This is a genomic window from Cellulosimicrobium arenosum, assembly GCF_014837295.1.
Classification (GTDB): Bacteria; Actinomycetota; Actinomycetes; order Actinomycetales; family Cellulomonadaceae; genus Cellulosimicrobium; species Cellulosimicrobium arenosum.
This window is the reverse complement of record NZ_JACYHB010000004.1, coordinates 57672-113203: the sequence shown is the minus strand read 5'-3', so window position 1 is coordinate 113203 and position 55532 is coordinate 57672. Positions and strand designations below refer to the sequence as shown.

General features: G+C 74.2%; 54 protein-coding genes (2 of these 54 cut by a window edge). 26 read left to right on the top strand and 28 right to left on the bottom strand.

Annotation, left to right across the window (positions count from 1 at the left end):
* Window positions 1-591, bottom strand: the 5' portion of a protein-coding gene (locus tag IF651_RS06705) for an enoyl-CoA hydratase/isomerase family protein (protein ID WP_191828331.1). 489 nt of this gene lie to the left of the window's left edge; only the first 591 of its 1080 coding nucleotides appear in the window; the start codon lies at window positions 589-591; the stop codon falls past the left edge of the window.
* A 23-nt stretch (window positions 592-614) separates the two neighbouring features.
* Here IF651_RS06705 and IF651_RS06700 point away from each other — a divergent pair, with 23 nt between their 5' ends.
* The 3 genes from IF651_RS06700 (at window position 615) to IF651_RS06690 (ending at window position 3946) form a co-directional block, all read left to right on the top strand.
* Window positions 615-1589: an alpha/beta hydrolase gene (locus tag IF651_RS06700; protein WP_191828330.1), complete on the top strand. Its 975-nt coding sequence runs from the start codon at window positions 615-617 to the stop codon at window positions 1587-1589.
* Between the two features lie 96 nt (window positions 1590-1685).
* Window positions 1686-3395, top strand: a complete 1710-nt coding sequence (locus tag IF651_RS06695; protein ID WP_191828329.1) for an Ada metal-binding domain-containing protein — start codon at window positions 1686-1688, stop codon at window positions 3393-3395.
* A complete protein-coding gene (locus tag IF651_RS06690) occupies window positions 3392-3946 on the top strand; it encodes a methylated-DNA--[protein]-cysteine S-methyltransferase (RefSeq protein ID WP_191828328.1) in 555 nt (184 codons plus the stop codon). Before IF651_RS06695 ends, IF651_RS06690 begins: the two co-directional genes overlap by 4 nt.
* A gap of 33 nt (window positions 3947-3979) precedes the next feature.
* On the opposite strand, the gene IF651_RS06685 is transcribed toward IF651_RS06690, so the two are convergent.
* A complete protein-coding gene (locus tag IF651_RS06685; RefSeq protein ID WP_191828327.1) occupies window positions 3980-8317 on the bottom strand; it encodes an FtsK/SpoIIIE domain-containing protein in 4338 nt (1445 codons plus the stop codon).
* 344 nt (window positions 8318-8661) lie between these two features.
* Here IF651_RS06685 and IF651_RS06680 point away from each other — a divergent pair, with 344 nt between their 5' ends.
* The gene (locus IF651_RS06680) at window positions 8662-8922 is read left to right on the top strand and encodes a hypothetical protein (protein WP_191828326.1); all 261 of its coding nucleotides are present in this window, start codon (window positions 8662-8664) and stop codon (window positions 8920-8922) included.
* Between the two features lie 156 nt (window positions 8923-9078).
* Window positions 9079-9375, top strand: coding sequence for a WXG100 family type VII secretion target (locus tag IF651_RS06675; protein WP_191828325.1), 297 nt, complete (start codon window positions 9079-9081; stop codon window positions 9373-9375).
* Between the two features lie 68 nt (window positions 9376-9443).
* Here IF651_RS06675 and IF651_RS06670 read toward each other — a convergent pair whose 3' ends face one another.
* The 5 genes from IF651_RS06670 to IF651_RS06650 form a co-directional block, all read right to left on the bottom strand.
* Entirely contained in the window at window positions 9444-10328 is an 885-nt protein-coding gene (locus IF651_RS06670) for a CAP domain-containing protein (protein WP_191828324.1), read from the bottom strand.
* A gap of 38 nt (window positions 10329-10366) precedes the next feature.
* On the bottom strand, window positions 10367-11425 hold the full coding sequence (locus IF651_RS06665; RefSeq protein ID WP_191828323.1) for a cation diffusion facilitator family transporter: 1059 nt from the start codon (window positions 11423-11425) through the stop codon (window positions 10367-10369).
* Between the two features lie 82 nt (window positions 11426-11507).
* Window positions 11508-12917: an MFS transporter gene (locus IF651_RS06660; RefSeq protein ID WP_191828322.1), complete on the bottom strand. Its 1410-nt coding sequence runs from the start codon at window positions 12915-12917 to the stop codon at window positions 11508-11510.
* Window positions 12914-13843: a polysaccharide deacetylase family protein gene (locus tag IF651_RS06655; RefSeq protein WP_338403810.1), complete on the bottom strand. Its 930-nt coding sequence runs from the start codon at window positions 13841-13843 to the stop codon at window positions 12914-12916. Before IF651_RS06655 ends, IF651_RS06660 begins: the two co-directional genes overlap by 4 nt.
* Entirely contained in the window at window positions 13840-15051 is a 1212-nt protein-coding gene (locus tag IF651_RS06650) for an ROK family protein (RefSeq protein WP_191828321.1), read from the bottom strand. The genes IF651_RS06655 and IF651_RS06650 overlap by 4 nt, the downstream gene beginning before the upstream one ends.
* 152 nt (window positions 15052-15203) lie before the next feature.
* Between IF651_RS06650 and IF651_RS06645 the strand changes: the two genes are divergently transcribed.
* Window positions 15204-15770, top strand: a complete 567-nt coding sequence (locus IF651_RS06645; protein ID WP_191828320.1) for a 1-acyl-sn-glycerol-3-phosphate acyltransferase — start codon at window positions 15204-15206, stop codon at window positions 15768-15770.
* 124 nt (window positions 15771-15894) lie between these two features.
* On the opposite strand, the gene IF651_RS06640 is transcribed toward IF651_RS06645, so the two are convergent.
* Entirely contained in the window at window positions 15895-16245 is a 351-nt protein-coding gene (locus IF651_RS06640) for an RNA-binding S4 domain-containing protein (RefSeq protein WP_338403809.1), read from the bottom strand.
* A gap of 278 nt (window positions 16246-16523) precedes the next feature.
* On the opposite strand from IF651_RS06640, the gene IF651_RS06635 reads away from it, so the two are divergent.
* Complete coding sequence (locus IF651_RS06635) at window positions 16524-16787, top strand: GlsB/YeaQ/YmgE family stress response membrane protein (RefSeq protein ID WP_191828318.1); 264 nt, start codon at window positions 16524-16526, stop codon at window positions 16785-16787.
* A gap of 123 nt (window positions 16788-16910) precedes the next feature.
* Complete coding sequence (locus IF651_RS06630) at window positions 16911-18140, top strand: GNAT family N-acetyltransferase (protein WP_191828317.1); 1230 nt, start codon at window positions 16911-16913, stop codon at window positions 18138-18140.
* Between the two features lie 45 nt (window positions 18141-18185).
* On the opposite strand, the gene IF651_RS06625 is transcribed toward IF651_RS06630, so the two are convergent.
* A complete protein-coding gene (locus IF651_RS06625) occupies window positions 18186-18764 on the bottom strand; it encodes a dienelactone hydrolase family protein (RefSeq protein ID WP_191828316.1) in 579 nt (192 codons plus the stop codon).
* Window positions 18765-18908: 144 nt separating this feature from the next.
* Between IF651_RS06625 and pgi the strand changes: the two genes are divergently transcribed.
* A complete protein-coding gene (gene pgi / locus IF651_RS06620; protein ID WP_191828315.1) occupies window positions 18909-20627 on the top strand; it encodes a glucose-6-phosphate isomerase in 1719 nt (572 codons plus the stop codon).
* A 63-nt stretch (window positions 20628-20690) separates the two neighbouring features.
* Here pgi and IF651_RS06615 read toward each other — a convergent pair whose 3' ends face one another.
* Entirely contained in the window at window positions 20691-21308 is a 618-nt protein-coding gene (locus tag IF651_RS06615; protein WP_191828314.1) for a dihydrofolate reductase family protein, read from the bottom strand.
* Between the two features lie 207 nt (window positions 21309-21515).
* Window positions 21516-21968 (bottom strand): DUF6069 family protein, encoded by a 453-nt coding sequence (locus IF651_RS06610; RefSeq protein ID WP_194719948.1) that lies wholly within the window; start codon window positions 21966-21968, stop codon window positions 21516-21518.
* Between the two features lie 203 nt (window positions 21969-22171).
* Between IF651_RS06610 and IF651_RS06605 the strand changes: the two genes are divergently transcribed.
* Genes IF651_RS06605 through IF651_RS06595 form a run of 3 tightly spaced genes read left to right on the top strand, consistent with a single transcriptional unit; the run spans window position 22172 to window position 24482 of the window.
* Complete coding sequence (locus tag IF651_RS06605; RefSeq protein ID WP_241744193.1) at window positions 22172-23395, top strand: sensor histidine kinase; 1224 nt, start codon at window positions 22172-22174, stop codon at window positions 23393-23395.
* A complete protein-coding gene (locus tag IF651_RS06600; protein WP_191828313.1) occupies window positions 23392-24078 on the top strand; it encodes a response regulator in 687 nt (228 codons plus the stop codon). The genes IF651_RS06605 and IF651_RS06600 overlap by 4 nt, the downstream gene beginning before the upstream one ends.
* A complete protein-coding gene (locus tag IF651_RS06595; protein WP_191828312.1) occupies window positions 24075-24482 on the top strand; it encodes a VOC family protein in 408 nt (135 codons plus the stop codon). The genes IF651_RS06600 and IF651_RS06595 overlap by 4 nt, the downstream gene beginning before the upstream one ends.
* Here IF651_RS06595 and IF651_RS06590 read toward each other — a convergent pair.
* Genes IF651_RS06590 through IF651_RS06575 form a run of 4 tightly spaced genes read right to left on the bottom strand, consistent with a single transcriptional unit; the run spans window position 24421 to window position 28882 of the window.
* A complete protein-coding gene (locus IF651_RS06590) occupies window positions 24421-24738 on the bottom strand; it encodes a DUF4235 domain-containing protein (protein ID WP_191828311.1) in 318 nt (105 codons plus the stop codon). The two genes, IF651_RS06595 and IF651_RS06590, sit on opposite strands and share 62 nt — an antisense overlap.
* A gap of 57 nt (window positions 24739-24795) precedes the next feature.
* Window positions 24796-25986 carry an ABC transporter ATP-binding protein gene (locus IF651_RS06585; RefSeq protein WP_191828310.1) on the bottom strand — a complete coding sequence of 397 codons (1191 nt, stop codon included), beginning with the start codon at window positions 25984-25986 and terminating at the stop codon, window positions 24796-24798.
* On the bottom strand, window positions 25986-27725 hold the full coding sequence (locus IF651_RS06580) for an ABC transporter permease (protein WP_422110460.1): 1740 nt from the start codon (window positions 27723-27725) through the stop codon (window positions 25986-25988). The genes IF651_RS06585 and IF651_RS06580 overlap by 1 nt, the downstream gene beginning before the upstream one ends.
* 47 nt (window positions 27726-27772) lie before the next feature.
* Window positions 27773-28882 carry a thiamine ABC transporter substrate-binding protein gene (locus tag IF651_RS06575; protein ID WP_191828309.1) on the bottom strand — a complete coding sequence of 370 codons (1110 nt, stop codon included), beginning with the start codon at window positions 28880-28882 and terminating at the stop codon, window positions 27773-27775.
* A gap of 217 nt (window positions 28883-29099) precedes the next feature.
* On the opposite strand from IF651_RS06575, the gene IF651_RS06570 reads away from it, so the two are divergent.
* Entirely contained in the window at window positions 29100-29372 is a 273-nt protein-coding gene (locus IF651_RS06570) for a DUF4235 domain-containing protein (RefSeq protein ID WP_191828308.1), read from the top strand.
* 28 nt (window positions 29373-29400) lie between these two features.
* Window positions 29401-30798 carry a hypothetical protein gene (locus IF651_RS06565; RefSeq protein ID WP_191828307.1) on the top strand — a complete coding sequence of 466 codons (1398 nt, stop codon included), beginning with the start codon at window positions 29401-29403 and terminating at the stop codon, window positions 30796-30798.
* Here the strand turns inward: IF651_RS06565 and IF651_RS06560 are convergent.
* The 4 genes from IF651_RS06560 to IF651_RS06545 are packed head-to-tail and all read right to left on the bottom strand — an operon-like array spanning window position 30753 to window position 33180.
* Window positions 30753-31325, bottom strand: coding sequence for a hypothetical protein (locus tag IF651_RS06560; protein ID WP_191828306.1), 573 nt, complete (start codon window positions 31323-31325; stop codon window positions 30753-30755). The two genes, IF651_RS06565 and IF651_RS06560, sit on opposite strands and share 46 nt — an antisense overlap.
* Window positions 31322-31921: a hypothetical protein gene (locus IF651_RS06555; RefSeq protein WP_191828305.1), complete on the bottom strand. Its 600-nt coding sequence runs from the start codon at window positions 31919-31921 to the stop codon at window positions 31322-31324. Before IF651_RS06555 ends, IF651_RS06560 begins: the two co-directional genes overlap by 4 nt.
* On the bottom strand, window positions 31918-32649 hold the full coding sequence (locus tag IF651_RS06550) for a hypothetical protein (RefSeq protein WP_191828304.1): 732 nt from the start codon (window positions 32647-32649) through the stop codon (window positions 31918-31920). Before IF651_RS06550 ends, IF651_RS06555 begins: the two co-directional genes overlap by 4 nt.
* A gap of 33 nt (window positions 32650-32682) precedes the next feature.
* Window positions 32683-33180: a DUF6328 family protein gene (locus IF651_RS06545; protein WP_191828303.1), complete on the bottom strand. Its 498-nt coding sequence runs from the start codon at window positions 33178-33180 to the stop codon at window positions 32683-32685.
* Window positions 33181-33293: 113 nt separating this feature from the next.
* Between IF651_RS06545 and IF651_RS06540 the strand changes: the two genes are divergently transcribed.
* A complete protein-coding gene (locus tag IF651_RS06540; protein WP_191828302.1) occupies window positions 33294-34052 on the top strand; it encodes a PAS and ANTAR domain-containing protein in 759 nt (252 codons plus the stop codon).
* A 34-nt stretch (window positions 34053-34086) separates the two neighbouring features.
* Here the strand turns inward: IF651_RS06540 and IF651_RS06535 are convergent, their stop codons facing one another.
* Both IF651_RS06535 and IF651_RS06530 read right to left on the bottom strand, forming a co-directional pair.
* Window positions 34087-34947, bottom strand: a complete 861-nt coding sequence (locus tag IF651_RS06535; protein ID WP_191828301.1) for a GAF and ANTAR domain-containing protein — start codon at window positions 34945-34947, stop codon at window positions 34087-34089.
* Between the two features lie 294 nt (window positions 34948-35241).
* Window positions 35242-35988 carry a PAS domain-containing protein gene (locus IF651_RS06530; protein ID WP_191828300.1) on the bottom strand — a complete coding sequence of 249 codons (747 nt, stop codon included), beginning with the start codon at window positions 35986-35988 and terminating at the stop codon, window positions 35242-35244.
* Between the two features lie 144 nt (window positions 35989-36132).
* Between IF651_RS06530 and IF651_RS06525 the strand changes: the two genes are divergently transcribed.
* A complete protein-coding gene (locus tag IF651_RS06525) occupies window positions 36133-37572 on the top strand; it encodes a molybdopterin molybdotransferase MoeA (RefSeq protein WP_191828299.1) in 1440 nt (479 codons plus the stop codon).
* Between the two features lie 27 nt (window positions 37573-37599).
* Here the strand turns inward: IF651_RS06525 and IF651_RS06520 are convergent, their stop codons facing one another.
* Window positions 37600-38271, bottom strand: a complete 672-nt coding sequence (locus IF651_RS06520) for an AIM24 family protein (protein ID WP_191828298.1) — start codon at window positions 38269-38271, stop codon at window positions 37600-37602.
* Between the two features lie 81 nt (window positions 38272-38352).
* Between IF651_RS06520 and moaC the strand changes: the two genes are divergently transcribed.
* From moaC to IF651_RS06500, 4 genes are read left to right on the top strand one after another with little or no spacing between them, the layout of a single operon-like run.
* Window positions 38353-38832 carry a cyclic pyranopterin monophosphate synthase MoaC gene (gene moaC, locus IF651_RS06515; RefSeq protein WP_191828297.1) on the top strand — a complete coding sequence of 160 codons (480 nt, stop codon included), beginning with the start codon at window positions 38353-38355 and terminating at the stop codon, window positions 38830-38832.
* Window positions 38829-39509, top strand: coding sequence for a molybdenum cofactor guanylyltransferase (gene mobA, locus IF651_RS06510; protein WP_191828296.1), 681 nt, complete (start codon window positions 38829-38831; stop codon window positions 39507-39509). Before moaC ends, mobA begins: the two co-directional genes overlap by 4 nt.
* Complete coding sequence (locus IF651_RS06505; protein WP_241744192.1) at window positions 39506-39802, top strand: DUF6457 domain-containing protein; 297 nt, start codon at window positions 39506-39508, stop codon at window positions 39800-39802. The genes mobA and IF651_RS06505 overlap by 4 nt, the downstream gene beginning before the upstream one ends.
* Window position 39803: 1 nt before the next feature.
* Window positions 39804-40040, top strand: coding sequence for a MoaD/ThiS family protein (locus IF651_RS06500; protein ID WP_191828294.1), 237 nt, complete (start codon window positions 39804-39806; stop codon window positions 40038-40040).
* Window positions 40041-40108: 68 nt separating this feature from the next.
* On the opposite strand, the gene IF651_RS06495 is transcribed toward IF651_RS06500, so the two are convergent.
* Window positions 40109-40633 carry a MogA/MoaB family molybdenum cofactor biosynthesis protein gene (locus IF651_RS06495; protein ID WP_191828293.1) on the bottom strand — a complete coding sequence of 175 codons (525 nt, stop codon included), beginning with the start codon at window positions 40631-40633 and terminating at the stop codon, window positions 40109-40111.
* 146 nt (window positions 40634-40779) lie between these two features.
* Here IF651_RS06495 and IF651_RS17630 point away from each other — a divergent pair, with 146 nt between their 5' ends.
* From IF651_RS17630 to IF651_RS06480, 3 genes are all read left to right on the top strand, one after another.
* Window positions 40780-41883, top strand: coding sequence for a 3-keto-disaccharide hydrolase (locus tag IF651_RS17630; protein WP_241744191.1), 1104 nt, complete (start codon window positions 40780-40782; stop codon window positions 41881-41883).
* Between the two features lie 155 nt (window positions 41884-42038).
* Window positions 42039-45629 (top strand): LamG-like jellyroll fold domain-containing protein, encoded by a 3591-nt coding sequence (locus tag IF651_RS06485; protein WP_191828292.1) that lies wholly within the window; start codon window positions 42039-42041, stop codon window positions 45627-45629.
* Between the two features lie 100 nt (window positions 45630-45729).
* On the top strand, window positions 45730-46167 hold the full coding sequence (locus IF651_RS06480) for a VOC family protein (protein ID WP_191828291.1): 438 nt from the start codon (window positions 45730-45732) through the stop codon (window positions 46165-46167).
* Window positions 46168-46195: 28 nt separating this feature from the next.
* Here the strand turns inward: IF651_RS06480 and IF651_RS06475 are convergent, their stop codons facing one another.
* Window positions 46196-46363: a hypothetical protein gene (locus tag IF651_RS06475; RefSeq protein WP_191828290.1), complete on the bottom strand. Its 168-nt coding sequence runs from the start codon at window positions 46361-46363 to the stop codon at window positions 46196-46198.
* 143 nt (window positions 46364-46506) lie between these two features.
* Here IF651_RS06475 and IF651_RS06470 point away from each other — a divergent pair, with 143 nt between their 5' ends.
* Genes IF651_RS06470 through IF651_RS18345 form a run of 3 tightly spaced genes read left to right on the top strand, consistent with a single transcriptional unit; the run spans window position 46507 to window position 49806 of the window.
* Window positions 46507-46911, top strand: coding sequence for a TOBE domain-containing protein (locus IF651_RS06470; protein ID WP_191828289.1), 405 nt, complete (start codon window positions 46507-46509; stop codon window positions 46909-46911).
* Window positions 46908-47750: a molybdate ABC transporter substrate-binding protein gene (gene modA, locus IF651_RS06465; RefSeq protein ID WP_191828288.1), complete on the top strand. Its 843-nt coding sequence runs from the start codon at window positions 46908-46910 to the stop codon at window positions 47748-47750. The genes IF651_RS06470 and modA overlap by 4 nt, the downstream gene beginning before the upstream one ends.
* A gap of 22 nt (window positions 47751-47772) precedes the next feature.
* Complete coding sequence (locus IF651_RS18345) at window positions 47773-49806, top strand: ABC transporter permease (protein ID WP_191828287.1); 2034 nt, start codon at window positions 47773-47775, stop codon at window positions 49804-49806.
* A gap of 97 nt (window positions 49807-49903) precedes the next feature.
* On the opposite strand, the gene IF651_RS06455 is transcribed toward IF651_RS18345, so the two are convergent.
* The 4 genes from IF651_RS06455 to IF651_RS06440 all read right to left on the bottom strand — a co-directional run.
* A complete protein-coding gene (locus tag IF651_RS06455) occupies window positions 49904-50125 on the bottom strand; it encodes a response regulator transcription factor (protein WP_422110452.1) in 222 nt (73 codons plus the stop codon).
* 7 nt (window positions 50126-50132) lie between these two features.
* Window positions 50133-50615, bottom strand: a complete 483-nt coding sequence (locus IF651_RS06450) for a GNAT family N-acetyltransferase (protein ID WP_338403807.1) — start codon at window positions 50613-50615, stop codon at window positions 50133-50135.
* Between the two features lie 98 nt (window positions 50616-50713).
* On the bottom strand, window positions 50714-51988 hold the full coding sequence (locus IF651_RS06445; protein WP_191828286.1) for an AGE family epimerase/isomerase: 1275 nt from the start codon (window positions 51986-51988) through the stop codon (window positions 50714-50716).
* Window positions 51989-52148: 160 nt separating this feature from the next.
* Window positions 52149-55532 carry the 3' portion of a GH92 family glycosyl hydrolase gene (locus IF651_RS06440; protein WP_206715203.1) on the bottom strand. Its footprint extends 2073 nt past the window's final position, so the window shows 3384 of its 5457 coding nt (coding positions 2074-5457); its start codon lies beyond the right edge, outside the window — the gene reads right to left on this strand; it ends in the stop codon at window positions 52149-52151.

Below are 55532 nucleotides of genomic sequence, written 5' to 3'. Positions count from 1 at the left end.
GAGGTCGTCGCGCAGCAGACCGAGGCGCTCGCTCGGCACGAAGTGGTCGGCGAGCCCGGCATGGATCGCGTCGGACCCGTCCATGGTCACGGCGCCGAGCGCCAGGTGCTCCCCCAGGCGCCCGGGTGCACGAGCGAGCAGCCAGGACCCGCCGACATCGGGCGTGAACCCGATGCGCGTCTCCGGCATGGCGACGCGCGACCGCTCGGTCACGACCCGCACGGTCGCGTGACCGCTCAGGCCGAGCCCGCCGCCCATCGTGATGCCGTCCATGATCGCGACGACGGGCACCGGGCTCTCGGCGATCGCGGCGTCGACCGCGTACTCGCGGCGGAAGTACCGCCGCGCGTCCTGCGGCCGGCCCTCCGACACCCCGGCGTGCAGCTCGCGGACGTCCCCGCCGGCGCAGAACCCGCGGTCGCCCGCGCCGTCGAGCAGCACGACCCGCACCGTGGGGTCGTCGCGCCACGCCGCGAGGACGTCAGCGATCTCGCCGAGCATCTCGTACGAGAGCGCGTTGAGGGCTCGCGGCCGGTCGAGGGTGAGGTGGCCGACGGCGTCGTCGGCGCGCGCGATGATCTGGCTCGTCATCCGGCTCACGGTACCGTCGGGCCATGTCTTCCTCGACGCGGTGGCACGACGACGTGCTGGGCGAGGCCTGGCAGGCCCGTGACCTCGACCTGCCCGACGGCGCGGTGGCCACGCTCGTGCGCCGGGCGGCGCCCGGCGTCGGGCCGGAGACGACGGACCGGCCGGCCGTGCTGTACGTGCACGGGTTCATCGACTACTTCTTCCAGACCCACGTCGCCGACGCCTTCGAGGCGCGCGGGTACCGGTTCTACGCGGTCGACCTGCGGGGGTACGGGCGTTCCGTCGGCCGCGGCTCGGGCGCCCCGGTGCGGCCCGACGACGACCCGAACTTCGTCACCGACCTGTCGGTGTACGCACAGGACCTCGACGCCGCGGCGCGCGCGGTCCGTGCCGAGGGACACGAGCACCTCGTGATCCTGGGACACTCGACGGGTGGGCTGATCGCGAGCCTGTGGGCCGACGCGCGGCCCGGTGCTGCGCACGCGCTGGTGCTCAACAGCCCGTGGTTCGACCTCAACAGGTCGTGGGTGTTCCGCGGGCCGGTGACGTGGGTCGTCGACGTCGTCGGGCGGTTCGCCCCGCGCCTGGTCGTCGGGCACCTGGACGAGCACTGGCCCCGGGCGCTGCACGTGAGCACGGGCGGCGAGTGGGACTTCGACCTGGCGTGGAAGCCGCTCGAGGGCTTCCCGGCCCGGGCCGGGCTGCTGCGCTCGGTGCGCCGCAACCAGGCACGGCTCGCGCGCGGGCTCGCGATCGACTGCCCGGTGCTGGTCCTGGCGTCGGCCCGCAGCGGCCCGGCGGCGGGGTGGCACGAGGAGCTGCTGACGACCGACAGCGTGCTGGACGTCGAGCACATCGTGTCCCGGGCGCCGGGCCTGGGCCCGGACGTGACGGTCGTGAGCATCGAGGGCGGTGCGCACGACCTCGCCCTCTCGCCCGAGCCCGCCCGCTCGACGTACCTCCGCGAGGCGCTCGACTGGCTGGACGCCCGCACCTGAGTCGTCACCCACGCTCGAGTCGTCGCCGGCCGGGCCCCGACCGCCGTGTCCGATTCCCGCTAGCCGAAGGGGCGCGACGCGGGCGAGAATCGCACCATGACGACGACGGCACCGCACCCGGACGGCACGTCCGACGCCGAGGAGGCCCTGTCGGACCCGGACTTCGCCGAGCGCTACCGGGCGATCGCGTCGCGCGACCGCCGGTTCGACGGCCAGTTCATCACCGCGGTGCGCACGACCGGGATCTACTGCCGGCCCTCGTGCCCCGCCCGCACGCCGCGGCCCGAGAACGTGAGGTTCTTCCGGACGTCGGCCGCCGCGCACGACGCCGGGTTCCGCGCGTGCAAGCGCTGCCTGCCCGAGGCCGTGCCGGGGACCCCCGCCTGGGACCTCGGCCACGACCTCGCCTCGCGCGCGATGCGCCTCGTCGGTGACGGCGTGGTGGACCGCGACGGCGTCGACGGGCTCGCCGCCCGTCTCGGCTACACGCCGCGCCACGTCCACCGCGTCCTGGTCGCCGAGCTGGGCGCCGGGCCGGTCGCGCTCGCGCGCGCCCTGCGCGCGCAGACGGCACGGTCCCTCGTCACCGGCACCGACCTGCGACTCGCGGACGTCGCCCACGCGTCCGGGTTCGGCAGCATCCGCCAGTTCAACGACACGGTCGCCGAGGTGTTCGGCACCACGCCGGGCGAGCTGCGCCGACGCGCCCGACGCGCCCCGCCCGCCGGCCCGCCGGCCCGGCGGCTGCACGGAGCGCAGGGACGGCAGAACCCGCCCGACGGCCCACCCGGGGCCCCGGCCGACGACCGCTCGGCGCTGCTCGACCTGACCCTGCCCCTGCGCGAGCCGTACGACGCACGCGGAGTGTTCGCCTTCCTCGCCGCACGCGCCGTCGACGGCGCGGAGGTCGTCGGCACGAGCGACCCGGCACACCTGTCCTACGCCCGCACGCTGCCTCTGCCGCACGGACCGGGCGCGTTCCGCGCCACCTACGGACCCCTGCCCGACGCCGCGGGCCACGTCCCGGCGTCGGGCACGAGCCGGTCGGGGCGCGGGGCGCCGTCGTTCCGCGTCGAGCTCGAGCTGACGTCGGTCGCGGACCTGCCCGCAGCGATCGCACGGATCCGTCGGCTCTTCGACCTCGACGCCGACCCGGAGGCGGTCGACGCGGCGCTGGACGCGGACCCCGCTCTCGCCTGCTCCGTGCGGGCCGTACCCGGCATCCGCGTCCCGGGCGCGGTCGAGCCGACCGAGATCCTCGTGCGCGCGCTCGTCGGGCAGCAGATCTCGGTGGCGGCGGCCCGCACCCACCTGACCCGGCTGACGGCGGCTCTGGGCACCCCGTTCGCGTCCCGGCTCGGCCCGACCCGCCTCTTCCCGACGCCGGCCCAGCTCGCCGCGGGCGCGGGCGACGGGCTCCGGGGTCCGGCACGACGGACCGCCGCGATCCTCGGCGTCGTGCGAGCGCTCGCCGCCGGCGACCTCGCCCTCTCGTCGGCGGACGACCCCGCGACGCTGCGCGCGGCGCTCGAGGCGATGCCCGGCGTCGGGCCCTGGACCTCCGGCTACGTGGCGATGCGCGTGCTGCACGACCCGGACGTCCTGCTCGACGGCGACCTCGCCCTGCGCGCGGGCGCCCGTGCCCTCGCTCTGCCCGACGACCGCCGTGCCCTGACCGCCCGTGCGGCGCGCTGGGCGCCGTGGCGCTCGTACGCCGGGATGCACCTGTGGCGTGCGGCCGCCCAGGCGTCGGCAACGGGCTCGACCACCCGGACCGCACCGACCGCACCGAAGGAGACACCGTGACCACGAGCACCGCCCCGGTAACGACCACCGCCGGCACCACCACCGCCTGCGCCACCACCGTCACCACGCCCGACGGCCCGTTCACGATCGTCGCCGCACCGGACGGCACCGTGCTCGCGTCCGGCTGGACGTCCGCGGTGGACGCCCTCGTCGCGCTCGTCCACCCGACGCTGCGGCCGGTGCGCACCGAGGAGGTCCGGCCGGACCACGACGCCGTCGCCCCCGCCGTCGTCGCGGTACGGGCCTACTACGGGGGCGACCTGCACGCGATCGACGACGTCCCCGTCCGCCAGGTCTCCGGGCCGTACCGGACGCACGCGTGGGACGTCCTGCGCACGGTCGAGGCCGGCGACCCGGTCACGTACTCGGGCTACGCCGAGCTGTCCGGGCGGCCCGCCGCGGTGCGCGCGGCCGCGGGTGCGTGCGCGCAGAACGCCGCGGCGCTGTTCGTACCGTGCCACCGCGTGCTGCGCAGCGACGGCGGACTCGGCGGGTACCGGTACGGCCCGGAGATCAAGCGGAGCCTGCTCGACCGCGAGGCGCGAGCCTGAGCACGCGGCCCGGTCCGCCCGCGAGGCCCGCGCTCAGCCCGGCACCTGGACCTGCACGAACGTCCCGTGGTCGAACCAGACGCCGCCACCGGGGCCGCGCGCGCCGAGCGCGTGCGGCGGGATCATGGTCCCGACCGCCCCCGACCCCTGGACCGCCCGAGTCGGGCTGAGCACGAGCGCCTGGCGAGCCTTCCTGGCCTCCGTGTCCAGGCCCTTGTAGCCGCCCGTCGCGTCGAGCAGCACGGAGACGCAGTGGACCAGGCGGTCGGCGGACCGCAGGATCGTGTCACCGACCCGGGTGCCGTTGACCAGCTCGGCGTCGTCGCACACCACCACGACGCGGTCCAGGCCGGCGGCCCGCGCCTGCTCGGTGGCGCGGCTGCCCGTGGCGACGAACGTCGCGTCGTCGGCGTCCAGGTCGTCGCCGGTGAACAGCGGCAGACCCCGGCGCACCGCGAGCCGGCGGACGGGCGAGTCCTTGGGCGCGACCACCAGCACTCCGGCGCCGCGGTCCACGAGCTGCCGCAGGACCATCGCGAGCGCCGTCGACCGGCCGGTGCGACGGTCCCCGGTGACGAGGAGACCAGGGCTGTCGAACAGGTCCACCGTGTAGCGCGACAACGAGTCGCCACCGACGGCGACCGTGACGCCGTCGGCGGGACATCCCGGCGCGACGGGCAGCGCGGACGCGTCGGTGCGGGAGATCGCGTCGGGCAGCACGTCGACGCGCAGCGGAGGTGTCGCGCCACCGGACCCCGGGGGCGGGTGCACGGGGCCCGGCACGGCACGCGCCCGGGCGATCCGCTCGACGAAGGCGGCCTGCTGACCCTGGCCGTCGGCCGCGCCCGGGAGCAGCGCCATCTGCGCCTCTCGCACCCGAGCACCGCCCGACAGCATCCGCCCGGGCCCGACCTCGCGTGGCAGGTGCCGCTCCCGGAGCCCGATCGAGCGGTAGTCGTCGCGGCTCGTCAGCGGCAGCACGTACCGGGTCTCCACCGCACCCATGACCTTGCTCTCGGACACCAGCAGGCTCCGGTCACCGGTCAGCAGGACGCGCAGCCCCACGGCGGGCGCCTCGCGCAGCAGCCGCGCGAACGACGACCGGAAGGCGTCCAGGTCGGCGACGTCGCCGACCAGCCGGTCCCACCCGTCGAGGACGACCACGGCGTACGCGAGCCGCTCCGACCCGTGCACCGCGGCGCGCTGCTCGCCGAGGTCGCCGAAGCCCCCGGCCGCGAGGACCTGCTGACGGCGGGCGACCTCGGCGTGCAGACGGCGCAGGAAGCGTTCCAGTCGCCCGGTCTCGACCGGTGTCACCACCGCACCGCAGTGCGGCAGACCTGCCATCGGCGCGAGCGCGCCGTTACCCCAGTCGAGCGCGTACAGGTGCAGGTCGGCGGGCGACCACGTCGCCGCGAGCTGGGCGACGACCACGCGGAGCGTCGACGTGCGGCCCGAGCGCGCGCCCCCGATCACAGCGACGTGCGAACCCGACGCCACGTCCCACTCGAGCGGCACCTGTGCCTGCTGCGCGGGCAGGTCCTCCAGCCCCAGCACGACGGCGGTCTGCGCGGCCCGCCCGCCGGCCACGACGTCGTCGACGTCCACCACCGCCGGGAGCTCGGGGAGCCACGGGGAGGGGCGACGCGCCACCCCGGCCGCGGCGGCCGCGGCGCCGAGCAGGTCGACGACGGCGCGCAGGTCCGTGTCGTCGTGGTCCACGTCCGCGCGATCAGCGGCGTCGGGTGCGAACGCGACGGGCAGCCCGAGTCGTTCCCACGGCACGGACGCCGCCCGCGGGGACGTCGTCGCCGGTGCCGCGCCGGGCCGTCGCCCGGCGACGCGCGCCGTCTGGAACGCGACGGGCGCGGCGCCGGTGCCGCGTCGGGCGAAGCCGCGCCCGGGCTGGCGAGAGCCGATCGACGCGGCCTCGCCCGAGCCGAGCACGTCGGTGGAGTCCGTCCTGTCCGTGACGCGCAGCGCGACGCGCAGGTTCGTGTTCGCCTGCATCTCGGCCGTGATCTGGCCGGCAGGTCGCTGCGTCGCGAGGATCAGGTGCACCCCGAGCGAGCGCCCGACGCGCGCGATGCGCACCAGACCGGAGACGAAGTCGGGGAGCTCCGTCCTGAGCTCGGCGAACTCGTCGATCACGAGCACGAGCCGGGCCAGCCCTCGCGCGGCGGCCGCGACGGGGTCGCGCTCCCACGCGGCGTCGGCGTCCTTGGCCCCCAGGTCGCGCAGCACGGTCTCACGGCGCTCCAGCTCCGCGTCGAGCGACTCCAGGGCGCGTTCGGTGCCGCGCGCGTCGAGGTTCGTCACCATCCCGACCGTGTGCGGCAGCCGCTCGCAGTCCGCGAACGCGGACCCGCCCTTGTAGTCGACGAGCACGAAGGTCAGCGCGTCGGGACGGTTGACCAGCGCGAGCGACACGACGAGCGTCTGGAGGAGCTCCGACTTGCCGGATCCCGTCGTGCCCGCGACGAGCCCGTGCGGTCCGTCCTCCGCGAGGTCGACGCCGAGCACGCCGTCCGCGCCCGCACCCACGACGGCGTACGTCGAGCGCGGGACGGCCGCCCACGCCGCGACGATCGGCGCCGGGTCCTGCAGGTCCACGCCGAGGAGGTCCACAAGCCGCACCGACGACGGCAGCAGGTGCTCGTCCCCGACGCCCGCGACGTGCACGACCGGGGCGAGAGCACGTGCGGCGCGACGCGCGACGTCGAGCGAGGTGCCGTCGAGCAGCACGGGACCGACGACGCCGTCCCGCGCCACGACCTCACCGGTCGTCGTGTCCTGGCGGTCCACGGCGACCTCCGTCGCGCACTCCTGCGGCAGGCGCGACCGGTGCTCGTCGAGCGCGACGACGAAGACGCCGACCGCCGGACCGTGCTCGAGCAGCGTCACCATCCCCGGCAGGAGGCGCATCCCGCGCGCCTGGTCGAGAAGGACGACCGTCTGGGTGTCGAACGCGGCACGCGAGCTCTCGCGCGCCGCACGGCGGCGCGACTCCACGAGCCCGCTCAGCTCGCGCACCCGGGCCTGGCGGGTCGCCGGCGTGTTGCCGACCTGCACGCACGCACCGGCGCCACCGCCGACGTGCGGGAGCCAGCGCACCCAGTCCCAGTCGTCCTGCGCGGTGTCCTCGCACAGCAGCACGACCCGCAGGTCGCGTGGCGAGCGGAGGACCGCGAGCTGGACGAGCATCGCCCGGGCGAGGGACACCGCGACGTCCCGCGGCCCCGCGACGCCGACGGTGCCGGAGCTCAGCTCGACCGTGACCGGGGAGGGCGAGACACCCACGCTCACGGCGACGCCGTCGACGCGGGCACGGGCTCCCTCCCAGCGCACGTCGAGGTCCTGGTCCGCGACGCCGACGCGCACGGTCACCGCGTCCGGGTCGGTCGCCCGCCGCTCCCACAGCCGGGCGCCGGGGGCGACCGCGACGTCGAGCACCGCCACGGGGTCCGGGTGGTCGTGCCACCGGCGCACCCGCTGCTCCGTCACGAGCCGGGCGACCTGCGCACGCGCGGCGAGCACCTCCTGCCGCCACGTCTCCTCGGTCCGACGACCGCTCCGGCGGGCCGCACGGCGGCTCGTGACGTAGCTGCCCACGACCATGAGCGGGGACGCGAGGGCCATCATCAGGTACCAGTACCGGCCCAGGGCGAGCGCCATCGTGACCCCGAGCACGACGGGCACGAGCGCGGCCAGCCACGGGAGCGGCGTACGGTCCCGGTCCGCGGGCTTCCCACCGGGAACCCGCACCGCGGGTGTCGCGACCGGGGGACGGATCCGCGCGCCACGGTTGAACGCGACGTGGCCGACGCCGTCGGGCACCACGTGGGCGTCGCTCGCCGGCACGACCCCGACCCGCAGCAGGCTCGACCCGACCTGCACGACGTCGTCCGGGCCCACCTCGCGCGCGCCGGTCAGCCCGACGCCGTCGACGAGGACGACGGCGGCGCCCTGCGGGTGCACGGACATGCTCGGGTGGCCGGCGCCCGACGTGACCTCGAGCGTCACGTGATGGTCGCCGACCGCCGGGTCCAGCAGCCGCACCCGCATCGCCGCACCCGAACCGAGGGTGATGCGCGTCCCTGTCGGCAGCGCGACGCTCTCCCCCGCGAACGGCCCCCCGACGACCTCGAGCCGAACCGTCCCGGCAGGCAGGTCCGCACCGTGCTCGCGCGGCAGCACCACGCCGGCCAGGATGCCGCTCGACGCCAGGTCGGTGGCCGGGTCGACGCTCGCGACGTCGCACGCGGCCACGCCGAGGACGTCGGCGAGCTCGGCCACGGTCGTCGTCGGCGCGACGTCGACGACGACGTCCCTGGTGCCCTCTCCCGACCCCACCGTCAGGGGAAGCTGCATGCTCGTCCCTGCGCCATCACGACTCCCCCGTGCGTCGTCGAGGCCGCCCCTGTGCATCCAGGACCGGCGCGAACCCGCCGTACGCTAGCATCGCGGCTCCCCCCGGCCTCCGTCGTCCACAGCCCGGTCCGAACCGAGGAGCTCCGTGCCCCGTCACCTCGACCAGCCGTCGCCCGCGTCCCCTCCCACCCGCCCGGCGGCGTCGTCCCCGTACGTGCCGCGACGGCCCGACGACGGCCCCGCCCGGTACGTGCCGGCCCGCCCCGACGGGGCCCGGGCGGGCGTCCGCCCGACCACCTCGCGCGGCACCCGGACGCACCCCGTGATCGGCGACGCACCCGGGCATGTCGCCCTCCTGGACCGACCCCGCGCTGCGGGGGGGCGTCCGCCTCGAGCGCGACCACCACGCCCTGCCCGAGCTCACCGTCCAGGCCGCACCCCGGCCGCTGTGGCGCCGCCCGGCGTTCGTCGTCGCGTCCGTCCTGGCGCTCGTCGCGGTCCTGGCGTGCGTGGTGGTCCTGATCCTCGGAGGATCCGGTCGCCCACCGGGACCTGTCGAGGACCCGGCCGCCCAGGGTGTCGGCGAGCACCACCTCGTCGAGTGACGGAATCTCGTCGAGCGGCAGGGTCCGGTCGTACCCGACGACGCAGTTGTCCACAGCCGAGGCCGACCTCGTTGTCGGCGCCCGCGGCGCCGCGGTACGAATGTCCCTCGACAGGGGGGCAGCAGCTGCCCCTTCCCAGAGGAAGGACACGCACTCATGGCAGCACCGGGGTACAGGGTCTCGGCAGAGTCGCTCGCGGGGGTCTCACGCGACCTCTCCGGCGGAGCAGGCGAGATCATGAGCCAGCTCGACGGCCTCAAGGCCAAGGTCGAGGGGCTGGCAGACGACTGGGAGGGCTCCGGCAAGGCGGCGTTCACCGAGCTCTACCGCCAGCTCGACGACTCCGGCCGCAAGGTCCAGGAGGCCCTGCTGGGGATCTCCACCATGCTCAGCAACGTCTCCGGCCACTACGACGAGGCAGAGACCACCGCGACGAACACGTTCAGGATCTGAGCGGGAGTCGTTCCGGGCGGGCCGTCACGGGCGGGTCGGCACGACGCCGGCCCGCACCGACGCGTGACTCAGCCCCAGCCGAACAGCTGCGTCCATACCCCGTCCTGGTACCCCACGCCGAGGTCCTGGAACCCGCAGTGGAGGATGTTCGCGCGATGTCCCGGCGAGTCCATCCACGCGCGCACGACCTCCTCGGCCGTCCGCTGACCCGCGGCGATGTTCTCGCCCGACGGGTCGGCGTACCCCTGGGCCTTCGCGCGGTCCCAGGGCGAGCGTCCGTCCAGGCTCGTGTGGTCGAAGTAGTCGCGCTCCACCATGTCCTCGCTGTGCAGCCGGGCCGCCGCGGTGAGCCGCTCGTCCACCGCGAGGGGGCCGCAGCCGGCAGCGGCCCGTTCCGCGTTCGTCAGCTCGACGACGGCCGCCGCTCCGCCAGGTTCAGCACCGGTCTCGTCCCGGTCGGCTCCGGTGCCCTCCGGGTCCTCGGCGTCGTCGGGAGCCGAGGCGTCCGTGCCGACGTCCACCTGCGCGGAGTCGTCGGAGGACGAGCCACCCCGGCTGCTCGACCCCGGCGACGGCCTGCCGCTCGCGGCGTCGTCCCCTGCGGGTACGCCTGCACCGTCCTGCAGGTCGTGCGCACCACGCGCACCGGTGTCGGGGAGGCGCTCGGCCACCACCGCGGCGGCAGGGCTCGCGTCACCACCCTGCAGCGCAGCGACGACGGGACCGAGCGGACCCGCCTGGTCCGGACGGACCTCCCCGCTCGCGGTGGCCGCGCCCAGACCGACGCTCGGACCGAGGAGGACCACGGCCGCGACGCCCGCCGTCACCGCGCCGGCCGTGCCCGGCGAGAACCGCTGATGCCGGGCGCCCTCGCCCGACCGTCGTCGGGCAGCGCGGAACGCTCCCGGCGACACCGCCCCCGCGCGGTGGCGGGGCGTGCGTCGCGTGGCCATCGCCCGACCCTAGCGAGAACGGTGTGCGGGCGAAACCGTCAGGCGAGCGACGGCTCCTCCGGCGTGGACACCGTGAAGACCGCCCCCGCGACGAGCGGGGACGCGGTCGCCGCACGCTCGAGCTCGTCGAGGCGACGAGCGACGGTCGCCTCGGTGTCGTCGCCCGTCAGGTCGACGCTCGCCACGAGGTACAGCGACCGCGGCCCCACGTACTCCAGTCGGAGATAGGTCACGCGCTCCACCTGTGGCATCGCGACGATGGCCCGCAGGACCGCGGCGCGGGTCTGCGGGAACGCGGCCTCGCCCACGAGGAAGCGACGGTTGCGGTCGATGAGGACCACGGACACCACCGCGAGCACCAGGCCCACGACGATCGAGCCGATCGCGTCCGGGACGGGCGACCCCGTCAGCTGGTGGGCCAGCACGCCCACGAACGCGACGACGAGCCCGACGAGCGCCGCCGCGTCCTCCGCGAACACGGCCCGCAACGTCGGGTCGGACGTCGTCATGACGTACTCGAGCGTCTCGCTCTCCGCCTCGCGCGCGCCCTCGTGCACCTGCTTGCGCGCGCGCAGGAAGGAGATGCCCTCGAGCACGAACGCGAGCCCCAGCACCGCGTAGGCGACCCCGAAGTCTCCCGCCGGCTCGGGCGTGAGGAGCTCCTGCACCCCGTGCGTGATCGACACCCCGGCGCCGACGGCGAACAGCCCGATCGCGGCGAACATCGACCAGACGTACGCCTCACGGCCGAAGCCGAGCGGGTGCGCGGGGTCGGCAGGGCGCCGCGAGCGCCGGTCGGCGATCAGGAGGAAGATCTCGTTGCCCGTGTCGGCCCACGAGTGGACCGCCTCGGCCAGCATCGACGCGGAGCCGGTCACGAGCGCCGCCGCCGTCTTCGCGACGGCGATCAGCGCGTTCGCGGCGAACGCGACGAGGACCGTCACGACGCTCTCGTTGCCCGAGTCCTCGCTCCGGACGACTCGCGGGCTCGCGGACTCTGGGAGGAAGGGCTCGGACGGGACCGGTGGGTCCGGGGCGGGCGAACCCGGACCGAGCGCGCTCTCGTCGGGCGAGCGGGACGGCTCGGGGCTCGGCATGGTGCCGGTCTACCACGCGTCCGTCCGCGCGGCACCTCACGCCGTCGCCGTCGCCGTCGCCGGACGATCGGCCGGTCGGTCGCTACCGCGGGAGCGGGTCGCCGACGGTGGGCGACGCCGCGGCGTCGGACATCGCCTCGCCCACCGGGACCTCACCGTCCCCGTCGCCGCGCCCGCGCAACGGGTAGAACCAGAAGCACACGAACGCGAGCGCGGCCAGGCACACCGGCACGGCACCGAGGAGCAGGCGCACGCCCGCCGCGACGTCGGCAGGCTGGGTCGCAGCGCCCTCGACGTACCCGCTCGCGCCGAGCACGCCGGCGACGACGACGGCCTGCACGATCACCGACCCGCGGACCACGAACCCGTTGGCGCCGAAGTACATGCCCTCGCGGCGCAACCCGGTGCGACGCTCGTCCTCGTCGATCAGCTGCGCGAGCGCGACCTCGAGGACCTGCATGAGCCCGGCGATCCCGACGCCGACGGCCAGCCCTGCCACGGCCGCGCCGAGCACGGTGGACGGGACGAGGTACAGGCAGGTCGAGGCTCCGTAGACCGCCACGACCCACAGCATCGTGGTGCGGGGACCGAGGCGGCGCACCACCCAGGACCACGCGAAGATCGACGGGATTGCCGCGACGAACACGGGTGCGAGCAGGAGCGTCGCGTCGGCCTCGACCCCACCGAGGGTGTACCGCACGTAGAACGGCACGGCGGCGAGCACGATCGCGGACGTGCTCTGCAGCAGGAGCGAGCCGAGCACGTACGTGACGAACGCGCGGTTCGCGAACGTGTACCGGATCTGGTCACGCAGGCCCACGGCCGCCTCGCGCTCGGTCACCGTCACGTCGTCCACCGGACGCTCGACCATCCCGACGAGGGACCAGGCGAAGAATCCGAGGCTCACGACCCCGAGCGCGAGAGCCATGCCCGGCCACCCGACCGTCCCGTACAGCAGGGGCGCACCGGCGGTGCCGAGGATCATCCCCACCAGTCCGAAGACCTGGCGCGGCGTGTTGCCGCGGGCGCGCTCCGCCGTCGTGCGGAAGATCTCCGGGAAGAGCGCGGAGGCGTTGAGCACGACGACCACGTACGCGACGTCGAACACGGCGACCACGAGCAGGAACCACACGAGCAGCCCGACCGGGCCCAGGTCGGGCGGCGTCCACACGAGCGCGAACGCGACGACGAGCGGGACGATCCCCAGCCCGATCCAGGGCACGCGCCGCCCCCACCGGGTGCGGCGACGGTCCGAGCAGGCGCCCACGAGCGGGTTCAGGACCGCGTTGAGGATCCCGTGCGCGATCATCGCTCCCGCGACCCAGCCGGCGGCGACGCCGAGGTGGTCGACGTAGAAGTACACGACGAACGCCGAGAACGTCTGGGTCAGCAGGTTCGCCGGGAAGGCCGACGCTCCGTACGCGAGGGTCTGTGCGCGCGTCGGTGCCCCGACCAGCCGGCGGTCGCGCCACCGCGCTACCAGGTCGCTCACCGTTCGCCGCGCTGCACGGCGCGCAGGTCGCGCCACCCGACGCGCACCAGCCCCTCGGCGGCGATCACCGCGGCCACGTCCGGGTCGGCGAGCAACCGGTGCTCGAACCCGCGCTTGGCCACCGAGTGGTCGGCCACGTCGGCGAGCTCGTCGTCGTCGAGCATCGGGTGCAGGTAGACCTCCGTGACGCCCGGACGCACGCTGCGCAGCAGGTCGCAGAAGCCCGCCTTGACGTCGGCGTAGTCCTCCTCGGCCGCCGTGCCCTCGTCCGCCAGGGTGAACGGGTGCGTCCAGAGCCGGTCGGGGACGACGATGCCGAGCGCGTCCGCCGCGACGGTCGCCGCGTCGAGGACGGGCTGCACGGAGTCGGGCAGTCCCATGCCGTCGATCGTGCGGGGCAGGCGGAACGGCAGCCCGTGGCGCGCGGCGAGCTCGAAGACCTGCGGCAGGAAGTCCCTGCCCGTCTCGAGCCCGTAGACCGAGCCCATGTGGTTGTCGAGGTGCGTCACGTCGACGCCTGCGGCGAGTGCGGTCTCGAGCTGGGCCGCGAGCTCCGCCGCCACGTCCTCGTCGCGCGCGTGCCGCTCGACCGCGGCCACGTCGGCCGGGAAGTAGCCCGCGGCGTCGACCAACGAGGTCCCGACCCCGGTCAGCGGGCGCCAGCGGTAGCGCGTCCACTCGCTCGTCAGGACGAGGTGGACCCCGACGTCGAGGTCGGGGTGCGCCGCCGCGGACGCGAACGCGTCGGGGGCCCAGGGGCACGGCACCATGATCGTCGCGGAGTCGACGTGCCCCGCGAGCAGCAGCTCGAGGACGGCACGGTTCGCCGCGCGGCACATGCCGAGGTCGTCCGCGTTGAGGATGATCGCCCTCGCATCCCGGTCCAGGCCGAGACGCTGCGCGAGACCGCTCGGAGCCCCGCTCACACCGCGGCCTCCTCGTCCGTCGTCCCGCCGTCCGCTTCGTCCCCGGGCGTCGCCGTCACGGCCCGGTCGAAGACGAGCTCGCGCAGGGCGTCGCTCGCCTCTCGGGCGGCGCCGAGGACCACGCCGTCACCGCCGAGCGCGCTGGGGACGACGTGCATCGGCAGGATCGCGAGCTGCTCGGCCAGGAACGCCGTGACCCGGTCGGCGAGCGGTGACCGCGCCGCCTGGCCCGTCAGGACGAACAGCTCGGGCTCGACCACGAGCGCGACCGTCCCGGCGACGACCGCGAGCCGGGCGGCGACCGTGTCGAGCGCGGCGCCGGCCGAGGCGTCGCCCTCCTGGGCCCGGTCGACGGCACCGGCCAGGGTGATGCCGTCGGGCAGACCGTGGTCCCGGGCGATCGCCGCGAGCGCGGTGGTGCCCAGTGCCTGCATCCCGAGCGGGCCGTCCGCGTGCGGCAGGAACGCGACCTCACCCGCACCGCCGGCGGCGCCGCGGTGCAGACGCCCGTCGAGGACGAGACCGGCCCCGAACCCCTCGCCGAAACCCAGCACGACGAACGACCGGACACCGGTGGCGGCACCGTCGTGCTGCTCGGCGACCGCGGCGAGGTTGAGGTCGTTCTCGAGCGCGACCGGACAACCCAGGGCGTCGGCGATCGCGTCGCGCAGCGTCGTCCCGCCCTTCTCGAAGCCGGGGACGCGACGGATCGTCGCTCGATCGGGACCGACGACGGTCGGCAGCCCGACGACCGCTCGGGTCACCTCGATGGACCGACCCGATCCGAGCCGGGTCTGGACGTCGGCCGTGCAGGACCGGGCAAGGTCGGCGATGGCGCGAGCGCGGGCCGCGACGGTGGTCGCCACGTCCCGGCGCTCCGCACGGGCACGCACGGCACCCGTGACGTCCACGAGCGCGGCCCGCACCCTGTCGCGCGCGACGTCCACCCCGAGGCCGAACGCGTGGTCGGGATCGACGCGGTAGAGGGTCGCCGCCGGCCCGCGGCGGTCGTGGTCCAGCCCGGCGTCCACGACGACTCCGGTCGCGACGAGCGCGCGCAGCGCCTGCGCCACCGTCGTCTTCGACAGTCCCGTCGTGGTGGTGATCTCCGGCCGGGCTCGCGGCGGTCCCGAGCCGAGGGAGTCGAGCACGGCGCGGGCGTTCAGAGCGCGCAGTCGTGCGGGGGAACCGGCGAGCAGCTTGTCCATCAGATCTCCGTCGAGCGAGCGGACACCGCGCGGAAGCCGCTGCCCCACCCGGCTGGTAGGACACGAGGTGTCCTACCCACGCCGTGAGCCTAGCCACGCGCGCTCCGCCTGTCGACGTCTCGCCTCCTGCCTCGTCGCGTAGCGTGACCGCCATGATCCGCCGCGCCCTCGCCCGCAGCTACTGGAGGGTGAGCCGCTGGACGTTGCGCAGCGAGCCGTACGACACGGGCAGGCCCACGCTGCTGGTCGGCGCTCCGCACACCTCCAACTGGGACTTCGTCCTCATGCTCGCGATCGCCTGGAGCACCGGCATCCACGTGCGCTGGCTCGGCAAGCACACGTTGTTCGCGGGCCCCGCCGGTCCGCTCATGCGCGCGCTCGGCGGCATCCCCGTGGACCGTCGCGACCCCAGCAGCATCGTCACCGACGTGGTCGGGCGTGTGCGCTCGGGCGAGGTGTTCTCGCTCGTCGTGACGCCTGAAGGGACACGCGGCGCGGGGCAGTACTGGAAGTCCGGCTTCTACCGCATCGCCCGCGAGGCCGGCCTGCCCGTGACCCTCGGCTACGTCGACCGGACGACGATGACCGCGGGCCTGGGACCGACGATCGACCTGACGGGAGACGTCGCTGCCGACATGACGGCCGTCCGGGCGTTCTACGCGGACAAGGCCGGCCTGCACCCGGCCGCTCGCACGGAACCGCGCCTCCGCGAGGAGTAGCCACCGTCGCACCGCGGGCATCGCCGAGCGCTGCACTCTCGGCCGAGCGACGCACGCGGACATGCATCACTCGGACCGGAGTGCATCACTCGACCAGGAGAAGGTCGCGCGCCGTCCGGGAGGGTCAGGTGCGGCCGCGGAGGCGGTCGAGCTCGCGGCGCTCGCGCTTGGTCGGGCGGCCCGCGCCCCGGTCGCGCATCCCGATCGGGACGGTGAGCTCGCGCGGGGGCGGGGGCGGGCTCTGATCCGTGAGCGCCTCCGCCGCGAGCGCGGCCGAGACCCGCTTGACCAGGATCTTCTCCACGACGAGGACCTTCTCGACGATCCCGCCGCGCACCACGACGCGGTCACCGACCTTGACGTTCGTCGCCGGCTTCGCCCGATCGCCGTTGACGCGCACGTGACCCGCCTTGACCGCTGACGTCGCCTGCGACCGGCTCTTGAACGCACGCACGGCCCACAGCCAGCTGTCCACGCGAGCACTCGACGGCCGTCCGCCCCTGTCACCGGCAGCAGGGCCGGCACCGCCCGCACCGCCAGAGGTCGCCATCCCCCGAGCCTACGACGACGTCCCGCCGCCGAGAAGTGTGCGGGTGCGCATGCGGGGTGCACGTGCGGGGCGGGGACGTAGAGCGCTGCGAAGATGCGGTTCGAGGTGCGAACCGTGCTCGGTGGTGCAAGAGTCGTGCCCGGCCATTCGGGGCATGTGCCCGGTGTGGCCATATTTGTCCTCTGACGCAAGGAGACGTTGCTGTGGGCATCATCGGCTGGATCCTCATCGGCCTCATCATGGGCGCCATCGCCCGGGCGGTCCTGCCCGGCAAGGCAGCAGGGGGCTGGATCGTGACGCTCGTCGTCGGGATCCTCGGAGCACTCCTCGGCGGGTGGGTCGGCGGAGCGTTGTTCGGCGCCGACGCGAACGACGAGTTCTTCTCTCTCACCACCTGGTTCTGGGCGTTCGTCGGGTCGCTCCTCGTCCTGCTGATCTGGGGCGCGGTCGCCCGCCGCAAGCGCTGAGTCGACGCCCCTCGCCGCCGCGTGCGCGCGGCGCGAGCCGAGAGCCCGGGTCCGCACGGACCCGGGCTCTCGTGCGTCCGCAATTGCGTGGACACCGCCCGACGGCGCGCGCACCCTGGGGAGATGAGCAGCAGCACGACGCGCAGGCCCGCCCTGGAGCTACCGACCGGCCTCGCCCTCGTCGAGGTCGTGACCGACGCGCGTCCCGACGGCGACCTCGACGCACCGGAGGCGTGGGCGTTCCGGGCGATCGCGGACATCGACCACGAGATCCAGCGCGAGACGTACGGGCACGACGACATGGCCCTCGACGCGCGCGACGTGCTGTCGGGCATGCGTCACCAGGAGTACCAGGCGAAGCGGCGGTTCGTCGTCGTCCGTGCCGACGCCCTGCGGGCCGGTGGTCCGCTGCCGGAGGTCACCGACGTCGTCGGGCACGTCTTCCTGAGCCGTCCCGTGACGAGCAACGAGCACCTGGGCGAGGTGCACCCGTTCGTGCGCCCGTCCGCGCGCGGCCAGGGCGTCGGATCGGTACTCCTCTCGCTGGGTGAGCAGATCGTTCTCGACGCCGGCCGCACCACGTTCCTCTCGTACGCCCAGCAGGGTGAGGAGCCGCCGGCCGGACCGGGTGCAGTCGCCGCGACCACCGGCGCCGGTCGCGTGTCGGCGGACGCGCCGTCGACCCGGTTCGCGCTCGAGCGCGGCTACACGCTCGAGCAGGTGGAACGGCACTCCGTGCTCGAGATGCCCTTGGAGGACGGGCTGCTGGCGCGGTTCGGCGCCGAGTCGAGAGCTGCGGCAGGTCCCGACTACCGCCTGCACACGTGGGTCGACGAGATCCCGGCCGAGTGGGCCGACCAGGTCGGCGTGCTGTTCACGCGCATGAGCACCGACGCACCCGCGGGTGGTGTCGAGTACGACGAGGACCCGTGGGACGACGAACGCGTGCGCACGATGGTCGACCGGCTCCTCGGCAGCGGCCACGGGTTCCTCATGACGGCGGCGGAGCACGTCCCCACGGGAGTCCTCGCCGCCTTCACGCTCTTCGAGTACCCGAAGGACCAGCAGCAGTTCGCGAACCAGGAGGACACGCTCGTCCTGAGCGAGCACCGCGGTCGTCGGCTCGGCATGCTCGTCAAGACGGCGAACCTCGAGGCCCTGGTGACCGAGCGTCCGTCGACGCGCCGCATCCACACCGGCAACGCCGAGGAGAACCAGCACATGCTCGCGATCAACGTCGCGCTGGGGTTCCGGCCGGCCGGCGGGTGGGCTGCCTGGCAGAAGCGGGTCGGGGGGCCGGAGAGCGCGTCTGCTGCACGGGCGACGGGACACGGCCAGGCCGACGCGGTCTGACCCGGGCGATCCGACGACGACACCGTCGCTCGGCGGCGGACCCGGTCAGCGGATCCCGTCGAGGAACCTGATCGTCCTCTCGACGACGAGGGTCGCGGCCTGCGCGTCGTACGTCGGGCGCGACGAGTCGGTGAAGAGGTGCTGGTCGCCCGGGTAGAGGAACAGCTCGGCGTCGGGCGTCGCGTCGACCAGCTCCCGCGCCGCGTCGACGTCGCCCTCTCCCGCGAAGAACGGGTCCGCGTCCATGCCGTGGACCTGCACGGGCACGGCGTCGGGCCAGGCCGCACCGAACTCGGACACGGGGACGCAGGCCTCGAGCAGGACGGCACCCTTGGCGCCCGCGCGGTTCTGCGCGAGCGCCTGGGCGGCCACCACGCCGAGCGAGACCCCGGCGTAGACGAGCGCCGGGCCGAGCGCGTCGGCGGTGCCCCGGGCGCGTTCGAGCAGCGTGTCGAACCCGAGCTCCTGCGCGTAGGCGACGCCGTCGTCCAGGGTGCCGAACGTGTGCCCCTCGAAGAGGTCGGGCACGTGCACGACGTGGCCGGCGTCGCGCAGCCTCTGCGCCAGGTCCTGGACCCCGTAGGTGAGCCCCAGCGCGTGGTGGAACAGCAGCACCTCGGCCATCGGTCGCCTCCCTCCGCGGCACGCGGGTCGCGCCGTCGGTCCCATCGTGGCCCCCGCCACCGACGTCCGCCCGCCCAGGCGACCGGCCGATCGCACCCTGGGCGCGGTAGGCGATCAGGGGCGTCGGTCAGTAAGTTGGGCCGCATGAGCACACCTCCTCCCGTCGACGCCACGACGACTCCGTCCTGGGACGCGCTGACCGCACACCGCGACGACCTCGTCCCCGACCTGCGCGCGTGGTTCGCGGTCGACCCGGGGCGTGCGGACCGCCACACGCACGAGGCGGCGGACCTCACGGTCGACCTCTCGAAGAACCTCGTCACCGACGAGACCCTCGAGCTGCTGCTGCGCCTCGCGGACGAGGTCGACCTCGGTGGCCGTCTCGAGGCGATGTTCCGCGGGGAGCACATCAACGTCACGGAGGACCGTGCCGTCCTGCACACCGCGCTGCGCCGCCCGGCGCCGCTCGGCGCCGACGAGCACCTGGTGGTCGACGGCCAGGACGTGGACGCCGACGTGCACACCGAGCTCGCGAAGGTCTACGCGTTCGCGGACAAGGTCCGCTCGGGCGAGTGGACGGGCGTGACGGGCGAGCGCGTGCGCACGGTCGTGAACATCGGCATCGGCGGGTCGGACCTCGGTCCGGTCATGGCGTACGAGGCGCTGCTGCCGTACAAGCACGAGGAGATCGACGTCCGGTTCGTCTCGAACATCGACCCGACGGACGTCGCGGAGTCCCTCGCCGGGCTCGACCCGCGCACGACCCTGGTCGTCGTCGCGTCCAAGACGTTCGGCACGCTCGAGACCCTGACGAACGCGCGCCTCGCGCGCGACTGGCTGTGGACGGGGCTGGCGGCGGCGGGCGCCATCGAGGACAGCGACGAGGCTCGCCAGGACGCCGTCGCGAAGCACTTCGTCGCCGTGTCCACCGCGCTGGACAAGGTCGCGGCGTTCGGGATCGACCCCGCGAACGCGTTCGGCTTCTGGGACTGGGTGGGCGGCCGGTACTCGGTCGACTCGGCGATCGGCACGTCGCTCGCGATCGCGTTCGGGCCGGACCGGTTCGCCGAGCTCCTCGCGGGGTTCCACGCGATCGACCAGCACGTGCGCTCCACGCCGTTCGCCCGGAACGTGCCCGTGCTCATGGGTCTGCTCAACGTCTGGTACGTCAACTTCCTCGACGCCCAGACCCACGCCGTGCTCCCGTACGCGCAGTACCTGCACCGCTTCCCGGCATACCTGCAGCAGCTCACGATGGAGTCGAACGGCAAGCGCGTGCGCTGGGACGGCACCCCGGTCACGACCGACACGGGCGAGATCTTCTGGGGCGAGCCGGGCACGAACGGACAGCACGCGTTCTACCAGCTCATCCACCAGGGCACGCGCCTCGTCCCCGCGGACTTCATCGCCGTCGCGAACCCGGCGCACGAGCTCGTCGACGAGGTGGGCGACGGCGGCGCGGTCCAGCCGGGTGCCGACGTGCACGGGCTGTTCCTCGCGAACTACTTCGCCCAGACCAAGGCGCTGGCGTTCGGCAAGACCGCCGACGAGGTGCGCGACGAGGGCACCGCGGAGCACCTCGTGTCCGCCCGGACGTTCCCGGGCAACCGCCCGACGACGTCGATCCTGGCACCCGCGCTCACACCGTCGGTGCTCGGCCAGCTCATCGCGCTGTACGAGCACGTCACGTTCGTCCAGGGCGTCGTGTGGGGCATCGACAGCTTCGACCAGTGGGGCGTCGAGCTCGGCAAGAAGCTCGCGCTGGAGATCGCTCCCGCGGTCGCGGGCGACGAGGCGGCGCTCGCGGCGCAGGACCCCTCGACGGCGTCGCTCATCGCGCGCTACCAGGAGCTGCGCGACTGACCCGGGCGCCCCTGGCCCCGGTGTCCGACGCCGGAGGGGCTCCGGTGCCCGACGCCGCAGGGCTCAGTCGGTCTCGGACCCGACCCTGCCGCGGACGTCCTCGTACGCCACCGGCTCGGGAGCCGTGGCCGGGGCATAGACGAGGCGCACGACACCGGTCGGGAACACCTCGGAGCGCAGGAGGGTGAGCGGGTACGTCGGCTCCCCCTCGTCGAACAGACGCTCGCCGTGCCGTGCCGCGACGGGGTGCACCAGCAGCCGCAGCTCGTCGAGGAGCCCCACGGCGAGGAGCTGGCGGACCACGGAGATCGACCCGGGCACGAGCACCCGGCCGAGCCCGGGAGTCTCCTTCAGCGCCGCGACGGCGGCGACGAGCTCGCCGTCGAGCCGCTCCGCGTTGCGCCACCCGAGGTCCTGGTCGCCGTGCGTCGCCACGAGCTTGCGCACGTCGCCGAGCCTCGCGGCGAATGCGGCGTCGTCCTCGCCGGCGGCTTCACGGTCGGGCCAGGCGCCCGCGAAGCTGTCGTACGTGACGCGCCCGATCAGCAGCGTGTCGACACCCGAGTAGTCGTCGGCGACGGCGGCCGCCATGTGGTCGTCGAAGTACGGGAAGTGCCACGCGGGATCGATCTCCGCCACGCCGTCGAGCGAGATGAACAGGGTCGAGACGAGGGTCGCCATGTCGGTCTTCCTTCCGAAGTCGCCACCCCCATGGGGTCGGGGGTCGATGACTCTGACGCCCTCCCCGCAGAAAACTCATCGCCACCACCCGCCGAGATCGACCCCTCGCTCGCTGTCGAGCACGTCATGGGCGTCGCTATCCCTCGGATAACGACCCCCATGACGTGCTCGGCGGGTGGGGGTGGGGGGTGGGGGTGGGGGTGGGGGTTAGCGGCGGAGGCCTAGGGCGAGGGCTGCGCCTACGCCGATGTGCAGGGACAGCAGCACGCCGACCGCTCCTGCGTCGACGCCGCCGAGCGGGCCCAGCAGCGACACGAGCAGCACGACGGCGCACGTCACGAGCCAGGCACGCTCGCCGCCCGAGGGCAGGAGCCCGAGCAGGGCGCGCACGCCCCAGCCCGCGTACCCGACCACCAGCGCGGCGACGACGACGGACACGATCCCGACGTCCTGGGTCCCCGTCCCCGTCCGGGCGACGACGTCGACGCCGGCGGCGGTCCCGCAGAGCCAGGCGACGACGCCGACGACGGCCGCGACGATCGGCACGGCCCAGTGCGGGAGGGGACGCCGGCCGACGGTGACCCTCCGCCTGCCGTCTGCGGGGGCGCCCTGAGGTGCGGTCGGGGCGGGGCGACCGGAGAGGTTCTGCGGCATCGACATGGCGATCTCCTTCGTCTCGCGGCGGACGCCGCGACCGGCTCGGTGCCGGTGGTCCCCACGCTCTCGCCGCGGCCGGGTCGGGCGCGCCCGTCCGCCGTCGGTCACCGACCCTCCCGACGTCGCGGCCCACCCCCGACGCACCGACCGGCACCCCCGACCTTGGTCGGTGGTCCGGAGGCCCGCGGCGGCCTAGCGTCGCGGTCATGAGCACACCCGCAGACGTCGACTGCCCGCCGCTCGCCGGTCCGCCGGTCCTCGCGACCGCCGCGGCACGTCGCGACCCGACGGCGCGCATCATGTCCTGGTCGTGGCTCGCCACGGCGTGGGCGGGAGTCACGGTCCTCACGATCCTGTCGGCCGTCCCGGCCCTCGACGGTCCGGAGCCGTTCCCCCGCGCGTGGGTCGACGTCGCGACCGCGGCGGCGGTGCTCGGCATCTTCCCGCTGCTGTGGACGCGGCGCCCCGTCCCGGTCGCACTGCTCCTCGCCGGGCTCTCGGCGCTGTCGGGAGCCGCGACACCGGCGTCGACGATCGCGACCTGGCACGTCGCGCGCTGGTATTCGTTCCACACCGCGCTGCCGGTCGCGGTCGCCGGGTTCGCCGGCCACGCGGTGCAGGCGCTGTGGCACCCCGTCGCCCTGCCGCTGGGGTGGTGGCTCCTGTGCGACGCCGCGGTGCACGCGGCGCTGCTGGGCTGGGGCGCGTACGGGCGCGCTCGCGACCAGCTCCTGTGGAACCTGCGGGACCGCGCACGCCGCGCGGAGGCCGAGCAGGAGCGGCTCGTCGCCGCGGCACGGGTCGCCGAGCGCACGCGCATCGCGCGCGAGATGCACGACACCCTCGCCCACCGCCTCTCCCTCATCGCCGCGACCGCCGGGGCGCTCGAGTACCGCCCCGACGCGCCGCCGGAGCGCATCGCGTCCGCGGCCGCGCTGGTCCGCGAGGGGGTGAGCGGCGCGCTCGACGAGCTGCGGGACGTCGTGCGGGTCCTGCGCGCCCCCGGTTCTCCGGACGGCCCGGACCGGCTCGCCCCGCAGCACGGCCTCGACGACGTCGCACGGCTCGTCGACGACGCGCGCGCGGCCGGGCAGGACGTGACCTTCGTGTCCGCCCGCGAGGCCGAGCCCCCGCCCGCGACGGCGGTGGCGGCCTACCGCGCGGCGCAGGAGGGCCTGACGAACGCGCGCCGGCACGCGCCGGGCAGCCCGGTGCGACTGCGCCTGTTCGCCTCGCCGGGCGAGGTCCGGGTCGTCGTGTCCGACGCCGGCGCGTCCCTCGTGCCGGCCGGTGACCCGGGGGTCGCCGCCGGGACCGGGACGGGGCTCGTCGGGTTGCGCGAGCGCGTCGGGCTGCTCGGCGGCCGGGTCGAGGCGGGCGTCCACGACAGGGGCTACGTCCTCGACGTGCGGATACCCTGGGGCGCGTGACCGACCGCACGCGCTTGGTGATCGTCGACGACGACGCGCTCGTGCGCTCCGGGCTGCACCTCATGCTCGACGGTGCGCACGGCATCGAGGTCGTCGGCGAGGCGGCCGACGGCGGCGCGGTCGCGGCCGTGCTCGACGCGCACCCGACCGACGTCGTGCTCATGGACCTGCGGATGCCCGGCGTCGACGGGATCGAGGCCACGCGCCGGGTGCGCGCACGGACCGACCCCCCGGCCGTCGTCGTGCTGACGACGTTCGACTCCGACGCAGAGGTCGTCGGTGCCCTGCACGCCGGGGCGTCCGGGTACCTGCTCAAGGACACGGCGCCCGAGCGGATCGTGGCCGCGGTGCTGGCCGCCGCGGCCGGCGAGCCCGTGCTGTCGCCGGAGATCGCACGGCGCCTCATGTCCGCGGCGGCGAGCGCCGGTGGGACGCGCGAGCGCGCGCTCGCCGCACTGGACCGTCTCACCGGCCGCGAGCGCGACGTCGCGGTCGAGATCGGGCGGGGCGCCTCCAACGCGGAGATCGCGGCACGTCTCTACCTGAGCGTCCCGACGGTGAAGGCGCACGTGTCCAACGTCCTGCTCAAGCTGGGCGTCGAGAACCGCACGCAGGTCGCTCTCGTCGTGCACGAGGCCGCCGGGTCGCCGGACCCGTCGGCGCGTGATCGGCTGGGGCGATGAGGATCGAGCGCATCGTCCCTGACCTCACGGTCCCCGACCTCCCCGCGGCCGTGCGCGAGCACCGCGCGGTGCTCGGCCTCGAGGTCGTCATGGACCACGGGTGGATCGTGACCCTCGCCGACGCCGCCGGCCACCAGCTCAGCCTGATGACGGCGGATGCCGGCGCGGCGGTCAACCCCGACGTCTCGGTCTTCGTCGACGACGTGCACGAGGCCCACCGGGCGGCCCGCGCCGCAGGCGTGGAGATCGTCCATCCCCTGACCAGCGAACCATGGGGTGTGACCCGGTTCTTCTACCGTGACTCGGCGGGACGGGTCGTGAACGTCGGGTCGCACACGGAGGTCAGTCTCCCGGCCACTCCCCGGTCCACCTCTGGAACACCCGGGCCCCGCCGCGGTCGATAGCAGCCTTGACGACCGAGAAGATCGCGCCCTGCAGGAGCGACGCGAGCAGGATCTCGCGCATCCGGTACTCCGACTGCAACGGCGACGGGGCGTCGTCCGGGTGGCCGGGCGCGACCCGTTTGTACACCTGCTTGAACACCTGGCCTGCGACGACGCCGCCGATGATCGAGCTCACCAGCCCGAACGGCCGGTACAGGATCTTCGCGGCCGTGCCGCCGGTCTGCTCCGTGCGTCCACCGCTGCTCTGCTCGCTCATGGTTCGACGCTAGGACGGTCGGCCCGCGCGCGCGCGTCGAACGGGTCCCGCGGTGGCTCAGGCGGGGACGACGGCGCAGCCGGAACGGTCCAGCGCGACCTCGAGCTGGTCCCCCGCCGCCCAGTCCCTCGTCCCCGACGTGGCGGGGTCTGACGCGTCCGCGACCGCGACGACGCGAGCCGGAGCAGCCGAGCCGGGCAGCACGACGTCGAGCGTCACCTCGGTCGTCCCGCGCCGGAACACGCTCCCGACGACGACGCCGGGCCACACGGCACGCACCGCGCCACCGTGCGCAGCGTCCGCCCCTCCTCCCGGCACTCGTCCCGGCACACCGTCGGCGCTGCCGGGCACGACGACGCGCAGCCCGCGCGGCCCGACGGCGAGCGACCCGTCGCGCGACCTCTCGGCACCCGACGGCAGCCGGGACGGGTGCGCGGTCGACAGCTCGCGCAGCGGGACGAACGCCTGGTAGCCGAGGAACTCCGCCACTCGGCGCGACGCCGGCGCGCGCCACAGGTCCTCGGGGTGCGCGACCTGCAACAGCTCGCCGGCGTCCATGACGGCGACCGTGTCGGCGACGGTGAACGCCTCGTCGTGGTCGTGCGTGACGAAGACGGCGGTCGTCCCGGTCGCGCGCAGCACCCCGCCCAGGTCGAGGGCGAGCCGCTCGCGCAGCCCGCGGTCGAGCGCCGACAGCGGCTCGTCGAGCAGCAGGAGCCGGGGTCGGGGCGCGAGGGACCGCGCGAGCGCGACGCGCTGCCGCTCTCCGCCGCTGAGGGTCGTGGTCGCGCGCCGCTCGTACCCGGCGAGCCCGACGACGTCGAGCAGCTCGCGCACACGCTCGTCCCGGTCCCCGCGGGGCAGCCCCGAGATCCCGTAGGCGACGTTCCCCGCGACGTCGCGGTGCGGGAAGAGCTGGCCCTCCTGGAACATCAGCCCGAACCCCCGCCGGTGCACGGGGATTCCCCCGAGGTCGGAGCCGGCGAACCGCACGCTGCCCGCGACGACCGGCTCGAGCCCGGCGACCGCACGGAGCAGGCTGGACTTGCCGCACCCGCTCGGGCCGAGCAGGGCGAGCACGTCCCCGGGCGCCACGTCGAACGAGACGCCGGCGACCGCCGTCGTCCCCGGGTCCCGTCGAGCGTCACCGCCGTAGCGCACGACGACGTCCCGCACCTCGAGCCCCGAGGGGTCGCTCGTGCCCGCGCCGGGCAGCGGCGCGCGCGTGGTGAGGTCGGTGTGCACCATCAGAACTCTCCTCCGGGGCGGTCGCCGCGCAACCGCTCGGCGAGCAGCATGACGGTCGCGGTCAGCAGCGCGAGCACGACGCTCGCGGCGAGCGCCATGCCGTAGTTCTCCGCTCCCGGACGGCCGATGAGGCGGAAGATCACCACGGGCAGGGTCGCGGTGTCGGGACGCGCGAGGAACGACGTCGCGCCGAACTCCCCGAGCGACACGGCGAACGCGAACCCGACCGCGAGGCCGAGCGAGCGCGCGGCGATGGGGCCGTCGACGGACCGGAAGACCCGGCCGGGCGACGCCCCGAGGGTCGCGGCCGCCTCGCGCAGCCGCGGGTCGATGGCCCGCAGCGTCGGCAGGACGGTGCGCACGACGAGCGGGATCGCGACGACCGCCTGCGCGATCGGCACCAGCATCCCCGAGGTGCGCAGGTCGACGTCGAGCCCCAGCGGACGGTCGAGCGTGATGAGGAACCCGAACCCGACGGTCACGGCCGAGACCCCGAGCGGGAGCATGAACACCGAGTCGAGCAAGCCGATCGCGTGGCGGCCGGTCCGCGAGCGCGGGCGCCGGGACACGACGAGCGCGACGAGCCCGCCGACCACCACGGCGAGCACGGTCGCGACCGCCGCGATGCGCAGCGAGTTCCCCGCGGCCTCCCACACGGTGACGGACAGCGCGTTGCGCCCGCCCGTCGTCCCGAGGTTCGCGTAGTTCTCGAGGCCCCAGCCGCCGCCGGGCACGCGGAACGACCGCGCGAGCAGCGTGCCGAGCGGCAGCCCGATCAGCACCACGATCACGACGGCGGTCAGCGCGGTCGGCACGAGGTCGCCCCCCGGGCGACCGGCCGATCCGCCGACCGACCCGTGCTGCCACAGCCGCAGCGGGTGCGCCGACGACGACGCCGAGGACAGGTCCAGCGCGCGCTCGCGCCGCGCGCGGGTCCGGTTGGCGACCGTCAGTGCGGCGGCGACGACGACGAGCTGGACGACCGACAGGACGGCGGCCGCGCGCAGGTCGAGGAACTGCGTCGTCTGGATCCAGATCTCCGTCTCGATCGTGCCGTAGCGGATCCCGCCGAGGACGAGGACGATGCCGAACGCCGTCGAGCAGAAGAGGAACACGATCGACGCGGCGCTCGCGATCGCGGGGGTGAGGGCGGGCAGCGTCACGGTGCGGAACGCGCGCCACGGCGTCGCGCCGAGCGCGCGGGCGGCCTGTTCCGCGCGCGGGTCGAGGTGCTCCCAGAGCCCGCCGACGGTCCGCACGACGACCGAGTAGTTGAAGAACACGAGCGCGACGACGATCGCGGCGAACGTCTCGTCGAGCTGCAGGAACCCCAGCGGCCCGCCCTGCACGAGCAGCGACCGGAACGCGACGCCGACCACGACGGTGGGCAGCACGAACGGGACGGTGACCAGGGCCCGGAGCGCGCGCCTCCCCCGGAACCGGCAGCGGTACAGCACGTACGCGCCAGGCACGCCGAGGAGCACGGAGAACGCGGTGCCGAGCACGGCCTGCGCGAGCGTGAGCCCGACGATCCGCCACGTGCGCGGCCGCGAGAAGACCTCCGCGAACCCGGACAGGTCGAGCCCGCCGCCGTCGGGCGCGACGAACCCGCGCGCCACGAGCGCGACGACGGGCCACGCGAAGAAGACCCCGAGGAACAGCAGCGGCACACCGGCCGCGACCCCCCACAGCACGCCGCGCGCGAGCCGGCCCCGCGCGGGCCCACGACGCCTCACCACGGTTCCACCCGGGCCGACCCCGGCCCCGGACGGTCCTGGCTCGGCGGTCAGTCGACGACCGTCGCCGTCCACGCCTGGATCCACTCGTCCCGGTGCGCCGAGATGTCCTCGGGCGCGAGGTCCCAGGGGTCGTCGGCGAGCGGGGCGAGCTCGGCCCAGCCCGCGGGGAGCTCGACGGAGTCGTCGGCCGGGTAGACGTACATCTGCTCGGGCACGTCCGCCTGGAACGCCTCGCTCACGAGGAAGTCGACGAGCTGCCGCGCCCCCGCGGGGTTCTCGGCGCCCGCGAGCACACCGGCGTACTCGACCTGGCGGAAGCACGTGTCGAGCAGCGCGCCGGTGGTCGACGCCGTCCCGTCCTCGGTGGGCGTGAACGCGGGCGACGTCGAGTAGGACAGCACGAGCGGGCGCGGCCCCGCGCCCTCGGACCCGGAGAAGTCGACGTAGTAGGCGTCGGACCAGCCGTCGGCGACCTTGAGACCGTTGTCGCGCAGCTCGGCCCAGTACGCCTCGTACCCGTCCTCACCGAACGCGTCGACCGTGGCGAGCAGGAACGCGAGGCCGGGGGACGACGTCGCGGGGTTCGTCACGACGAGCAGGTCCGCGTACTCGGGCTGCGTGAGGTCCTCGAGCGTGACCGGCTCGGGGATCCCGGCGTCGTCGAACCACGCGTGGTCGACGTTGATGCACACGTCCCCGACGTCGACCGGCGTGAGCTCACCGCCGTCGCCCACCGCGTACCGCACAGCGGACTCGGCGAGGCCCGCGGGCGTGTACGGCTCGAGCACGCCCTCGTCGATGGCGCGGGACGCGAACGTGTTGTCGACCCCGAACACGGCGTCGCCGAGCGGGGCGTCCCGGGTGAGGACCAGCTGGTTGACGAGCGCACCGCCGTCGCCGGGGGCCACCTGCTCCACGGTCAGGCCCGACTCGTCCTCGAACGCGGCGAGCACGTCGTCGCTCACCGCGAACGAGTCGTGGGTCACGAGGGTGACGGTGCCGCCGCCCGCACCGCCGCTGCCCGACGACGCGGCGTCCCCCCCGGAGCCGGCGTCGTCCGAGCAGGCGGCGAGCGCGAGGACGGCGGTCGCGCCGACGGCGGCGACGAGCGCGCGGGGGGTACGGGACGTGCGGGTACGGGCGATCGTTCGAGTCATCTCTCCGACTTCCTCCACCGGTGCTAACCGGGTCAGGTTCGAGGGTCTGCGGTGGTCCGCACTCTCAGCTCCCGGGTCCCGGACCGGCTCGTGCCGGCGGGTGGGGGCTCCCCTGTCGTTCCCTGCGAGCCTACACCGCACGACACCGCAGGCCACGGCCCACTACGGTGGTGAGCAGCACACCCGCGAACCCCGACGCACCGCTGGAGGAGCATCCGTGGCAGACAACGAGGACCAGACCCTGGCCGTGAAGGTCGGCACCGTCGCGCTGACGCTCGCCGCGGGCTGGCTGGCGCAGAAGCTCGTCTCCTTCGTGTGGGCCAGGGCCACGGGTCACGACGCCCCGGAGGACCTCGACGACGAGGAGGTCGGCATCGTCTCCGCGGTGTCGTTCGCCGCCGTCGCCGCCGGGGTCTCGGTGCTGGCGCGCAGGTACGCCGGGCGCAGCGCCAAGGGGCTCGTCGCGCGCCTCACCTCGAGCACGTCCTGACGCGAGCTCGCGCGCTAACCTGGCGCGCGTGAGCGTCCCGACCGTCCCGCCGCGTCCAGCACCGCCCGTGCCCGCCGAGGGCGCGGGCAGCTCGCTCGTGCGGTCCGGCCTGCACGTCGTGACCGACGCCGCGCGCCTGCTCGCACGCCACTGGCCGGCGCTCGTCGCGGTCGCGGTGCTCGCGGAGGTGCTGCGCGAGCTCTCGTTGCGCGCGGCCCTGGTGGTGGCGCCGGTCTCGGGCGTCCTCGGCATGCTCGTGCTGTGCCTGGCCCCGCTCGCCTCGGTGATCGGGATCGTGGTGATGCTGCACGTCATGCGCCGCGAGGAGGGCGGCCGGCTCGACGTGCGGGCGCTGGTCCGCTCGATCGGGTCGGTGCTGGTGCCCTACCTCGTGATCTACGAGTTCTACGGCGGCCTCTCGGACGACTGGCAGCGGTACATAGACCAGGCGGCGCTGGACCACGCGATCGCGGCCGGCTCCGGCGTCACGACCTCGGAGCCGGTGCCCGAGGGCTTCGCCGGCGTCGTCGTGATCACGGTCTGCGGCGCTCTCGTGCTGCGGACGGTGCTGGAGCGGCTCGCACGGCGCTCCGCGGCCCGGGCTCCCACCACGAGCGCGGGGACGCGCGCGGCGTGGTGGCGCATCGCCGCGGGCTACTTCGAGGTCGTGTGGATCGTCGTGGGCGCGTTCACCGTGACGGCCCTGCTCGGCACGGTCCGGGACTGGTGGACGACGCGCACGGTCGTCGTCTCCCTGCGCACGTGGTGGCAGGACGTGGTCGAGCAGGTCGAGGCGCTGCGCGTGCTGGCCGACGCGGTCGCACCCGTGACGTCGTTCCTCGTCGCCGGCATCGTCACGGGGCTGGTCGTGCCGCTCGCGTGGTTGACGCTCGGGACGATCGTCTACGGCGTGGAGGCGATCGACGTCGTCGACCCCGAGCACCTGACGGCGGACGACGCCACCGCGGGCCGCACCACCAGGGTCGTGGACCGGTTCAACCGCACGCTCGGCACGACGCGCGCGCGCACCGCATGGCAGTTCATGCTCGACCCCGGCCGCCGGTTCGGAGGCCTCGTGGGCGCGGTCGGCATGCTGTGGCGCAGCAGGTGGGGTGCGGTCCTGCTGTTCTGCATCGCGTTCGCCGTCCTGACCCTGGTCCAGCAGGCGGTCCTCGGCGCGGCCGGAGCGGTGCTGGGGCAGCCGGGCATCGCCGTCTGGCGCGCGGTCGTGGGCCCTCTCGAGACGGTCGCGCGGATCGCCGTCCAGGTGCTCACCACCGCGCTCCTCGCCGCCGCCGCGGACTCGCTGCTCGCGAACCTCGGCCTGCCGTCGGCGCTGCGCGTACGACGACGTCGGCAGCCCGCCCCGGGCCCGTGCTCCTACGAGCCGCTCGGGTCCGCCGGGGCCACGGGCAGCGACCAGTAGTCCGGGAGCTGCTCCGTGTCGATCACCCGCACCTGCGCGGGCACCGCGTCGTCAGGCGTCAGGAAGTACTGCGTCCAGCGGGCCGACACCGGCCCCGAGCAGATCAGCGCGTCCGGGTAGGGCGCGCCGGGCAGGGCGGACGCGCCGACCTCGTACACGCGGCCCGCGGTGTCTCGCAGCTCGCTCGCGCACGTGTAGGTCGGCTCGGTCTCCGCGCCGTCCGCGGGCGGCGCGACGTCGGACCGTGCCGAGAGGTCCAGCACCCACAGGGCGTACCCCTCCGGGGCCTCGACCCGCCCCGCGAGCTCGTCGCTGATCCAGTCGACGCGCTCGAACCCGGCGACCGTGAACCGCACGTCGCCGACCTGGGCCCAGCCCTCGGCGTCCGACGCGTGCGCACGGTGCGGCTGCATCGTCCACCACGTCTGCACGGCCTCGGAGCGCCACGACAGGCCGCCCAGCGCAGCGAGCGCCACGACCAGCACCGGGATCCACCAGCCGTTCGTGCGCCACCAGCCGATGCTCATCCGCCCCACCCCCCGGGGACGAGCGCGACCTCGACCGGCTCGAGCACGTCGTCCTGCGCCGGACCGGTGACCCGTCCGAGCGAGATCTCGGCGATCGCCTGCGGACGCTCGCCGTCGGCGTCGTCCACCTCGCTGAGCACGCGCAGGACCAGGTCGCCGTCGAGCGCCTGGGCCGGGACCTCGAACACGGCCGTGCCCGCCTCCGGCACGTCCGGCGCGCGCGCGGTGTAGACGAGCGGGTTGCTCGTCCGGGTGGTGGCCGTGTAGCCGATCCCGCCCGCGTCCCTGAGCTGGAGGCTGCCAGGACCCGCGTCGGCCTGCGTCCCCGAGACCGCCATGTCGACCCCGACCCACACGCCCCCGGTCGTCAGCTCCGAGTACGGGTCGACGAGGAGCGTGCCCGTGCGGACCCCGTCCACCCGCACGCGCAGCGGCCCGGCGGTGACCTCGTCGCCGACGTCGCCGCGCGTCGTCGTCGCGGTCAGCACCGGCCACCACGTGTCCACGCGCGCGACCGCCGCCCCGACGAGGACGGCGACGACCAGCAGGAGGACGGTCACGACGGTCCCGGAGCGGCGGGCGGGTCGAGCGGTCACGTACCGGCCCCCTCGTCGTCCGGTTCCACGGCCCACAGGTCGTCGAGCGGCACGGACGGGTCCTGCACCGTGGGGACCTCCCCGGACGGGACCCGCACCGCGACGTCCTCCCCGGTCTCCGCCCAGCGTCGCCCGCCCCCGATGTACATGTCGCGGTAGACGTACAGCGGCAGGCTCACGTCGAGCTCCGTCGCACCGCCCGCGTCTCCCCGCACGGGCCACGCGAGCAGCACCTGCTCGGTCAGACCGGGCTGGAACGCCGGGAAGCCATGACCGTCGCGGACGAGCAGGGTCGTCTCCGCGCGCGAGCTCGTGACGTCCGCGGCGAGCTCGAGGCCACCCGGCAGGTCCGCCGGCAGGGTGACCGCGGCCGCGTTCAGGGTCCGGGTCGTGGTGTCCGTGTCGAGGACGTCGAGGACCACGACGAGCCAGGCGTCGGCGCCCGCCTCGGCGAGGGCGTCGACGTCTGCCTCGGGGTCGGGCCCGATCGTGTCCGTGGTCGCCCACGACGTGACGGTCAGGTCGAACGCCCCGGTCGCGACCGTCTCGCCCGCCGCGACCGACCGGTGCGTGCCGGCACCGGACGTGTCGCGCTCCAGCCCGCCCGCGAGCGCGATCCCGGCACCGAGCCCGACGACGGCCACGACGACCGCGAGGGAGACGACCAGGAACCGCCTCGACGGACTCGGTCGCGCGGCGCGCGGCGCGGGTGTCGGCGAAGGACTCACGCGCCGCATCCTACGGCGCCCGGCGCGGATCGGTCAGCGGCTCCTGAGGACAAGCCGGGGAAGGACGAACCACAGCCCGACGAGCGCGACCAGCGCGATCCCGGCGCACCACACCGCCGTCGACCGCGAGACCACGACGTCGACGATCAGCAGGACCGTCCCGGTGACGACGAACGCCATGACGAGGATGCCGATGCGCGTGATCCGGTCCCCCAGGGTCACGAGCGACCTCTTGCGGTGCTGCCGGAAGAGGGCCCGGTGCAGGCTCACCGGGGTGATGAACAGACCTGTCGACAGCACCGCGAGCGCCACCAGGGCGAGGTAGACCCCCGTCTGGAAGCCGTCGAGGTCGGCGAACCGCTGCTGGAACGGCAGGGTCAGCAGAAACCCGGTGAGGATCTGCACCCCCATCTGCATGACGCGCAGCTCTTGCAGCAGCTCGGCCCAGTTGCGGTCGGACCTCTCCGCGGGGGTCTCGTCGCGCGCGTCGCGGTCCGTGTCCGCTCCGACGTCCTCACGCTGGTCGTCCATGCACCGTGCCTCCTCGCTTCCCGGAGCGCTCTCCCGGTCGCAGCGCTGGGCTAAAGTACTCCCTCGTGGGGTCAGGAATCGGCTCCGTCCTGTGACCAGCGAGGACACGCCTCATGGACGCCCTGCGCTCCCGCGCGCCCCATGTCGGGGCCGCTTCCCCAGCCGTCACCGAGGCCGTCCGCGCCCTCGTCACCCTGACGTCGCTGCCGGCCGGGAGGTTCCGGTACGACGTCGCCGAGGACTCCTGGTGGTGGTCCGACGCGGTGTACCGCATGCACGGTTTCGAGCCGGGCCAGGTCGTCCCCACGACGCGGCTCGTCCTGGCGCACAAGCACCCCGACGACCGGGCCCGCGCCGTGAGCACCGTGCTCCACAGCGTCCGGGCGGGCGAGCCGTTCGCTTCCATGCACCGCATCGTGGACGCGTCCGGCCTCCCTCGCACGCTCGCCGTGACCGGGGAGGCGCGGGTCGACGACGGCACGGGCGAGGTCGTGCAGGTCGTCGGGTACTTCACCGACGTGACCGAGCCGTCGCAGGAGACGGCGCGGGAGGAGGCCAGCCGGTCGATCCGCGCCGCCGACGCCTCACGGTCGACGATCGAGCAGGCGAAGGGCGTGCTGATGGTCGCGTACGGCGTGGGGGCCGACGAGGCGTTCGAGCTGCTGCGCGTGCGGTCCAACCACTCGAACGTCCCCGTCCGGGAGCTCTCGCGCCGACTGGTCGGCGGGCTCGGCACCGTCGGCGACGTGATCGGCGCCGCCCGCGCACGGGTGGACGCGCTGATCGACAGCGTGGCCGTGGACAGCCTGGCCGTGGAAGCACCGGGTGACGCGGCTGCCCCGGACCGGGAGACGGGCTCGAGGTCGGTCTGACGAGCAGGGTTCGGACCTCGGAGCGTCGGCGTGCTCACCCCGCGTCGGGGAGTGCCGCCGCGGACCTGCCGTCGGAGCCCGCGCCCTTCTCCGGCACCCCGGGGATGCGCCGGGTCAAGACGATCTCCCGCGCGATGTCGACGAGCTTGATGTTGGCGTCCTGCGAGACCCTGCTCAGCACCGCGAACGCCCGCGCGGCCGTCAACGAGTAGCGCTCCATGACGATGCCCTGCGCCTGCCCGATCAGGGTACGGGTCTGCACGGCCGACTGGAGCTGGTCCTCCGTCCGGGCGGCGGAGATCGCGGCCGCCGCGACCGCGGCGAACGTCGTCGCGAGCTGCTGCGCGTCGTGACCGAACCGGTCCGGCTCCGACGAGTAGAGGTTGAGCGCACCGTGCGCGGTGCTGGACGTGTAGAGCTGCACGCACAGCATGGACCGCACACCGAGCTCTGCGCGGACCTTCGGCCCCCAGACCGACCAGCGGTCGTCCGCGGCGACGTCGGGAGACTCGACGAACGCGTGGTCGCGCACCGCGTCGAGGCACGGCCCCTCGCCCAGCTCGTACTGGAGCTCGTCCCCGCGCGCCACGAGCGCGTCCGAGACGGCGGGGCTCTCGATCCGCCCCCTGGTCACGAGCGAGACGCCGGCGGACTCGCACCCGTCGACCATCTTGACGGCGAGCTCGACGGCGCGTTCGAGGGTCTGCTGCAGCGTCGGCTCGTCGGCGAGGACCCGAGCGGCGTCGGCCACGAGGTCGGGTACGACGTCGTTCGCCGTCGCCGACGCTTGCTGGGCCCCGCCGACCTCCTCCGTGAGGGACGGTGCCGGGACGGGCGGCGGCAAGGTCGCTCCGTCGCCTGCGGCGACGGTCGCGGTGACACTGTCGTGGGTCATGGTGCGGCTCCTTCGAGGGCTCTCCTCCCCAGGGTAGAGGGTCGCCGGCCCGGCGGGCCCCGCCCGGGCGCAGTGCCCGGGCGGGGCCGGGAGCGGTGGTCGTCTCACCCGCACAAGGTGTGGCGGACACAGACCGGTAGATGGCCGCCGCCGCTCTCGCGGCGGACCCGCTCCTGGGGACGGCCCCGGCTCTGGAACCGCCCCTGCCCTTCGGGGTGCTGCCGACGACAGGTGTCGTCGGCAGCACCTCGGAAGTCACGACCTTCACTGCTCAGCTCATGCGTGCGACACCCGTCAGGACCGGACCGGCTCCCGTCGGCGTGCGAGCTGCGCCTCGTGCGCTCGCGGGCGGGCGACCGGCTTGACCGCCGCGAACGCTCCCTCGAGCGTCGCGTCCGCGGCCGGACCGAGGTCCCCCGCGCGCGACAGCGCCCGCATGACCTGCGCGGCGGTCTCCTGGACGGGGATACCGGTCGCCGCCGAGCGTTCGGCGAGCAGCCGTCCCGCCTCGACGTCCCCCATGCCGTGCACGGCCATGAGCACGCCCTTGGCCTGCTCGATCACGGCCGCGCTCACGAAGGCGCGCGTGACGGCCCGGTTCGACTCGCGCTCGAGCACCTCGCGCTGGACCGGTGTGACGTCGACGACGTACCCGGCGATCTCGACGACGCGTCCGCGGTCGTCGCGGCGCCCCTGCCCGGTGACGACGACGGACCGCGTGCGTCCGTGCCCGTCGACGATGCGGTGCGAGCACGAGAACGGCCGGCCGGAACGCAGCGACTCGGTCGCGGCCTTGACGACGCGGGAGCGGTCGTCGGGGTGCTTGCGGGAGCGCAGGGCGTCCAGTCCCGGCACGACGTCGCCCGGCGCCCACCCGTGCATCGCGTACACCTCGTCGGACCACCACCAGGTTCCGGTGGCGAGCTCGACGCGGTACTGGCCGACGACGAGCTGGGTGCCGAGGGCGAGGCCTTCGGCGAGCGCGCCGGGTCGCACGGGGGTGGTCGTCGCGGCGGGGGCGTTCGAGGTGGTCGAGGCCATGGGTCCTCCCAGGATCTCCGGGGATGTGTGGGCCGCTTCATGACTCCGGGTCCAACGTAGCCCACACCGGCAGGCACGGCACCACCTTGTTGTCCGGGGCATGTGCCCACCTCGACAGGGGTCCGGTTTGGGTACGGTTCGGCCATGGCCGACCCCGCACCGCGTGCTCCCTCGACACGACGCCGCACGATGGCAGAGCACCTGGAGGACGTGCTGGCGCTCGTGGCCCCGGCGCCGGTCGCGGACCTGGGGCTCGACGACGCGGTGGGTGGCGTGCTCGCCGCCGACGTCGCGTCCTTGCTCGACTCGCCCGCGTTCGACGCGTCCGCGATGGACGGGTACGCGGTCCGCAGCGCGGACCTGTCCGGGGCGACGCCCGGCGCACCCGTGACGCTGCGCCTGGTCGCCGACGTCCCGGCGGGCGGGAACCTCGGCGACGGACCCTCCCCCCGCGTGGGCCCCGGGGAGGCGGCCCGGATCATGACGGGCGCCCCCGTGCCCGCCGGGGCGGACGTCGTCGTACCGGTCGAGGAGACCTCGACCGGGCGGTTCGTCGCCGGCGGGCCGCGGGGCGCGACGGTCACCCTGCCGGTAGGCAGGTCCACGACCCCACGACGTGCCCACGTCCGGCGCCGGGCCGAGGACGTGCGCCGTGGCGACGTCGTCCTGGCCGCCGGCTCGACGCTCACCGCGCGGCACGTGTCGGTCGCGGCGTCCGCCGGGTACGCGACGCTCCCGGTGCACCGCCGCCCGCGGGTCGCGGTGCTGTCGACGGGCAGCGAGCTCGTCCCGGCCGGGGAGGTCCCCGGCCCGGGGTGCCTCCCCGACTCCAACTCGGTCCTGCTCGCCGCGGCCGCGCGCGAGGCGGGCGCGGTGGTCGTCCGACGGGGGGGCGTGGGCGACACCGTCGCCGAGCTCGCCGCAGCCCTCGACGACGTGCTGGGCGCGGCATGGCCCGACGACGCGGGGAGCGCAGCGGCCCGGCCCGACCTCGTCGTCACGACGGGCGGGGTGAGCGCGGGCGCGTTCGACGTCGCACGCGAGCTGCTGGGCTCTGCGCCGGACGCGCCGGACGCGCCGGACGCGTCGGACGCGCTCGACGTGCCGGACCCGCTGGCTCCAGGCCGCTCCACCGGTCCGGCGGCCGGTGCCGTGACCGACGCGCGCGTGGTCGCCGTGGGGATGCAGCCCGGCAAGCCGCAGGGGCTGGCGCGCTGGCGCGGCGTGCCGTGGCTCGCGCTCCCGGGCAACCCGGTGAGCGCGTTCGTGTCGTTCGAGCTGTTCGTACGCCCGGCGATCGACCGGCTGCGCGGGGTGCGCGAACCGCGGCGCACTCTCGTGACGCGGGCGGCGGGCGAGGGGTGGGCGTCGCCCGTGGGCCGCGAGCAGCTCGTCCTGGTACGGCACACCGGGCTCGACGACGCACGCGTCGTCCCCGCCGGACGGCACGGGGACGGCGGCGGGCCCGGCTCCGGGTCGCACCGGCTCTCGGCGCTCGTGCACGCCGACGCGGTCGCGGTGGTGCCCGCCGACGTCACGGCCGTCGTGCCGGGCGACTCCCTCCAGGTCTTCCTGCTGGACTGAGCGTCGTCGCGCTGGACCGATCGCCGGCTACTTCTGCGCGGGCGGCGGGTGCCCCTCCGAGGCCTGGACGACGACGATCCCCTGCCCGGACAGCGCGAGCTGGTAGGCCTCCCCCGACCCGCGGCCGACCGCGGCGCCGAGCTTCGCCGTCTTGCGGATCGAGGACTGCAGGGACGTGGACCACAGGACCGCGGCCTGCATGTCCACGAAGGTCGGCACGTCCACACCGAGCACGACCGGCGTGCCGTACGCGGTCACCGCGATCGAGCCCGTCCCCGTGAACGTCGTGTTGAACAGTCCGCCGCTCATCATGGACGCGCCCTCGACGCGGTTGATGTCCCACGTCAGGGAGCTCTCGAACGCCAGGACGTTGGCCCCGTTGATGGTGATCCCCTCGTCCTCCAGGTGCAGCACGAACACCTGGTCCGCGTCCTGGGCGAGGAAGACGTCCCCGCTCCCGGACACCTTCATGAGCGACATGCCCTCGCCCGTGAACGCCTTCTTGAACATCTTGCCGATCCCGCCGCTGCCCTCGTAGGCGAAGTCGACGTCGCCCTGGTAGGCGACCATCGACCCCTGCTTGGCGAAGAAGAAGCCGCCCGTGCCGGACAGGTCCACCTTCAGCATGCGGTCGTTCTGGAGCTGGAAGCTGCCGGGCTCGACGGAGCGTTCGGCGTGGTCGAGGAGTGAGCTGCGCATGCCGTCGATCCTCGTGCAGGGGCGCCCACCCGGCAACGGGTGCGCGCAGGACGGGCTGTCCTGTCGTGGAAGAGTGGGGCCATGAGCTTCACGCACCTCGACGAGCACGGCCACGCGCGCATGGTGGACGTCACCGAGAAGCAGCCGACGGTCCGGTCCGCGACGGCCAGGGGCGTCGTGCGCTGCTCCGCGGAGATCGTCCGGGCGCTGCGCGACGGCGCCGTCCCCAAGGGCGACGTGCTCGCCGTCGCGCGCATCGCCGGGATCGCGGGAGCCAAGCGCACGGCCGAGCTCCTGCCGCTCGCGCACGTCATCGGCGTGCACGGCGCGGTCGTCGACCTCGAGATCCGCGACCACGGCGTCGACGTCACGGCGACCGTCCGCACGGCCGACAGGACGGGCGTCGAGATGGAGGCGCTCACCGCGGTCGCGGTCGCGGGGCTCGCCGTGGTCGACATGGTCAAGGGCCTCGACAAGTCGGTCGAGCTCACCGACGTGCGGCTCGTCGCGAAGACCGGAGGCAAGTCGGGCGACTGGCACCGGGCCGCTCCCGACGCATGACCGCGGACCCGGACCCGCCCGACGCCGCGGCGGACGTCGCGTTCGACGCCGTCGTCCTCGCGGGCGGGCGCGCGTCACGCCTGGGCACGCCGAAGCCGGGGCTCGTCGTCGCCGGCCGGCCGCTGCTCGACCACGCGCTCGCCGCCACGTCGGGTGCGCGGGCGCGGGTCGTCGTCGGGCCGGACGACCTCGCGGACCCTGAGAGGTACGCGCTGACGCGCGAGGACCCGCCGTTCGGCGGTCCCGTCGCGGGGATCGCCGCCGGTCTGGCGGCCCTGCCCGCGACGCCCGACGACGGCCCGGCCCCCTGGGTCCTCGTCCTCGCGTGCGACGTGCCGCAGGCGGCCACCATGGTGCCGCTCCTGCTCGCTGCGCTCGCTTCTCCGGACGGTGACGGCCCCGGCGTGGACGGCAGCGGAGCCGACGCCGGAGCCGACCCCGTGGACGCCGTGCGCGCCGTGCGCGGCGGCCGCGACCAGTGGCTCGTCGGGCTGTACCGGCGGTCCGCGCTGGACGCCGCGGTCGAGCGGCTGCGCGCCGACGGCGGGGTCGACGGCGCGCCCGCGCACCGGCTGCTGTGCGGGCTGGTGGCGCGCACCGTCGAGGACGACGAGGGGCTGACGGCCGACGTCGACACATGGCAGGATGCGCACGAACACGACAGGAGACCGCGATGACGAACCTCGAGCGCTGGGTCGACGCCCTCGCCGCGGAGTACGACCTGGACCCGGACGTCGTCGACATCGGGGCCGTCCTCGACCTCGCGCGCGACGCCGCGCACGGCGTGGAACGACCGGCCGCCCCGCTGACCACGTTCGTCGCCGGCTACGTCGCCGGTCTGGCCGCCGGCGAGGGCGCGGACCACCCGGTCGAGGACGTCCTCGACCGCGCGACCGAGCTCGCGCTGGCGTGGACGCCCGAGCCCGAGCTGCCGGGTTCCGTGGACGAGCCGGACGCGGCGCAGGACTGACGTGGCGACCGTCCGCTACTTCGCCGGTGCTCGCGACGCAGCCGGGGTCGAGACCGAGACCGTCGTCGCCGCGACCGTCGGGGCGCTGTACGCCGAGGTCGTCACGCGGCACCCGGCGCTCGCGGGGGTGCTGCCGCGCTGCTCGCTGCTCGTCGGCGGGGTCCGCGCGGCCGACGACGCCACGCCCGTCGGCAGCGACGAGCTGGTGGACGTCCTGCCCCCCTTCGCCGGGGGCTGATCGCACCCGATGACGCCGCGGGCTGGCGTCGGTCACGGTCGACGTCGCCTGCATCGCCGTCCTGGCCGTCAGTGGTCGCCGCCGTCGAGCTGGGCGAGGACGTGCGGCAGGAGCGGACCGAGCACGGCCCACCCGTCCCGCACGCCGCCCGTCGACCCGGGAAGGTTGACGACCAGCGCGGGGCCGTCCGCGCCGACGGCGAGACCGGCGACGCCTCGTGACAGCACGGCCGTCTGGACGTGCTCGGCGCCACGCCGGCGCAGCTCGTCGGCGATACCCGGGACCTCGCGCTCGACGACGAGCCTCGTCCCCTCGGGCGTGAGATCGCGCGGCGCGAGCCCCGTGCCGCCGGTCGTGAGGACGAGGCGTGCGCCGTCGAGCAGCAGGAGGGTGAGGACGTCGCGCACGGACTCGGCGCCGTCGGGCACGACGCGCGCCTCGACGCGTGCGTAGCCCGCGTCCGCGAGCAGGGACACCAGCAACGGTCCGGAGCGGTCCTCGGCCTCGCCGCGCGAGCAGCGGTCGGACACGGTGACGACGGCGACCGTCACGTCGGCAGGACGGCGGCTCGAACCGGTCCTCGCGTCGCTCATAGGGGCACGCTATCCCGGGGCGGCGGCGTCGAGACTTCTGACGGCGTACGCGCAAAAGTCTCGGCTCCCCGTTGAGAACACGGGGCGCTCGTGCCTATGGTGCAGGGGCACCACCCCACGCATACCCGTCGAACGATGGAGTTCCGATGAGCCCGCACCTGTCCGCAGCCGCTGCGACCCGGACCGATCGTCACCCAGGACGCCTGACGAAGATCGTCGGGACCGCCGCGTTGGCGGCGCTCACGCTCGCCGCCCCCGCCTCGGCTGCCGCGCCGACGGCCGCGCCCGCTGCGGACGAGCCGGGCTACGACGTCATCTTCGACGGCACCCAGGACTCGTTCGACCACTGGGAGTACGCCGGCGACGGCGGGTTCGACCTGCTCGACGACGGCACCATCCGCAGCCGTGCCGGCGCGGGCGGCGGGTTCGGCACCCTCTGGTACCCGGAGCAGCAGTACGGCGACTTCTCGCTGCTGCTCGAGTTCCGCGACGACGCCCCCGACGACCTGCGCGGCAACAGCGGCGTCCAGGTCCGGTTCCCCGACCTCTCCGGCCCCGTCGACGGCTGCCCGACCACGTTCAACGGCAGCGAGACGAACAACCTGTCGTGGATCGCCGTCAACTGCGGCCACGAGATCCAGGTGAACGACTCCCCCGAGGAGGGGAACAACGACCCGCGCAAGACCGGCTCGATCTACGGCTTCGCGGACCTCGACCTCGAGCAGGCCATGCCGACCGAGAAGGGCGTCTGGAACGAGCTGGAGGTGCGCGTCGTCGGGCAGCACTACACCGTGATCCGCAACGGCGTCGTCATCAACGAGTACGAGAACCTGCCCGGCGTCCCCTTCCCGGGCCGCCCGGAGGACCCGGACTCGAGCAGCCGCGGGCTCGTCGGTCACGTCGGGGTGCAGGCGCACGGTTCGGCGCCGGACGTCGTGTCCTTCCGGAACATCCGGGTCCGCGAGTTGCCGCCGGTCACGAGCGAGGCGAGCGTCCGCTGCCTCGGCGGGACCGCGTACGTCGCGGTCCGCGCCCAGAACCTCGGCGACGCACCCGTCGACCTGACCCTCGCGACGCCGTCCGGCGAGCGGTCGTTCACGGCGGTCCAGCCCCAGCGCAACGCCTACCAGTCGTTCAGCACCCGCGCGTCGTCCGTCGAGGCAGGGTCCGTGTCGCTCACGGTCGCGAGCGACAACGGCGGCGAGCCGGTCGTCGTCGACACCCCGTACCCGGCGACCGCCTGCGGCTGACCCTCGCGACCTGACACCGTAAGACAACAACACGATCCCCCACGGTTGCACAAAGTCGAACATGAGACTTACTGTTCGAACACTCGGGTCGTGGCCGGTACCCGCCGTCCACGCCGCCCGAGGTGCATCGCAGCACCACCAACCTGTGAGGATCGATGTCGATATCACGAGGGCGCCACGCCCTGCTCCCGCTCACCGCCCTCCTGGCGGGCACCCTGGCCCTGGGTGGCGCGCTGCCCGCCGTGGCCGCGCCCGCGCCGTCGGGCCCGACACCGGCTGTCACGGCGGCCGACGACGCCACGGACCCGCCCGAGGACGACCCGAACGCCCAGCCGCACGGCCTGCGCGGCGACTACTACCGGATGAGTGCTCCCGAGGCGCGCGACTTCGCCGAGCTCGGCGGCACGACGCTCGACCCGGAGCTCAACGGGGCCGGCCTCGTGGCCAACTTCAAGAAGCTCACCGGCCAGACCGAGAACGTCACCGTGCGCTGGACCGGGCAGATCACCCCGCCCGAGGACGGCGACTACACGTTCTATGCGACCGGCGACAACGGGTTCCGCCTCTTCATCGACGGTGAGCTCGTCATCGACCACTGGCTGCCGGACTGGGACAAGGAGCAGACCAGCGAGCCCGTCCACCTCACGGCCGGCGAGCACGACCTCGAGCTCGAGTACTTCCAGGACGGCGGCGGGGCCAGCATGTACCTGCGCTGGTCCAGCGACACGATCGATCGCCAGATCGTCCCCGAGTCGGCGTACACACCGCCCGCGGACTACGAGGTCTTCCCGATGGCGTCGTCCGTCACGGCCGACGGCGACCAGCTGCGCCTGACGTTCACCGACGACGTCGCCGGCACGGAGGACCTGGCGGAGCACCTCGCGGTGGAGTCCGACACCATCGCGATGCCCGTCGGTTCCGTCACCCCGTCGACGAACGACCCCGCCGTCGTCCTCGTGGACCTCGACGAGCCCGTCCAGAAGACGGCCAAGGTCCAGGTCTCGTACGACGGCGAGGGGTCCCTCACCGTCGGCGGGGAGGCGGTCCCGCAAGTCATCCGGACCGCGACGAACCGCTCCGAGCACCGTCTCATGACGCAGTGGGGCGAGGACCTCGACCCCACGGACCCGCTTCCCGAGTACCCGCGTCCGCAGCTCGTGCGCGACCGGTGGCAGAGCCTGAACGGCGAGTGGCAGTTCGCCGGCGCCGCGGAGGGCGAGCAGCCCGTGTTCGGCAAGGACCTCGACGAGAGGATCGTCGTGCCGTTCCCGGTCGAGTCCCAGCTCTCCGGCCTGGAGCGCCACGAGGACCACATGTTCTACCGGACGCAGGTCGACGTGCCCGCCGGCTGGGACATCGGCGACGGCGAGCGCCTGCGCCTCAACTTCGGCGCCGTGGACAACACGGCGACGGTGTGGGTGAACGGCACCCAGGTGGCGCAGCACACCGGCGGGTACGACGCGTTCAGCGCGGACGTCACCGATGCCCTGGTGGGCACCGGGCCGCAGGAGATCGTCGTCGCCGTCACCGACACGACCGGTGACGACCAGCCCCGCGGAAAGCAGACGCCGAACCCGAGCGGGATCTTCTACACCGCGTCCTCGGGCATCTGGCAGACGGTCTGGATGGAGCCGGTCGCCGACGCGTCGATCGACGAGCTCGTCACGACGCCCGACGTCGACGACCAGTCCCTCGCCGTGCACGTGCGCTCCGACGGGGCGTCCGACGACGCGACCGTCACCGCGATCGCGACCGACGCGGACGGCGACGAGGTCGGGCGGGTGACCGGCGGCGTCGGGCAGGACCTGACGCTGCCCGTGCCGAGTCCGCACCTGTGGTCCCCGGACGACCCGTACCTGTACGACCTCGACGTGACGCTCACCGACGGCACCGACGACACAGCCGCCGACCACGTCGACAGCTACTTCGGCATGCGCTCGGTCGGGGTCGAGGACGTGGGCGGCGTGCCCAAGCTGGTCCTCAACGGCGACCCGACGTTCTCGCTCGCGATGCTCGACCAGGGGTTCTGGCCCGACGGCCTGTACACCGCCCCGAGCGACGAGGCGCTCGAGTTCGACATCCAGGCGCAGAAGGACCTGGGCTTCAACGCGATCCGCAAGCACATCAAGGTCGAGCCGGCCCGCTGGTACTACCACGCGGACCAGATCGGCATGCTCGTGTGGCAGGACTTCGTCCCCGGCGACTACACCGGCACCGAGGGCCAGCAGGAGTTCATGGACGAGGGCTTCGAGACCATGCGCGAGCTGCACGACTCGCCGTCGGTCATCGGGTGGATCCTGTTCAACGAGGGCTTCGGCGAGTGGAACCGCGAGGCGACCGGTGAGTTCGCCGACGAGGTGAAGGCGGCCGACCCGTCGCGCGTCGTCAACACGCACAGCGGCGTCAACTGCTGCAGCTCGAAGGGCGACTCGGGGACGGGCGACATCCTCGACCACCACGACTACACGAACACCGAGCCCGCCTTCCCGGACGAGACCCGGGCCGCGATGGACGGCGAGCACGGCGGGTTCACGCTGCCCACGCCCGGGCACCTGTGGCCCGGCGCCCCGGCCGCCATCTACAGCGGTGTCCCGGACAACGCCGCGTTCACCCAGAAGTACGTGGACAACACCAGGACGTTCTACCTGGACCGCGCCCGCACGGACCTGTCCGGTTCGGTGTACACGCAGGTCACGGACCTGGAGAACGAGATCAACGGGTTCTGGACCTACGACCGCAAGGTCCTCAAGGTCGACCCGGGCCCTGTCCGGGCGATCAACGAGAAGGTCATCGCGGCCGGTGCCGCAGCAGGGACGGAGCCGCCCGCGGCGCCCGGCAGCGGGCAGTGGCTGCTCGACGAGGGCGAGGGGACGACGTCGGCCGACGCCTCCGGGAGCAGCCCCCTGACGCTCTCCGGTGACGCGGCCTGGGTCGACGGTGTGCACGGGTCCGCCCTGCACTTCGACGGCGACGGCGACGGCGACTCCGCCGACACGGACACCGCCGTGGTCGACACCACCGGCGACTACTCGGTCTCCGCGTGGGTCACGCTCGACTCGCTGCCCGGCAACTACGCCACGGCCGTGAGCCAGGACGGCCCGAACACCGAGAACCCCTTCTACCTGCAGTACGGCCAGGGCGCCTGGGCGTTCAGCACGCCGGGCGGCCGGCGTGCGACGCTACCCACGACCCCGGAGCTCGAGCGCTGGTACCACCTCGTCGGCGTCCACGACGCGGCGGCGGGCAAGGTCCGGCTGTTCGTCGACGGCTCGCAGGTCTCCGAGGCGGAGGCCGCGACCCCCGTGCAGAGCACGGGCTCGTTCTCGATCGGTCGCGGTGCGTACAACCACCAGCCCGGCGACTGGTGGGACGGTGACATCGACGAGGTCCAGGCGTTCGACCACGCCCTCACCGCGGACGAGGTGGCCGACCTCTACGCGGGCGGCGACTCGGAGCCGGTGGCCGTCACGGCCACGGCGAGCGGACGGTGCCTGGCGTCCGCGCCGTACATCGCTGTCCGTGCGGTGAACGACGAGGACGAGCCGGTGGACATCACCCTCACGACGCCCGCGGGGTCCACGACCTTCGACGACGTGGCGCCGGGGAAGTCCGCGTACCAGAGCTTCAGGGTGCGCGGCGAGATGTCGGCCGGCACGGCGACGGTGACGGCACGCCTGTCCGACGACTCCGCCGACGGCCGCGAGTCGGTCGTCACCGCGGAGTACGCGGCGGTCAGCTGTGGCTGACCTGCGGCCGGCCTGCGGCTGATCAGGATGCCCGCCGGCGGGCCGTCCCCCTCACGAGGGGGGCGGCCCGCCGTCGTACCTGATCGGTAGCATGCCGCGTATGAGCATCAGGCTGGAGAACGTCGGCATCGCGGTCCGGGACATCGAGGCGACGATCGCCTTCTTCACGGACCTCGGGCTCACGGTCGTCGGTCGCGACACGGTCAGCGGCGAGTGGGCCGACACCGCCGTCGGGCTCGACGGCAACCACGCGAAGATCGCGATGCTCCAGACGCCCGACGGACACGGCCGCCTCGAGCTCTTCGAGTATCTTCACCCCGACGCGATCGAGACGGAACCCACCCTCCCGCACGAGATCGGCATGCACCGCGTCGCCTTCGCGGTCGACGACATCGACGCCTCGCTCGAGATCGCCGCACGGCACGGGTGCTACCCGCTGCGCGGGGTGGCGAGCTACCAGGACGTCTACCGGCTCAGCTACGTGCGCGGGCCGAGCGGCATCATCGTGATGCTCGCCCAGGAGCTGCAGCCCTCCTGAGGACCGGCCGTCGCGTCAGCGGCCCGTCTCAGAGCGCGATCGTCAGGTACACGCTGTTCGGGTCGTCCATGTAGGCGGCGAACGGCGGGCACGCGACGAACCCGTGGCGCGGCGACGTCGCGTGCATCTCGTCGAGATGCTCGTGCAGCAGCGCGAGCACGTCCGCCGCCGCAGGTGCCTCGACGACAAGACTCATCCCACTGACTCCACCCTGACCCCGCGTCGTCGGCCTCACGTCCGCCAGCGTACGGTCCGCGCCGTCGAGCGCTGCAGACCAGCTCGAGTGCTGCACCCGGAATGCAGTGTTCGCCCCGCAGATGCGCGGCTATCGTCTATTCCATGCCGCATTATCGGATCAGCCAGGCCGCGAGCCTTCTCGGAGTCAGTGACGACACGGTGCGACGGTGGGTCGACGCCGGCGACCTCCCCGCGAGCACCGACGACGCCGGCCGCAAGGTGCTCGACGGCGCGCAGCTCGCCACGTTCGCCGCCGCCCAGGCGCACCCGACCCCGGACCCGTCCGGCGTGGCACGGTCGGCGCGCAACCGGTTCGTCGGGCTCGTGACGGACGTCGTGAGCGACACGGTGATGTCCCAGGTGGAGATGCTGTGTCGCGGGCAGCGCGTCGTGTCGCTCATGAGCACCGAGGCGGTGCGCGAGCTCGGCCTGGAGCCGGGCAGCCTCGCAGTGGCCGTGGTCAAGGCGACGAACGTCGTGGTCGAGACACCGGGCGGTGCGGCGTGACGCCATCCTCCGGCCCGACGCCGTCGGCTCGCCCCGTCGGGGTCCGCACCCAGGTACGCGCGGCCGCGCTCGGGCTCGCCACCGCCCTGGTGCTCACCGCGTGCGGCGGGGAGGACTCCGGGGGTGACGGCGCGGCGTCGGGCAGCGGGCAGGACCGGACGCTCACCGTGCTGGCGGCCGCGTCGCTGCGGGACGTGTTCGCGGACCTCGCCGACGACTTCGAGGACGAGCACGACGGCGTGCACGTCGCGCTGTCGTTCGCCGGTTCCTCCGACCTCGGCGACCAGATCCTCGCGGGTGCACCTGCGGACGTGCTCGCGTCGGCGGACGAGCGGAACATGGACCGCGTCGTCGACGCTGGAGACGCGAGCGACCCCGTCGCGTTCGCGACGAACACGCTCACCGTGGTGACACCGCCCGGCAACCCCGCCGGAATCGAGAACTTCGCCGACCTCGCGCGTGACGACGTCAAGGTCGTCGTGTGCGCACCGGAGGTGCCGTGCGGCGGCGCCACCGACACGGTCGAGGAGGCGGCGGGCGCCACGATCCACCGCGTGAGCGAGGAGGCCAACGTGACCGACGTGCTCGGCAAGGTCATCGCCGGCGAGGCCGACGCCGGGCTCGTCTACGTCACGGACGCGACGCTGGCGGGCGAGGACGTCGGTGTCGTGGACGTCCCCGAGACGGGCGCCGCGACCAACACGTACCCGATCGCGGTGGTGTCCGCGGCGTCGGACGCGGGACCGGAGCAGGCCGAGCTGGCGCAGGACTGGGTCGACCACGTGACCGGGCCCGACGGGCAGGCGGCGCTGCGCACCGCGGGGTTCGGCGCGCCGTGACCGCGCCGCTCCGGAGGCGCTGATGCGCGGGCTGCCCCGCTGGACGCTGGTCCCGGCCGCGCTGGGGGCGCTGTTCGTCGTGGTCCCGCTGGCCGCTCTGGTGCTGCGGGTCGACGTCGCGCCCGGCCCCGACGGGACCGGCGGACTCTGGGCGCTGATCACCTCGGACGAAGCGCTGGACGCGCTCGGGCTGTCGCTGCGGACGTCGCTGACCGCGACCGCGTGCTGCCTGGTCCTCGGCGCACCGATGGCGCTGGTGCTCGCACGCACCACGTTCCCGGGGCAGCGCGTCGCCCGCTCGCTGGTGCTGCTGCCGCTGGTCCTGCCACCGGTGGTCGGCGGCATCGCGCTGCTGTACACGTTCGGGCGGCGCGGGCTGATCGGCGAGCACCTGGAGGTGCTGGGGATCTCGATCGCGTTCTCGACGACCGCGGTGGTCATGGCGCAGACGTTCGTCGCCCTCCCGTTCCTCGTGCTGAGCATGGAGGGCGCGCTGCGCACGCAGGACACTCGGTTCGAGGACGTCGCGGCGACGCTCGGCGCCCGACCCACGACCGTCCTGCGCCGCGTCACCCTCCCCCGCGTCCTGCCCGCCCTCGCGTCCGGCTCGGTGCTCGCGTTCGCGCGGGCGCTCGGCGAGTTCGGCGCGACCATCACGTTCGCTGGCGCGCTGCAGGGCGTCACCCAGACCCTCCCGCTCGAGATCTACCTGCAGCGCAGCGCCGACCCGGACGCGGCGGTCGCGCTGTCGCTCGTCCTCGTCGTGGTCGCCGTGGTCATCACCGCCGCGGTCCACGGCCCCGGCCTCCTCGGCGGCCCGACCGCGGCCCGCACCCCGCGTCGTCGTCCGCGGCCCGACGGCACGCCCGCCCCCCGCGACACCGCGCCCGCCGAGGTCGCGCCATGGTCGGGCGAGGTCGAGCCATGGTCCGGCGACCGGGCCGCGGCGCGGCCACCGGTCGCGCTGCACGTGCGCGCCGTCGTGCCGGAGCGCGGAGTGAACGTCGAGCTCGACGTCGCACCGGGCGAGGTCGTGGCGATCCTGGGCGACAACGGCGCGGGCAAGTCCACGCTCGTGCAGGTCGTCGCGGGCCTGCTGGACACGCGGACGGCGCGCGGGTCGAGCGTCGTGCTCGACGGCACCGACGTGTCCCGCGCCCACGCCCGCGAGCGGCACGTCGCCTGGGTGAGCCAGCGTCCGCTGCTGTTCGCGCACCTGAGCGTCGAGGCGAACGCGGCCTTCGGCCCCCGCGCGCGCGGAGCCTCGCGGGGCGCGGCACGCGAGCTGGCCCGGGGGGCGCTGGGTCGGGTCGGGATCGTGGAGCTGGCCGGCCGCCGCGCGACCGATCTGTCCGGAGGCCAGGCGCAGCGAGCCTCCGTGGCGCGCGCACTGGCGACGGACCCGGACGTCCTCCTGCTCGACGAACCTCTCGCGTCGCTCGACGTCGGTGTTGCCCAGCACGTGCGCACCGCCTTGCACGACGCGCAGCGGGCCCAGCCCCGCACCACCCTCCTGGTGACCCACGACCTGCTGGACGTGCTGGTCCTGGCGGACCGCGTCGTCGTGCTCGAGGCCGGGCGCGTGGTCGAGGACGGACCCGCCGCCGACGTCGTGACCCGGCCCCGGTCACGGTTTGCCGCACGCCTGGCCGGGGTGAACCTGCTCGCCGGCACGCTCGAGTCCGTCGACGACGCGGTGTGCACGCTCGCCGCGACCGGCGCTCGCGTCGTCGGAACCGCCGGCGAACCCGTTTCCGTGGGTGACCCCGCGGTCGCCGTGTTCGAGCCGCGCGCCGTGGGCGTGCACCGCACGACGCCGGAGGGCAGCCCGCGCAACGCGTTCGCCGTCGTCGTCACGAGCGTCGAGCCACACGGTCCCCTGGTCCGCGTCTGGGGCAGGCCCGCCGGCGGCAGGATCAGCGATCGCAGGCCCGACGACGGCCCCCACCTCGCCGCCGACCTCACCCCACGCGCCGTCGTCGAGCTGCGCCTCGCGCCGGGCGAGCGGGTCTGGTTCGTGGTGAAGGCAGCCGAGGTCGGTGTCCACAGGCGCTGACGCCGAGGGTCGCGCCCCGGACGATCAGGCTCCGTCGCAGGTCAGGGGCCCGCAGGCACCGGGCACTGCCGCTCAGCCTGACGTGCGGCCTGCCCGCTCAGCCGGCTCGCACACGTCTGGTGTCGTATGCCCACACCGCGACCTCGACGCGGTTGCGGACTCCGAGCTTGGTCATCAGCGACGCGACGTGGGTCTTGACCGTGCTCAGGCCGACGAAGAGCTCGGTGGCGATCTCGGCGTTGGTCTGGCCCCGCGCGACCAGCGAGAGCACCTCCTCCTCCCGCTCGGTGAGGGGGTCGATCGGCTGGAACGGGGCCACCGGCGCGTCAGAGGGTCTTCGCGAAGTGGTGCGAGACGATGCTCAGGCGTTCGCGCAGGTAGAACCGGTGCGCATCGAACCGCTGGACGCCGGAGTCGAGGTCGAGCACGGTGCACCCCGCCGCCCGGGCCCGGCGCTCGAGCTCGCCCAGCAGCGCCGCACCGACGCCGCCGGACCGGACGCCGGAGGCCGTGACCAGGTCGTCGACGTACAGCTTGCGCCCCGTGCTCGTGTTCGCGATCACGCGCCACCCCGCGACCCCGAGGCAGACCGCGGGAGCCGACGGGGCCGCGGTCGCGGCGTCGGGCACGGACTCGAACGCCGCGAGGAAGCGCGGTCCGGGTGCGTCGTCGGCGAGGACCTGTGCCAGGAGCTCGACGGTCAGGTGCGGCCGCAGCTCCTGCAGGACGGGCAGCGCGGACTCCCAGCGCGGGTCGCCGGCGGCGAGCTCGACGATGCGCAGCCGGGGCGGGGAATCGATGTCAACCACGCAGGCAACTCTAAGCACCCACCGCGAGATCGACCCGAGCGTTCCAGATCGACCCTCGGTAGGTCGACGTCGGCACGCTCGGGTCGATCTCGCAGGGGTCAGCCGAGGATGCGGCCTGCCGCCTTGGCCGACGCCGCCAGCGAGCCCGTCAGGGGGAGATCCGGGAGGATGACCGCCTGCGCCGCATGGTAGACGTCCGGCTTGCCGACCCACGTGACGCCGTCGGGGCGGTTGGCCGTGTCGAGCTCGTGGTGCCAGGAGCCGCGCTCGTGGTCGACGAGGTTCGCGTCGATCCACGCCCACCAGCCCGCCGCGAGCTCGGCGTAGCGTTCCTCGCCCGTGACGCGTCCCAGCACGTCCGCAGCAGCGGCGGCCTCCGCGGCGACCCAGTGGTAGCGGCGCGGCTCGACCGGCGCACCCGACCAGTCGACCGTGTACACGAACCCGCCGCCGTGCTCACCGTCCCAGCCGTCGGCGACGGCCCGGTCGAACAGCGCGACCGCGGCGTCCGTGCGGGCGCCGGGGGTGCCCGCCGCGACGTCGACCTGCAGCAGCAGCCGCGCCCACTCCAGCCCGTGGCCGGGAGTCGAGCCGTACGGCTTGAACGGGTCGCGCGGGCGGTCGGCGTTGAACTCGGGGAGAGGGTTCCACGACGTGTCGAAGTGCTCGGGGATGCGCCAGTCGTTCGTCGCCGCCCAGCCGATCACGCGGTCCGCGATCGAGGCCGCGCGGTCGAGCCACCGCGCGTCGCCCGTCGCGTCGTGCGCGGCCAGCAGCGCCTCGACCGAGTGCATGTTCGCGTTGACCCCGCGGTACTCGTCGAGCGCCGACCAGTCGCGCGACCACTCGTCCACGTGCAGGTTCTCCCCCGGCTCCCAGAACCGCTCGTCCAGGACGGCGAGCGCGGCGTCGAGCAGCTCGCGCGCACCGTCCCGACCGGCGATGGTGCCGGATGCGGCGGCCAGCACGACGAACGCGTGCGCGTAGGCGCTCTTGGTCCCGTCGACCGGCCCTTCCTCGCTCCTGTCCACGTCGCCCGGACGGGCGGCGGGACCCCGCGACGCGACCCACCCGCCGTACGTCGCGTCCACCAGCACGGCGCGCAGCCCGTGCAACGCGCGGTCCGCGAGCTCACCGGCGCCCGGCGCTCCGAGCAACGACGCGAACGCGTAGACGTGCGCCATGCGCGACGTGATCCACGTGTGCACCGGCTGCCCGCGGTCGGGCTGCCCGGCGTCGTCGAGCCACTGCGCGGCTCCGTCCGCGCGCAACGAGGCTCCGCCGAAGTGCAGCAGGTCCGCGAGCTGGGCGCGGCGCCACGCGTCGAGATCGGTGCCCACGTCGGTGGCGGGGGTCGGGTGTTCGCTGGTCATGACGGTCCTTCTCCTGTGCGGGATCGGTGGCGGGACGGACCGTGCCCGCCACCTCCTCCGGTACGGAGCGGTGCCCCGGGACGATCATCCCGGGGCACCGCCGGTGGTGCATTCTCGACTCACTCCCCGGACGGACCGGGGCGTGCGCGACGCGCGGCCGTCAGCCGCAGCTGATCGCGGCGTACTCGGCCTCGATCGACGACGTCACCTCCTCGTCGCCCGCACCGCGCACGGCCTCGACCGTGACGGTCCCGGCGTCGACGGACGCCGTCCGGGCCGCGAACGACTGGTACGCGTTCTTGCCCGGCGCGACCTCGGCGAACTCCTTGGTGCCGAACGGCGTGACGAGCGTGATCGCCAGCGGCTCGTCCTCCTGGTTGGTCGCTCGCACCGCCACGTAGACCTTGCCGGCCAGGCAGCGGGTGCTCGCCGTGACGTCGACCGCGAGCTCCGCACCCTCGGTCACCGTCACCGGGACCTCGACCACGGTGCTCGTCCACCCGTCGTCGACCACCACGGACGCGGTGTACGAGCCGGCCTCGGCGTAGGCGTGCGACCCGGAGACCGCACCCTCGTCGACCGTCCCGGGTGCGACGTCGGTCCCGTCGCCCCACGTGATCGCGGCCCGGTACTCGGCACCCTCGCGGCCACCGGTCACGGACGCGAGGACCGCGTCCGACTCCTGGCCGGCGACGAGGCTGACGCCCTCGGCCGCCGAGACCTCGAGCGCGGACTGCTCCGCGAAGGTCCCGTCGTGCGCGACCGCGAACACGTGGATGCGTCCGTCGCTCGCGAGCGCGCCCGGCTGGTCCGGGAGCGTGATGCTCACGGGGGCCTTGCCGGTCGGCAGGTCGATCGGCGCGGTGGCGAAGATCGCCGCCGGGGTGCCGGTCTGCGGGCTGCCGCCGCGCAGGCGGTCGTCGGTCACCGCCACCGCGATGTTGCCGTAGACCGGGTTGCGTGCGGAACCCGACCAGTCGCCGAAGCTCAGGTCGATGTCCTGCGTGGTGCCGTCGTCGAAGGTCAGCCTGCCCGTGGCCTGCTGGTTCTTCTCCGTGCCGGTCCCGATCACCGAGAGCTGGGTGGCGTCCGCGGGGACGTCGAGCTCGATGGTCTGGCCGTCACCGGTCGCGTTGTCCGGCTCGCCGACGGGGATCGCCGGCAGGTCGAACCGCAGGTCGGTGCCCGGGACGTCGATGCGCTCGCCCTGGACGACGCCCTCCTCCTCGAGCTGCGCCCGGTCGAAGAACACGCCCTGGCCGTCGCACGAGCCGACGGTGGTGCCCAGGTCGCCGATGCACACGTTGTCGTACGCACCGAGGATCGAACCCTCGCGCACGAGCGACACGGTGACCGTCGTGGTCGTGGTGACCGGCTCCCCGCCGTCGGGCGTGGCCGTCACCGTGACCGGGTAGACCCCGGGCGCGTCCCACGTGTGCGCAGCGCGCACCGCCCAGGAGCCGAAGGCCCCGGGGACGAGGGTCGGCTCGACGGCGTCGGAGCCGTCCCCGAACGAGACCTGCACGTCGAGGCCGTCGGTCCCGTCGATGCCCGTGAGCGTCGCGAACGTGCCCGAGACCTCGCGGCGCGTGACGGCGTCACGGTCGGCGGCGGGGCTCAGGGTGAGCCCGTCGGCACCGGACTCGTCCGGGTCGGCGAGGAGCTCGACCTCGGCGAGCGACAGGTCGCCGTCGCCCTCGGTCGCGCTCACCGCGACGCGGTAGTGGGCGTACGCACCCGGCTCGGCGACCGTGAAGGGCCGCGTCTGCAGCGCCCAGCGGAAGTCTTCGCCGGAGCGCTCGTCGAGCGTGGTCCACGTCTCGCCGTCGTCCGATCCCTCGAGGGTCCACGCGGACGGCGACGCCGTCCCGCTCGCCCCGGAGGTCAGGGTGTACGTCCCCACGGTCGGCCGGATGCCGTTCCCCGACCACGAGACCGTCGGGGTCGCGGTGGCGAACGTCGTCCGGCTGCCGGACGTGTTGTCCACCAGGGCCGACGCGCTCGTCGTCGCGTCGCCGTCCGCGACGGTCGTCGAGCCGAGGCCCGCCGTCGTCACGTCCTGGTCCGGCTCGGGTGCCTCGTCGCCCTCGGTGAGCGACGGCGGCGCGTCGTCCTCGCCGGTGCCCCAGTCGGAAGCCTCCGGACCCATGACGAAGTCGAGCGTCGCGCCGCCAGAGAGGTCCTCCTGCGACAGGGACGTCGAGGAGCGGGCCTCGCCGTCGACCGCGAGCGACTGCACGTAGACGTTGTCGACCGAGTTGTTCTCGGCGTTGACCACGAGGTCGCCGTCCGGGAGGTGGACGGTGGCCTGGTCGAAGAGCGGCGAACCGACCGCGTACTCGGCGGAGCCGACCTGCAGCGGGTAGAAGCCGAGCGCGGAGAAGAGCCACCACGACGACATCTCGCCGTTGTCCTCGTCGCCCGGGTAGCCCTGGCCGATCTCGCTGCCGACGAAGAGCCGCCGCGTGACCTCACGGACCTTCTCCTGCGTCTTGGACGGTGCGCCCGCCGCGTCGTACAGCCACGGGATGTGGTGGGACACCTGGTTGCTCATGCCCCACATGCCCATGCGCACGTCGCGCGCCTCGCGCTGCTCGTGGATGCCGCCGCTGCCCGCGCCCAGCTCCGGGGTGGAGAAGAACTCGTCGAGCTTGTCCTCGAGCCCGTCCTTGCCGCCGTAGAGGTTGGCGAGGCCCTGCGGGTCCTGCGGCGCGTGGAACGCGAAGTTCCAGCCGCTGGTCTCGGTGTAGCCGCCGCCCCAGGCCTCGGGGTCGTACGTCTCCGGGTCCACGGCCCACGAGCCGTCGGCGTGCCGCGGGGTGAAGAAGTCGACCTCGGGGTTGAACAGCTCCACGTAGTGCGTGGCCCGCTCGAGGAAGTACGCGGACTCCTCGCGCAGCGTGTCCCGGCGCTCGTCCGGTGTGGCCGGGTCGTCAGCGAGCGCCGCGGCCATGTTGCCGACGCCGAAGTCGTTGATCAGGCCCTCCAGGCCCCACGACACGGACTCGTGCGTGGACTCCGGGGTGAACCCGAGGAACGGGGAGGTCTCCAGGCCCTTGCGGCCCACCGCGTTGTTCGGCGGTGCGACGGTGGCGTTCTTCAGCGCGGCGTCGTAGGCCTCGAGCGCGGAGTCCGTGTCGAGCGAGCCCTTGAGGTAGGCGTCGGCGAACGCGACGTCCGAGCTCGTGCCCGTCATGAGGTCCGCGTAGCCCGGCGAGGACCAGCGTGCGATCCAGCCGCTGTCGCGGTACTGCTGGACGAACCCGTCGATCAGCTCGTCCGCCTTCTCCGGGTACAGCAGGGAGTAGGCGGGCCAGGCGGTGCGGTAGGTGTCCCAGAACCCGTTGTTGACGTAGATCTTGCCGTCGACGATCTTGGCGTTCGTCTGCGTGTCGGTCGCCGACCCGGTCTTCGCCGCCACCGGGCTCGCGTACTGGTAGCGCGGCTCGTCCGCGGTCCCGGTGTTCTCGAACTGCGAGTTGGGGTAGAGGTTCAGGCGGTACAGGTTGGAGTACAGCGTGACGAGCTCGTCCTCGCTGGCGCC

Coding starts and splice junctions, on each gene's coding strand:
- IF651_RS06505 (WP_241744192.1), top strand. CDS start 39,506: ATGACGAACCTCGAGCGCTGGGTCGACGCCCTCGCCGCGGAGTACGAC.
- IF651_RS06700 (WP_191828330.1), top strand. CDS start 615: ATGTCTTCCTCGACGCGGTGGCACGACGACGTGCTGGGCGAGGCCTGG.
- IF651_RS06520 (WP_191828298.1), bottom strand. CDS start 38,271: ATGCGCAGCTCACTCCTCGACCACGCCGAACGCTCCGTCGAGCCCGGC.
- IF651_RS06530 (WP_191828300.1), bottom strand. CDS start 35,988: ATGGCCTCGACCACCTCGAACGCCCCCGCCGCGACGACCACCCCCGTG.
- IF651_RS06525 (WP_191828299.1), top strand. CDS start 36,133: ATGGCCGACCCCGCACCGCGTGCTCCCTCGACACGACGCCGCACGATG.
- IF651_RS06480 (WP_191828291.1), top strand. CDS start 45,730: ATGAGCATCAGGCTGGAGAACGTCGGCATCGCGGTCCGGGACATCGAG.
- IF651_RS06595 (WP_191828312.1), top strand. CDS start 24,075: ATGAGGATCGAGCGCATCGTCCCTGACCTCACGGTCCCCGACCTCCCC.
- mobA (WP_191828296.1), top strand. CDS start 38,829: ATGACCGCGGACCCGGACCCGCCCGACGCCGCGGCGGACGTCGCGTTC.
- IF651_RS06445 (WP_191828286.1), bottom strand. CDS start 51,988: ATGACCAGCGAACACCCGACCCCCGCCACCGACGTGGGCACCGATCTC.
- IF651_RS06630 (WP_191828317.1), top strand. CDS start 16,911: ATGAGCAGCAGCACGACGCGCAGGCCCGCCCTGGAGCTACCGACCGGC.
- IF651_RS06650 (WP_191828321.1), bottom strand. CDS start 15,051: ATGGACAAGCTGCTCGCCGGTTCCCCCGCACGACTGCGCGCTCTGAAC.
- IF651_RS18345 (WP_191828287.1), top strand. CDS start 47,773: ATGCGCGGGCTGCCCCGCTGGACGCTGGTCCCGGCCGCGCTGGGGGCG.
- IF651_RS06695 (WP_191828329.1), top strand. CDS start 1,686: ATGACGACGACGGCACCGCACCCGGACGGCACGTCCGACGCCGAGGAG.
- IF651_RS06475 (WP_191828290.1), bottom strand. CDS start 46,363: ATGAGTCTTGTCGTCGAGGCACCTGCGGCGGCGGACGTGCTCGCGCTG.
- IF651_RS06675 (WP_191828325.1), top strand. CDS start 9,079: ATGGCAGCACCGGGGTACAGGGTCTCGGCAGAGTCGCTCGCGGGGGTC.
- IF651_RS06615 (WP_191828314.1), bottom strand. CDS start 21,308: ATGGCGACCCTCGTCTCGACCCTGTTCATCTCGCTCGACGGCGTGGCG.
- IF651_RS06540 (WP_191828302.1), top strand. CDS start 33,294: ATGGACGCCCTGCGCTCCCGCGCGCCCCATGTCGGGGCCGCTTCCCCA.
- IF651_RS06575 (WP_191828309.1), bottom strand. CDS start 28,882: ATGACTCGAACGATCGCCCGTACCCGCACGTCCCGTACCCCCCGCGCG.
- IF651_RS06670 (WP_191828324.1), bottom strand. CDS start 10,328: ATGGCCACGCGACGCACGCCCCGCCACCGCGCGGGGGCGGTGTCGCCG.
- IF651_RS06680 (WP_191828326.1), top strand. CDS start 8,662: ATGTCGCCCTCCTGGACCGACCCCGCGCTGCGGGGGGGCGTCCGCCTC.
- IF651_RS06485 (WP_191828292.1), top strand. CDS start 42,039: ATGTCGATATCACGAGGGCGCCACGCCCTGCTCCCGCTCACCGCCCTC.
- IF651_RS06585 (WP_191828310.1), bottom strand. CDS start 25,986: ATGGTGCACACCGACCTCACCACGCGCGCGCCGCTGCCCGGCGCGGGC.
- IF651_RS06685 (WP_191828327.1), bottom strand. CDS start 8,317: ATGCAGCTTCCCCTGACGGTGGGGTCGGGAGAGGGCACCAGGGACGTC.
- IF651_RS06545 (WP_191828303.1), bottom strand. CDS start 33,180: ATGGACGACCAGCGTGAGGACGTCGGAGCGGACACGGACCGCGACGCG.
- IF651_RS06590 (WP_191828311.1), bottom strand. CDS start 24,738: ATGAGCGAGCAGAGCAGCGGTGGACGCACGGAGCAGACCGGCGGCACG.
- IF651_RS06605 (WP_241744193.1), top strand. CDS start 22,172: ATGAGCACACCCGCAGACGTCGACTGCCCGCCGCTCGCCGGTCCGCCG.
- IF651_RS06610 (WP_194719948.1), bottom strand. CDS start 21,968: ATGTCGATGCCGCAGAACCTCTCCGGTCGCCCCGCCCCGACCGCACCT.
- IF651_RS06645 (WP_191828320.1), top strand. CDS start 15,204: ATGATCCGCCGCGCCCTCGCCCGCAGCTACTGGAGGGTGAGCCGCTGG.
- IF651_RS17630 (WP_241744191.1), top strand. CDS start 40,780: ATGAGCCCGCACCTGTCCGCAGCCGCTGCGACCCGGACCGATCGTCAC.
- IF651_RS06665 (WP_191828323.1), bottom strand. CDS start 11,425: ATGCCGAGCCCCGAGCCGTCCCGCTCGCCCGACGAGAGCGCGCTCGGT.
- pgi (WP_191828315.1), top strand. CDS start 18,909: ATGAGCACACCTCCTCCCGTCGACGCCACGACGACTCCGTCCTGGGAC.
- moaC (WP_191828297.1), top strand. CDS start 38,353: ATGAGCTTCACGCACCTCGACGAGCACGGCCACGCGCGCATGGTGGAC.
- IF651_RS06495 (WP_191828293.1), bottom strand. CDS start 40,633: ATGAGCGACGCGAGGACCGGTTCGAGCCGCCGTCCTGCCGACGTGACG.
- IF651_RS06560 (WP_191828306.1), bottom strand. CDS start 31,325: ATGAGCATCGGCTGGTGGCGCACGAACGGCTGGTGGATCCCGGTGCTG.
- IF651_RS06625 (WP_191828316.1), bottom strand. CDS start 18,764: ATGGCCGAGGTGCTGCTGTTCCACCACGCGCTGGGGCTCACCTACGGG.
- IF651_RS06535 (WP_191828301.1), bottom strand. CDS start 34,947: ATGACCCACGACAGTGTCACCGCGACCGTCGCCGCAGGCGACGGAGCG.
- IF651_RS06470 (WP_191828289.1), top strand. CDS start 46,507: ATGCCGCATTATCGGATCAGCCAGGCCGCGAGCCTTCTCGGAGTCAGT.